This window comes from Actinoplanes sp. NPDC021490, assembly GCF_055562135.1.
Genome location: NZ_JBVHFW010000010.1, coordinates 1 through 56842 on the forward strand (window position 1 = coordinate 1; position 56842 = coordinate 56842).

A 56842-nucleotide genomic window follows, 5' to 3' on the forward strand; every position below is an offset into this window, starting at 1 on the left:
CGCCGCACGATCCAGCGCGACCTCGAAGACACCCTCTCCGAGCAGATCCTGTTCAACGAACTGCGCCCCGGCCAGATCGTCGTCGTGGACTGCGAAGGCGACCCCGGCCACCCGGCCTCGCGGCTGCGGTTCAGCGCGGCCAGCCCGATCCCCGAGACGGAAAGCGAGGTGACCGGCGCGTGACCATCGAAGCTCCGCCCCGCGTCCTGCACTTCACCGGCCCCGCCCCCACGGGCCGGCTCGACCGGCCCGATGACCTGCGCACCGGCCAGGTGCTCCGGCTGCTCACCCGTCAGCTGTTCGCCTATCCGGCCGGTCCCGGCGCCGTCCGGCCGGTCGCCGACGCCGCCGTGGAACTGCCCACGGCCGCCAACGGCGACATCGCCGACCGGGGACGCACGATCCGGATCCGCTTGCGCCCGGGCGTCCGGTGGGACGCCCAGGCCGCCCGCGAGATCACCGCGGCCGACTTCGTCCGGGGGATCAAACGCACCGCGCACCCGGACGCCCGGCCGGTCCGGCCGGTCTTCGCCGCGATGATCGAAGGGATGGCGGAGTACTACGCGGCCTACGACGACGCCTTCGGCCATTGGGAACCGCACGCGCCGGCCCTCGCCCAGTTCCAGCGGCACACACCGGTTCCCGGCCTGCGGGCGGCCGACGACAAGACGCTGATCGTCCGGCTGACGGCGGCCCACGACGGGGTGCTCGACCTGCTCGCCACCGGGTACTCGGCGGCTGCCCCCCGCGAGTACGACTACTACGTGCCGGACAGCCCCGAGCTCTACCGCTGCTGCCCGTCGGCCGGCCCGTACCGGATCGTGCGGCAGCTGTCCCCGGGCGGCGACTTCGCCCTGGAACCGAACCCCCGATGGGATCCGCAGACCGACCCGGTCCGCCGGCGGCCGACCGGCCGCATCGAGCTTTCGCTGCGACCCGGGGCCGAGACGGGCGGGCCGGCCGCCGCCTGGTTCGGCGTGCTCGGCTGGGATCCGATGCCCCCGCCGGCCGGCGCATGGTCCGGCGCGACCCCCGAGGTCGTGTACAGCCTGCAGCCGGTCCGGGGGCAGGTGCTGCCGGCCGGCCGGATCGACCGGTCCGGGCTGCCGGAGGCGCTACTCGCTTGCGGAGCCACTGCCGCGGCCCCGGCCGGCCCCACGGGGACCACCGGGGACGGGGCCGCGCTGCGGCTGGCCGTCTTCGTCCCCGGCGGTCCCCGGCTGGCGCCTCTGCTCGAAGCGCTGATCGCCGGCGGCCGCGCCCAGGGCGTCGAACTGAGCGAGGCCGCCGGCGAAACGTCGGCCGATGTGGTGCTGCGCGAACGGGTGTCGCAGTGGCCGGTCGAGTTGCCGGGAACCGAACGCCCGGGCCCGCACGAGGTGCCGCTGGCCACCGCGGTGTGGCCCGGTGTGGTCGCCGACGCCCGTACGGGAGGCACGGCCCGCTGGTCCTGAGTCCTGTCCGAGATTCCGAAGGCCCCGGCACGGGTGTGCCGGGGCCTTCCGCTCGATCACCGTGCTCAGAGACCGAACAGGGCGCGCCTGAGCACCGGCTTGGCCGTCTCCTGGAAATCCAGTTCGGGGTCCAGTTCGCGTACGGTGCCCTCCACCACGAGCAGGGACAGCAGCGGAAAGACCAGTTCGGGTGAGGCCGCGACACCGTGCCGGCGTTGCAGGTCGAACAGTTCACCGGCGAAAGCGATCAAGCTGAACTGCTTCGCCGACAGGCGGTGGCTGCGGGCCACGAGGTCGGTCACCCCCGCGTTGAAGGCGGGCACGTCCGCGTCGGCGGCCAGCCCGATCGCGCTCTGCAGCACGATGGCCGCGCACTTGTCGCCCCGGCCCGCCGACATGTTGAGGAAGAAGTCGGCGAACAGCCGGCGCATCCGGTCCGACAGCTGCACGCTGAACCCCGCGTCGAGCACGATCACCTGGCCGCCCCGGGTGAAGTACAGGTTGCCCGGGTGCAGGTCACAGTGCACGAAGCCGTTGATGAACAGCATCTCGTAGACCACCGCCATGGTGGTGGCCGCGAACGTGCGCCGCATGTTGGGCGGGCAGGCCGCGCTGGTGCCGACCGACAGCGACGGCACGAAATCCATCACGATGGCCCCGTCGCGGCTCAGATCCTCGTGCACCCGGGGCACCCGCACCCGGGCCACCGCGCCCAGATCGGCCCGCAACCTCTCCAGGTCGGCGCCCTCCCGCAGGAAGTCGAGCTGCCCGATCACCGAATCGCACAGGTGCGCGACGACCTCCTTGACCGGTACGCCGTGGAACAGCGGAAGCCGGGCCACCACCCGGGCGCCGCGTCGCAGCAGCTCGAGGTCGGTGGCCATGCGCGAACCGATCCGCGGCCGGCGCAGTTTGATCGCGACCGGGCTGCCGTCGTGCCGGGTGGCCGCGTAGACGCACGCCACGCTGCCGCTGGCCACCGGCCGGTAGTCCACGGTGGCGAACAAGGTGTCCAGCTCGCCGCCGAAGACCTCGCGCAGGGCCGCCTCGCTCTGCTGGGGGCTCAGCGCCGGCACGTTGTCCTGCAACGCCGACAGCTCGTCGCACAGTCGCGGCGGTATCACGTCACGCCGGGTGCCGAGAACCTGAGCCGACTTGACGAAGGTCGGGCCGAGCCGGGCCACCGTGCGGGTGATCTCCCGCGAGAACCGTTGCCTTCCCCGCTCGCGGCCGTGCCGCAGCGTGACGCCGGCCGCCTGGAGCAGTCCGCTCGCGAGGGACGCGGCGGCCACCGTGGCCACGGTGACGGCCCGGCCGGCCAGGGCCGGTGCGGAGGGGCCGGGCGCCGGCCCGGCGAGGACATCCGGCGAGCGGTGGGGGAGCACAGAAGCCATGGGCAATGCCTTTCTGCGGTCGGCGCGGGTCGGCGGTCAAGTCGAGGACAGTCCCGGGACGTCCAGCGCCCGGAGCCGGACGTTGGCCGCGTCGAAATACCACAGGCGTAGGCCGTCCCAGGTCAGGCTGGTCGGCCGGCCGTCGACGTGGATCTGCAGAACGGTGCGCCCGGACCGGGTGTCGAAGACGGTGATGCTCTCGCCGAGCAGATCGCTCCAGGCGACGTACCGGTCGGTGACCGTCATCCCGGTCACGCCCAGCGGAGCCGGAACGCTGGCGATGACGTGCGGCCCGGAACCGGCGTACAGGCGCAGTTCGTCCGGATAGCCCAGCCAGAGGCCGGCCGGGCTGTTCTCCATCGCGGTGATCGGTTCGCCGGTGCGCGGATTCGCCATCTCGCCGACCACCTCGCCCGAGCCGGTGTCGCACATGCGCAACCGGTGGTCCGGACCGGTGGCACAGAGCAGGTGGCCACCGAGCACGGTGAGGCCGGAACGCAGGTCGGGGCAGGCGATGACCGGTTCAAGGGCGGTCGGCGCGAACGGGTCGACCGGAACCAGGCACGCGCGGGCCGGGTCGGCGTACCAGAGAAGCTGGCCCGACCAGGTCAGGCCGGCGACCGTTCCGGCGTCCACCGAGATGTCGCGCACCGACGCGGCGGTGAAGACGATCATGTCGTGTCGCCACGGCCGAGCCGGCAGTCCAGGCGCCAGCGGGTCACGTCCCGGAAGTGCACGTCGTCCGGCCGCAGCACGCGTGCCTCGACCGTCTCGCCGCCGGTGACCGGCGTGTGCCGCAGCGGCCAGACCCAGACCGCCCAGTTGCAGCCCGGGTACGAGGGCATGTTGGTCAGGGTGATGCCCGGGGTCAGCGTGGCGGTGAAGTAGCCCGCGATCGCGTGCAGTGTGCCCGCGCGCTCCACCGCCAGCCGCACCGTCCGCCCGTTCTTGACGAAGTGCTGCCCGGCCGCGCTGTCGGAAAGGGGTTGCGGGGGGCCGAGAACCACCGGCTCGCGGCTGAAGAAGTGCAACTGGGCCGCCGGCTCGACCATTTCCCGTACGGCGTCCAGCCGCATGTCGAGGAAGCCGGCGCGCCAGATCCCCCAGCCTTCCTCGTCGAGCTGGACCGGCGCCAGCCAGGTGACCAGGCGCTCCGGCACCACCGCGCCGCCGGGCCGCAGATTGCGCCGGGCGAAGGTCTGCAGGATGCGGGTCATGTCTTCCTCGGGACCCAGGTTGCCGATCAGCTCACACACGACCACGTCGGCCTTGACCGGCAGTCTGACCTGCCGGGCGTCGCCCGCGACCACGGTGACCCGGCCGGTCCAGCCGTTGTCCTCGACCAGCCGGGCGGCGACCGGAACCATCTCGGGGTCGGCCTCCACCGCATAGACGTGGCCCGCACCGTGCCGCAGGGCCAGGGCGGTCAGGGCCAGCGTGCCGGCGCCGACGTCGGCCACCACCGCTCCCGGCTGAACGGTCGCGGCCAGCGCTTTGTCGTAGGCCTCGAGCCGTGGCCGATCCCCGAGCATGGCCTGATGCATGAGCAGATGGCGTTGATCCACGATGGTCCCCCTACGCGGGCGGGCGGCAACCTCACACTAATAAAACATATAGCGGATGGAAAGACCCCGGCCTGCGGTCACAGGGACCGGTGGTCGTACAGGAGCTCGCGGGCGAAGGCGTGCACGGTGCCGAGCATCCGGTACTGCGGGCCGTCCTGGCGATGCCAGACCTCCAGCAGTGACTTGTCGACCAGGCGCTCCAGCAACAGCCGGATGTCGGACGAGGACCGGCCGAACAAGCCTCCGACCCGGGCTGCGGTGGCCAGGCAGAACTCCCGCGGCACGGCGCCCAGGGCGGCGAAACAGCGCTGTTCGGCCGGGTCGAGCAGATCCAGATTGCGGCTCACTGCAGCATGCAGCGACCGGTGATGCGACGGTCCTCCGCGCCTCAGCGGATGGATGGCGTGCAGCGGATCGTGCAGATCGTCCAGCAGGCTTTCCAGGTTGCCGGTGCGCAAGCAGGCGGCGGCCAGCTCGATGGCCAGCGGCAGGCCGTCCATCGCCTGGCAGACGGCACTGACCAGCTTCTCGTTGGACGCGGTCATCGTGAACCCGGGACAGACCTGGGCGGCCCGGCGGGCGAACAGTTCCACTGCGGGCGACTGCGGTTCGTCGGCCTCGGAGGAGCCCACCGCCAGTGGCCGTACGGGATAGACCGCCTCGCTCGCCAGCCCCAGCAGCTCGCGCGTGGTGACCAGGATGTGCAGCCGGGGCGCGTTGCGCAGCAGTTCGTCGGCCAGGTCGGCGATCTCGTCGGTCACCAGCTCGGCGTTGTCCAGCACCAGCAACGTCTGGCTGTCCTGCAGCCGGTCCAGCAGGGCGCGGCGAGTGTCCGCCGGAGGGCGCTCGGTGGCCGCGCCGGTGAAGGTGCGCAGCACGGTCCCGGGCAGTTCGGCGTGGCAGCGAACGTTGGTGAGATCGGCCACCGCGACGCCGTCGGCGAAGGACGCCTGCAGCTCCGCGGCCACGTGCAGCGCCAGCGCGGTCTTGCCGACGCCGGCCGGCCCGGTCAAGGTGACCAGGCGGTAGCGGCGCATCAGCCCGGCGGCGAAGTCGAGGTCGTCCTCGCGGCCGAGCAGAGGCTCCACCCGGGGCCGGGGGCCGCGCCAGGGCGCCCGCGACACGGTGGCCACGCCACTCGGCGCCTCGGCCTCGAGCACCTCCCGGTACGCCGCGGACAGCTCCGGCCCGGGGTCGATGCCCAGCTCGGTGCGCAGGCGGGAGCTGACGCCGAAGAACCGGTCCATGGCGTCGGCGCGCATCCCGCCCCGGGCCAGCACCTGCAGGGCCCGTGCCTGGATCCGTTCGTTCAGCGGCTCGGCCCGGGCCAGCCGCTCGGCCAGCGGAACCAGGTGCTGGGGCTGGTTGGTCTCCAGGCCCAGCGCCAGGCAGTCCAGCGCGGTGCTGACGAACTCCTGTCGTAGCGACACCAGGTCTTCCGGATGCGCCAGGCCCTGGAGGTCGGTCAGCTCCGGGTCGCGCCAGAGCCGGATGGCCCGGCCCAGCGCCGAGAACGCCTGGTCGAGCTCGCCGGCCCGGCGCAGGGCGTCGGCGCGCGCGGTGAGCGAGCGGAACTTGGCCAGATCCAATTGATCGTCATTCACGATCAGCCGATATCCGCCTGGCACCGATGCGATCACATTGGTCCGGTTACGACGCGGTACGCCCGGCTCGAGAATATGACGGAGTCGGGCGATATAAGTATGAATAAGTGCATGGGCCTTGGCCGGTGGCTTGGCGGGCCACACCGACTCCACGATCTCGGCCAGGCGAACGTGCCGATCGGCATGCAGTCCCAGCAGCGCCAGGACAGCCCGCTGTTTCGGCGGGCCGAGCTCCACGTCTCCGTCCTCCGCGGAGACCCACACCGGGCCGAGAACCTGAATGTAAAGCACGGTCTCGTCCTTCCCAGCCTTCTACATAGGACTTCCGGCCGCGTCTCGATTGCGCCCTATGCTAGGGGAAGAACTAACATACTTAAAGTAGTCAATGAGTAGCGTTGCGCGACGTTGGTATGCCGGACACGTCAAGATGCCGTCAAGGAGGTCACCCCACCATGGTGACGGATCGATGGTGACGTGGCAGGGGAGAGGCATAGTGATGTCCAGGGTTGCCGGGGCGGCGGAGATCCACACGGTCGGCATCGCCGGGCGGGGAAGAATGGGCACCATGTTGGCACGATGTTTCGCCGCGGCCGGCCTGCGCGTGCTGATCAGTGGCCGGCAGCTCCCGCCCGCCGGCAGCGCCACGGAACACGACCCGGACGGCCGGATCCGGCAGGCCACGATCCGCGACGTCGTGGCCGGCGCCGACGTCCTTCTGCTGGCCCTGCCGTTCTCGGCGGCCGTCGAGATGGCCCGGGCCGGGCGGCTCGGGCCCGGCCGCGACCGGCCGCTGATCGACGCGACGAACCCCTGCTTCGACGACGCCGCCCAGGTGCCCCCGGGCCGATCCGGGGGAGCGGTGCTGGCCGGCCTGCTGAGCGACTGGCGAACGGCCAAGGCCTTCAACACGGTGCCGGCCGCGATGCTGGCCGAACCGACACTCGGGGCGCGGCCGGTGACCATCCCGGTGGCCGGCGACGACCCCGGCGCGAAGCACGTCGCCACCGAGCTGGCCCAGCTGCTCGGTTTCGAGCCGGCCGACGCCGGCGGGATGGCTCAGGCGGGCGCGCTCGAGTCACTGGCGGGGCTGCTCAGTTCGATCAGCACCCGGCACGGACTGGCCGGCCGGGTCGGCTTTCAGCTCGCGCGGGCGGCCGCCGGAAGTGGCATGGACCGCTCGCGCGAAGGATTCTCGCCGAGCCCGATCAGATAGAGGCAACGGGGCAGCGCGGCCGGCGGCCCGGTGACGCTGACCGCCCCACTGACCAGTGCCTCCACCGGCTGGACCTTGCCGCTGCCCAGGTCGAAGAAGGTCGTGGCGTCGGTGGAGATGTGCAGGGTGGCGTCCGGATCGGGCCCCGGCGCGGTGCGCGCCACGCCGCCGGTCACCGTGACGTGGAAGATCTCGCCCTCGATGTCGAACTCGTAGGACTCGTCGGCGGTGGCCCGGGACGAGTCGACCAGCGCCTCGATGGCCAGCGCGGCCCAGGTCGGGCGGGTGATCACGCCGTGCATGGTGCCGGGGCGCTCGGTCAGCATGGTCAGGCCGAAACGGGCCAGCACGAGCACCGTGTCCCGCAGCCGTTCACCGAGCTCGGTCAGGGCGTAGCCGGCGGTGCGCCGCTCGGGGTCGAGCGGCCGGATGATCCCCATCTCGGTGAGGAACACCAGGCGATCGGCGAGCAGGTTGCTGCCGATGCCGGGCAGCGCCTCGAGCAGATCGCGGTAGCGTCGCGGCCGCACCAGCAGCTCACGGATGATCAGCAGAGTCCAGCGCTCGCCGACCACGTCCAGCGCGAACGCGAGCCCGCACTGCTGGTCGTAGGTCCGCCGATCTCGTTGTCCCTTCACGGCCGCTCCTCGATGAGCCCATCTGTTTAGTAACAGATAGTACCTCGGGCAGGCGTGGGCAGCCGACAGGGTGCAACAGGCGGCCGTGAGAGCGCTCGACGGGGCCGTCCGGTGTGCTCGTCGGATGAAAAATCATCTACCAAGCGTCGATGTCTCGATCACTCTAGACCGGCCCGCCGGGCGCCTTCGTCTTCCAGATTGCGGTTGTCGCCCGCTCCACCCGGCCGGCGCGCCCGGTGGCCATAGGCTCGGCCGGTGCGGCTGACTGCTCCCGTCCACGAGGACGCCCTGATCGACGCCCTGCCCAAGGTCGAACTCCACGTGCATCTGGAGGGCTCGGTGCGGCCCGCCACCTTGCTGCGGATCGCCCGGCGGCACGGCCTGGACCTCGGGGCGGCCGACGAGCAGGCGCTCGCCCGCTGGTTCGAATACCGCGACTTCCACCATTTCACCGAGGTCTTCGAGCAGTCCACCGCGGCGCTGCGGGAGCCGGAGGATCTGGCCGCGATCACGGTCGACCTGGGCCGGGCCGCGCACGCGCAGCAGGTGCGCTATCTCGAGGTCACCTTCACCCCCGGGATGCACGAGCGGGCCCGCGGCATCCCGTTCGACGAACAACTGGACGCGGTCGGCGCGGCGGCCACCCTGATCCGGCGGGAGAACGGCGTGCGGATGCGGTTCATCGTGGACCACGTCCGTGGGGAGTCGCCGGCGGAATGCCTGCGCACCGCCGAGTGGGCCGTCGCGGGCCGGGACCGCGGGGTGGTCGCGCTCGGGCTGGGCGGATTCGAGCCGGGCCGTCCCAGCTCGCTGTTCGCCGAGGCGATCGGTCACGCCCGCTCGCATGGTGTGCCGTTCGTGCCCCACGCCGGCGAGGCGGTGGGCCAGGAAGGCATCTGGGACGCGCTGACTTTCGAACCGCCGCGGATCGGGCACGGTGTCCGCGCGTCCGAGGACCCGCTGTTGCTGGACGCGCTGCGCGACCGCGGCGTCCTTCTCGAGTTGTGCCCGACGAGCAACCTGCGTACCGGCGTGGTGGCCCGGGCCGACGAGCACCCGCTGCGCCGGATGTGGGACGCCGGTTTGCTGGTGTGCCTGAACTCCGACGACCCGGCCATGTTCCAGACCGACGTGGCCGCCGAATACCGCTTTGCCGCGCAGTGGCACGGATTCACTGCCGGGGAGCTGGCCGCCATGACGCTCGACGCGATCGACGCCACGCTGCTGCCCGCGCCGGAACGCGCCGGTTTGCGGGCCGAGGTGATCGCCGACCTCGACGCGCTCGGCGTGCGTCCGGCTCAGCGCATGTCGTCCAGCGCGAGAATGTGATTCGGCTCAGCGCTTGTTGTCGTTCAGCGCGCGACGCAGCGCGAGAATGTGATCCGGCGTGGAGCCGCAGCAGCCGCCGGCCACGGACAGATCCCACGTGTCGCGGCAGTCCTGCAGATGCCGGGCGAACCGGTCCGTGCCGACGCCCACGGGCACATGCCGGTCGACCGCCTCGGCCTCGGCCAGGCCACTGCGGTCCTCCAGATTCGGGTAGGCGCCCATCGCTCCCGAATACCGGCGGCGCACGCCGGCCAGCGCCCGGCTGGTGGCCTCCGGAGGGGTGCAGTTGACCAGCACGACTTCCGCCCCGGCGGCCTGGGCGGCCACGGCCGCCTCGCCGGTGTCCTCCCCGGACAGCAGCCGGCCGTCCGGCCGGCAGACGAAGCTTGTCCAGGCCCGCATCCCGCGCCCGGTCACCGCCGCCGTGGCCAGCGACGCCTCGCGGACGGTGTTCATGGTCTCGACGAGCACGAGTTCGACGCGCTCCCGGCGGAACTGCTCGGCCTGCCAGTCGTGCTCCTGCCGCAGGACGGCGTCGCCGGGCACCAGGTCGGGCCGATAGCAGTCCTCAACCGGGGCGAGCGACCCGGCGACCTGGATCGCCCGGTCCCCGGCAGCCTCCCGGGCGACCCGCAGGGCGATCCCGATCAGCTCCGCGGCCGTGGCCGGATCGGCGCCGGCCTCACGAGCGGCCCGGCGGGTGCATCGGAACGTGACGGCGGTCAGCACGTCGGCGCCGGCGTCGGCATAGGCCTCGTGCACCTGCCGCAGCAGCGCCCGGCCCGCGTCGTCGAACAGCACACCGGCCGACCACCACGGCGCCCGCACCGATCGTCCGGCCCGCTGCAGCTCCGTGGCGACGCCGCCGTCGAGCACCGTGGTGTCGCGTCTCAACGCCTCTCCCGTCGTCGCCCGTACCGGCACCGCGATCGTCACACGCCGGCGGGCGGACGCGGTCCGGCCGGCGGGAACTGAGCAAGCTGAGACACAGCGTGGCGCGGACAGCATGCGACGCTGCCAGACGAACGGGGGTCGCTCTCATCCACTGTGGAGGCTTGCCAGTGACTGCTCCCATCCTTCCCCAGCCGGCGACTTCGGTGGACCGGCCGGCCGCGGCGACCGGCACGGCTGTCGCGCACCGCGGCCGCGTCGTCGCCTTCTCCGCGGCCGCGGGCATCCTGCTGGCCGTTCTCTGGTCCTACGAGTTCGTGGACTCCGTGATCGGTCAGAATGTCGCGGCCGGCCTGCTGGGCCACGATCCCGGCGCCGGCGGTCTCGGTGGCGCGGTGCCGGGCCTGTTCTTCGCGCTCGTCTCCGGTCTGGCCGGCACCTTCACGGCCTGCAACATCGCGATGGTGGCCGCGCTCGGCCCGATGGCCGGTGCGGCCGGGAGCCGTTCCGTGAGCGCCTGGACGTTCCTCCGGCCGGTTGCCTTGCTGACGGCCGGCATGGTGGCGGTCTCCGCGGCCTACGGCTTCGTCGGAGTGTTGCTCGGCGACCGCCTTCCGCAGTTGTCCACGGCGACGGCCGGAGGCATGCCGGTCCGGTTGCTCCAGGCCTCGGTGGTCTTCGGTGTCATCGGGCTGGCGCTGCTGATACTCGGGCTGTGCGCGCTCGGTGTCCTCCCGGACCCGTTCGCCGGACGGCCTTCGGCGCGGGTGCTGGTCCTCGGCGTGCTCATCGGATGCTTCCTCATCGGCCGCCCCTACCCGTTGTTCAACAAGCTGTTCCACTGGGCGGCCGACAACGGCAACCCGCTGTACGGCGCGGCCGCGTTCGTCCTGCAGTCGATCGGCAACATCCTGCTCGTGTCCGCGATCTTCGTGCTCGTCAACCTGGCCACCCGCGGCGGCCTCGTCCGGCTGCTGGCCTCGAATCCGCGCCGGGCGGCGCTGGTCACCGGCAGCCTGCTGGTCGTCCTGGCCGTGTTCAGCATCGTGTACTGGGATGTGCGCGTGCCCGCCATGTTCGGATACGGCTGGTTCCCGGTCATGTTCTACAACTGATCAGGAGCGGACGAACCGTTCGAGCACCTGGACCAGCATCCGGATCTCGTCCCGGGTGGTGTAGCGGACGATCCCCGCGCGAACCGCCCGCGGGTCGTGCGGGGCGACGGCTCGCAACGCCATCTCGGCCGAGAAGGCGCCGTGCCGGACGTGCACGCCGGCCTCTCCGAGCGCGTGCGCCACTTCCTCGGCCGGCCGCCCCGGCACCTGAAAAGTCACGACCGGGATGCTGGGGGTGTCGGGCGGCGGGCCGAGAACCCGGACTCCGTCGACCATCCGGAGTTCGTCGGTCAGCAGCCGGCGCAACCGCCGGCCGTGTCCGAACACCGCTTGCCGATCCCAGCCCAGCAGGACTTCGGCGGCCACCCCGGCGCCGAGCACCGCCTCAATGTTGACGGTGCCCAGCTGCAGCCCGGCCGAGGTCGAGGACGGCAGCTCGGGCAGGCTCGTCCGCGGCAGTTGGTCGCCGGTCCACAGCACGCCGCCGTGCGGGCCGTACCACTTGTCGGACGAGGTGACGAAGGCGTCGCACTGCCAGAGATCGACCTCGACGTCGCGGTGGGCGACCGCCTGGACCCCGTCGACGAAGGTGCGCACCCCGGCCGTACGCGCGGCCGTGCAGATCGCGGCGATGTCCGGCGCGCTGCCCAGGGCGTTGGACGCGGCGGTGACCGCGATCCACCGGGTGCGGGGGGTGATCATCGAAGCGACCGAGGCCGCTTCCAGCTCACCGGCGGGGGAGAGGGCGGCCATCCGGACCGTGGCCCGGGTCTGGCCGGCCAGCGCCATCCAGGGCGCGACGTTGGAGTTGTGATCGAGCGGAGTGCAGATGATCTCGTCGCCCGGACGGATCTGGGCGGCCAGCGACCGTACGAACAGCACAGTCAGCGTCGTCATGTTGCTGCCGAAGTTGACCGTCCCCCCGGTCGCGCCGATGAGCCGGCGGATCCGGTCGCCGGCCCATTCGACGATCATGCGGTTGCGCCGGCCGTTCAGCGTGCCCGGACCGGCGTCGCTGAAGTCGGCGTCGGCCAGGTAATGGCGCATCGCTGTCGAGACTCCACGATGCACCAGGGTGCCGCCCGGGCCGTCCAGTTGCGCGACGGAAGGCCGTAAGCCGGGGAACTGTTCGGCGATCGGCAGCGAGAGCATCTGCTCCAGCGACACCGGAACGAGGTCAGGTTTCATGGGATCAGCTGGACGGCAACCCCGGGTGACCTGGCACCCGCGCGGGCAACGGCATCTCGATCTCCGTATCGGTCGGCCGTGGCATGCCGAACGTCGTCAGTGCCCCGTCGACATATCAGACTCAACTGCTGCCGATAACGATAAATTCGGACTTGTTGTGAAGAACGCATCATAGCACCCCGTTGCTCCTACCGAGGTACATAAATTACTCGTCGGTTGGGCCCGTCCGCTGTCCCGGAACGACCGGTTACGAGGGGTGTGCACCGACGCGATCGGCCGCCGCCCACCACGATCGGTTGTCCCGATACCAGGCCACGGTGTCGTGCAGCCCGGCCTCGAAATCACGCTCCGGCACGAAGCCGAGCTCGGAGCGGATCTTCCTGGTCTGCACCGAATATCGGCGGTCGTGTCCCTTGCGGTCGGTCACGAAGCGGATCAGATCCCGGCTCGCGCCGCACTCCCGCCGCAGCAGCTCGGCCAGGGCCAGGTTCGGCAGTTCGCGGACACCGCCGACGTTGTAGATCTGACCCGGCTGCCCCTTGGTGCGGACCAGTTCGAGGGCGCGCACGTGATCGTCCACATGCAGCCACTCCCGCACCTGGCGGCCGTCGCCGTACAGCGGGGCGGGCAGTCCCTGCAAGAAGCTGGTGATGAACCGCGGAATGAACTTCTCGGGATGCTGGTACGGCCCGTAGTTGTTGGCGCTGCGGGTCACGCGGACGTCCAGCCCGTACGTGCGATGCGAGGCCAGCGCGAGCAGGTCGGCGGCCGCCTTCGACGCGGAGTACGGCGAACTCGGGTCCAGCGGGTGCGTCTCCGGCCACGATCCGTGGGTGATGGAGCCGTACACCTCGTCGGTGGAGACGTGCAGGAACAGCAACGAGCCGTGGTCGTGGCGAACGGCGGCCTCGAGCAGGGTGTGGGTGCCGAGCGTGTTCGTGCGCACGAAGTCGGCGCCCCCGGTGATCGAGCGGTCCACATGCGACTCGGCGGCGAAGTGGACGATCTGATCGTGGTCGCGCACCAGGTCGTCGACGAGCGGGCCGTCGCAGACGTCACCGCGTACGAAGGTCAGGCGCGGATGATCCCGTACGGGGAGAAGGTTGGCCGGATTGCCGGCGTAGGTGAGCCGGTCCAGCACGGTGACCCGCACGTCCGCGCCGGACGCCAGCAGCGTACGCACGTAGTGGGAGCCGATGAAGCCCGCTCCACCGGTCACCAGGATGCGCATCGCCACGGCCGTTTCCGCACGAGTTCAGCGTAGGCACCCGGCGCGGTGCGGATACTTCGTTGCTTGCTCTTTCGGCGTGGAAGGGCCGGAGGATCGCGCCTCCGGCCCCGCCGGAATTTCGGGCGTCAGCCGGCCTGCTGCATGATCTGGATCAGATTGCCGCAGGTGTCGTCGAGAACCGCCGTCGTGACCGGGCCCATGTCGGTGGGCTCCTGGACGAAGTGGACACCGAGCTTGGTCAGCCGCTCGTGCTCGGCCTTGACGTCGTCGACGGAGAAGGACGTGTAGGGGATGCCGTCGGCCACCAGTGCCTTCTTGTAGGACTGGGCGGCCGGGTGCGCGTCCGGCTCGAGCACCAGCTCGACGCCGTCCGGGTGGTCGGGGGAGACCACGGTGAGCCACTTGTGCTCGCCGAGAGGGATGTTGTGCTTCTCCTTGAAACCAAGGATCTCCGTGTAGAACTTCAGGGCCCTGTCCTGGTCGTCAACCAACACGCTGGCCAGCTCGATTCTCATGTTCACTCACTCCCGCTCGCACCGGCGCCCGGACGGCTGCCGGCATGCTTTCCAGCCTTCTTGAGCCACCGCTCGATCGATTCGAGCGGTGTGGTGTTGATGTGGTGGAACTTGTATCGGCCCTCGCGTCTGGTTTCGACCAGACCTGTGGCTTCGAGAACGTCGAGGTGCTGCGAGATCGCCTGCCGAGTCGAGGCGAGCTCGTGCTTGGTGGCCAGGCGCGAGCAGATCTCGAAGAGTGTCTGCCCGTCACGGTCGTTCAGCTCGTCGAGGATCGTGCGGCGCGTCGGGTCGGCCAAGGCCTTGAAGACGTCATCCACAACAGTACGTTATGCAAGTTGGCGCTTGCCTGTCAAATCACACCGCCGCCGGTCCCCTCGATGGTGGTCCTAGGTGGATGCGGGCCGGGCGATCTCGTCGATGTACCGGTTCAAGGTCGCCACGTAGTCGGTGATGAGGTTTCCGGCCGCGCTCAGCGCCTCGGGGGAGTGGCCGGCCAGCATCGCGTCGATGCGGGCGGTCAGCGGGGCGAAGAACTGGTTGAGCATGTCGTCGACGCCCTCGGTCACGCGCAGGGTGACGATGCGCCGGTCCGTGCTGTCGCGGGTGCGAGTGACATGCCCGGCCTTCTCGAGGCGGTTCAGCAGCGACGAGGTCGCGCCCGGGGTGAGGCCGACGCGCTGGCTCAGGCCGGCCTGGGTCAGGGGCGTCCCGCGGTCCTCGGCCGACAGGATCTCCACCAGCGCCTGGGCGTCGGTGGTGTGCAGGCCCGTACGGAGGCCGAAGTGCCGGGAGAGCTCGGCGAATGCCGTTCCGTGCCCTCGTAGCGCGGCGAGCAGCCGATCGCGTGCTTCGTCGGTCTCAGTCAACGCCTGTTCTCCCGCATGTTTCGTGACGCCACCGGCCGGAAAACGGTACCACCACCAAATAGTTTGACGGTGGAACCTTCACGCGGTAAAACTATTGGCGGCAAGCCGGCCGACCACGAGGGAGCACGAATGACCACGGATGCACCACGAGCCTTGATCTCCGGTGCGAGCATTGCCGGTCTCACCACGGCGTACTGGCTGGCGAAGGCCGGATGGGGCGTCGAGGTCGTCGAGAGGTTCGACGCCTTCCGGGGCGGAGGGCAGAACGTCGACATCCGGGGCGCCGCCCGCGATGTTCTCGCCGCGATGAACCTCGAGGAGGCCGTACGCCGCCGGAGCACCACCGAGGAAGGCACCTCGGTGGTCGACGCCGGCGGGCGGGCCGTGGCCCGATTTCCGGTCGAGGACCCCGACGGCCCGACCGCCGAGCTCGAGATCCTGCGGGGCGACCTGGCCGAGATCATCCTGGAGGCCCGGCCGGCCGGCGTCGCGGTGCGCTACGGCGACCGGATCGACCGGGTGGACGATCGCGGCACCCACGTGGAGGTGACGTTCCGCTCCGGCGCCACCGGGTCGTACGACCTGCTGGTGGTGGCCGAGGGGGTCCGCTCGGCGACGCGTGACCTGTTGTTCCCGTCCGCCGTGACGCGACGCGAGCTCGGCGTCAACATGGTGTACGGAACCATCCCGCGGGTGGCCGACGACGACCGGTGGTGGCGGTGGTTCTCGGCCCCGGGCGGCCGGCAGATCACGTTGCGGCCCGACGACAAGGGCACCACCCGGGCGACGCTGGCCTTCACCAGCCGGGGCCGCAACCTCGCCGATGTCCCGCTCGACCGGGCCCGGGCCGAGCTGCGTGACGCCTTCCACGACGCGGGCTGGCAGGCCCGGCGGGTCCTGGACGGCTTCGCCGGCTCCGGCGACGTCTACATCGACTACCTCACGCAGATCAAGATGCCCGCCTGGTCGCGCGGCCGGGTCTGCGTCACCGGGGACGCCGCCTGGTGCGTGACTCCGCTGGGTGGCGGCGGGACCTCCCTGGCCATGGTCGGCGGCTACGTGCTGGCCGCCTATCTGAGCCAGGCGGCCGGCGCCGACCTGGGGGCGGCGCTGCGGCGGTACGAGCAATGGATGCGACCGCTGATCGACGACGCCCAGAAGCTGCCGCCCGGCACGCCCGGGCTCTTCTATCCCCGATCCGCCGCCGGTGCCGCGGCCCTGCGCCTGGCCGCCCGCATCGGCAGCACCCGGGCGTTGCGCTCCCTGACCGCCCGGATCGGCCACGTCGCGCGGACCGGGCAGTCCCTGCCCGCCATGGCGTCCTAGGGGCTGTCGACCAGGCGATCGGGCTGCCAGCGACGCTCGATGGTGACCGTGGTGCCGGTGTCCGCCGGGACGACCCGGACGTCGCCGTACGCGCTCATCAGCGTGGCGCCGCGCCCCCGGTCGCGCGACGCCGGCCGGGCCCGCCACCCGCCGAAGTCACGGACGACGACCCGTACGGTGCCGTCGTGGATCCGCATCTGCACCTCGACCTCGGGCCGGGTCGGTTGCTGGGCGTGCTCGACCGCGTTGTTGACCGCCTCGGTCGCGGCGACCTGCAGGTCGTACAGCAGATCCGTGTCGATCTTGTAGTCGCTCAGCGTGGCCCGCAGATCGCTGCGCATCGCGCCCGCGGCCGACGCCGTCAGCGGGTAGACCCAGGTGACGTCCAGGTCGGGCACGTCGGCTTCCGCCGGAGTCCGGGGCGCCCGGCGCCGGCGCAGCACGACCGCCGCGATGTCGTCGGGCTGGGGTTGCGGCACCCCGGCCAGCACCGAGTCGAGGACCGCGGTGGCCGACGTGCCGGCCGCGTACGCCTCGTGAAGGCGCTGCCGCACCCGGTCCAGCCCCAGGTCCGTCGAGCCCGGCGGGCCCTCGACCAGACCGTCGGTGTAGAGCAGCATCTGACCGCCGGGCGGCAGGGAACCCTCGTTCTGCCGGTACGCCGCCCGGCCCCGGCCCAGCGGCGGCCCGACGGTTCCCGGCAGCGGGCCGGTGCCGCTTGACGAGGCGGAACACACCGGGACGGGATGGCCGGCGCTGCACCACGCGAAGTCGCCCGTTCCCGGGTTCAGCCGCAGCACGAACAGGGTGGCCGGCCGCGGCGTCCCGGCCCGGCCGGCCAGCTCGGCCACCCGCGCCATGATCGTCGCGGGGGAGGAGTCCTCGGCCGCGTACGCGCGGACCGCGCTGAGCAACTGACCGGTGGTGACCGCCGCGCCCAGCCCGTGCCCGGCCACGTCACCGAGGCTGATCACCGTGTCGCCGCCGGGCAGCTCGACGACGTCGTACCAGTCACCGCCGGGCTCCGCGGCGGCCGGCCGGTAGGCCGCCTGCAAATCCCAGCCGGCCGGCACGGGCAGATCCGCCGGCCGGGTGCTCTGCTGCAGGGTCAGCACCAACTGCCGGTCGTGGCCGGGTTGCCAGCCGGTCCGGGCCAGCGCGGCGAGCATGGCGGCCATCGGCGCGAGCAGGGCCTGTTCCCGGTCGCCGATCCGGCGCGCCGGGTCGACCAGCACGACGAGGGCGCCGATCGACTCACCCTCGCGGCCCCGGATCGCGGCCCGCACGCTCCCGGCCGGGCCGGCCGACGCGCCGTCCGGGCCCGAAGTGAACCGCAGCTCGGGCGCCGACGTGCCGTCCGGGCCCGCGGTGAACCGCAGCTCGGGCCGGCCGTCGCCGCCGGACACGACAACCTCGGCCGCGATGCCGTCGAGCAGGACCCGCGCCTGTTCGGTGACGCTCCGGAAGGCCTCCTCGAGGGCGCGGCCGGAGGCGATCACCGCGGCCGTGCCGACCGGCGCGGCCGGCGTCCGCGTGTGCGCGGCGCGCACCCGGGCCAGCCGCAGGGTGTTGCCGACTCGCGCGACCAGTTCGGCCGCGGTGAACGGCTTGACCACGTAGTCGTCGGCGCCGGCCTCCAAGCCGTCCACGCCGGACTCGTCGCCGGCCCGGGCGGACAACATGATCACCGGCAGCGCCCGGGTCGCCTCGTCGCCGCGCAGGGCCCGCACCAGGGCGAACCCGTCCACCCGGGGCATCATCACGTCGGTCAGCAGCAGGTCCGGCGGATTGCGGTCGATCGCTTCCAGCGCCGCCTGCCCGTCCGCCGCCAGTTCCACCTGCCAGCCCTCGCCGGTGAGGAGCCGCTGGAGGTAGGCGCGCATGTCGCTGTTGTCGTCGGCGACGAGGATCCGGGCGGTGTCGGCCGGGGGCGGCCCGGCCGGGGTCACGGGTTCGTCGAGCCAGCCGACGGCCTCCCGGGCGGCCGCCTGGGCGGTGACCATCTCGGGCAGCGGTTCGGCCGCCGCCGCCTCGACCAGCGGCACGGTGACGGTGAACGTGGTGCCCGCCCCCGGGGTGCTGTCCACCGTCACGTCGCCGCCCTGCAGCCGGGCCAGCTCGCGGACCAGCGCCAGGCCGATTCCGCTGCCCTCGTGACTGCGGGACTGCACATCGCGTACGCGGTGGAAACGGTCGAACAGTTGGGGGAGGTCGTCGGCGGCGATCCCGATCCCGGTGTCCGAGACCCTCAGCCGTACGGTGCCGGCCTCGGCTTCCAGCCGCACCGCGATCTCGCCGACGAAGGTGAACTTGAGCGCGTTCGACAGCAGGTTGCTGACGATCTTGTCCCAGTTCAGCGGGTCGATGGCCACGGTCCGGGGCAGCGGCGGGCAGTCCACCGTCAGGCGCAGGCCGGCGCGCTCGATCGCCGCCCGGAAGACGCCGGCCAGGTCGGTGGTGTAGCGGGCCAGGTCGACCGGTCGCGGCCGGTGCTCGGCCCGCCCGGCTTCCAGGCTGGAGAAGGCGAGCAGGTTGTTGACCAGCGAGAGGAGCCGGTGGGCGCTGCGCTGGGCGAGTTCCACCCGGTCCCGCTGGTCCGGACCGAGCGGTTCGGCCGCGTCGGCGAGGGCGTCGGCCAGCGGACCCATCATCAGAGTCAGCGGCGTACGGAACTCGTGGCTGACGTTGGTGAAGAAGTCGGTCTTGACCCGGTCCAGCTCGGCCAGCGCCGCCGCGCGGTCGCGTTCCTCCTGGTAGGCCTGCGCGTTGCGGACCGCCACCGCGACCTGCTGGGCGAGCAGCTGGAGGAACGAGCGGTACGTCTCGTCCAGGCCACGGCTGGGGCTGACCCCGGCCAGCAGCACCCCCAGCGGCTGGGACCGCTCGGCCGACGGCAGCGGGAGGGAGACCGCGGTGCGGACCGGGTCGTCCCACGCGCCGCCGGTCACGACCAGCCGGTCGGCGACGTCGGCGATCTCCAGAACCTCGCCCGCGGCGGCCTCGTGCAGGCGCCAGCTGTCGCCGGACGGGCCCACGAGCGGCGGCACCGCATCGGTGCCGTCCACGCCGACTGTTGCGGCGCGCCGCAGAACCGCGCCGTCGCGCAGGTAGATGGCCGCGAACGGCACGTCGGTCCGGTGCTCGCCGATCACCGCGCAGAGCTGCGCGCAGACCTGCTCGAGGTCGGCCGCCCGCCCACCGGCCGGCACCGCGAGGTCGCGCAGCAGGCGGAGGCGTCGTTCGCCGACCACCTGCTCGGTGACCTCGCTGCAGACGGTGAGGATGCCCGTGGTGGCGCCGTCGTCGTCGCGGGCCGGGGCGTGCGAGACGCTGAAGTACGCCTCCTCGCGGTAGCCGGCCCGGTTCAGCGCCAGCTGCAGCGCCGGCACCCAGCTGGCCACGCCGGTGGTGCGGGCCGCGACGATCAGCGGTTCGAGCACGTCCCAGCTCTCGGCCAGGGTGACCCGGACGTCGATGCCGAGCGCGTCCGGGTGCCGGTCGCCGATCAACGCGGAGTAGGCGTCGTTGTAGAGCTGGGTGTAGTCGGGGCCCCACAGCAGCAACATCGGGTAGCGGGAGGACAACACGATCCGTACGGCGGCCCGCATGCTCTGCGACCAGCTCTCCACCGGGCCGAGGTCGGTGGCGGACCAGTCGAGCTCGCGCATCAACCGTCCCGTGGCCCCACCGCCGGCGAAGAGGTCGTCTGTCACGAGGCCACGCTACCCACGGAAGTCCGCGATCATTCCGGCAGGTTCCGCATCCTGGCTGCTCAACGGGCTCAGAGACACGAACCCGGGTCTTCGCCGTCGCCGATGACCGCCACCAGCATGTGGCGGAACGTCCGCACCTGCTCGGCGGCGAAACCGGCCAGGACCTCCGCTTCGACGGCGGCGCAGGCCTCACCGACCTGGGCGCAGAGGGCCGTGCCGGCGGCGGTGATGACGGGGATGCGAATGCGGCGGTCCCGGGGGTGGTGATGACGCTCGACGAGCCCGTTGCGCTCGAGCCGGTCCAGTTGGCTCGTCAGCGTGGTCTTGTCCAGGCCGAGCGCTTTCCCCAGGTCGGCCTGGGTGAGGTTGGCGGTGGTGATGAGGGCCCCGAGAATGATGTATTCGCGCATCTGCAGCCCGAACTTCTCGGCCTGCTCGCTGGTCACGCCGCGCAGGTGCTGCGCGGCCCGGTGCAGCAGCCAGGTGAGGTCGGAGTCGGCCGACGGGCGCAGCTCGGAATCCGCGTTGCCTTCTCGCGCGGCGGACGTCACGGACGTCGGGCTGGTCATGGCTGAACTTTACGTCGCGGTTCGAACGATCAAGGAGTGGCGTCGAGACCCTCCAGGTCGTCGGTCAGGCGGCGGGCCGCCCGCACGATCACCTCGCGCAGATACTGGTGGGCGGGATCGGCGTCGTACATCGGGTGCCACCACATCGCCTCGATCAGCGGCGCCGCGTCGAACGGGGGTGGCAGGGCGCGGATGCCGGCGTTGAGCGGCAGCAGGCCGACCAGCCGGCGCTGCAGCAGTCCGACGCGGTCCGTCCCGGCGACCAGGCTGGGCACGGTCAGGAAGTTCTCGGTCACGACCTGGATCTGCGGTTCGATGCCGAGCATGCGCATCTGCCGTCCGGCCGGGGTGGAGGAGGTCGGGCTGTGATAGGTGACGACCCAGGGCAGCGACTCGAGTTGCGCCATGGTCAGCGTCGCGCCGACCGCGGTGTTGTCCGCCGACACCACGCACACCCAGTCGTCGCTGTAGAGGTCGCGGTGCGACAGGTCGCTGACGAAGCCGTGGGGCATCACCAGCAGGTCGATGCTGGTCAGCACCTCCTCGGCCCGGTCGACCCGCTCGGGGGTGTTGCTGAGGTAGCGCAGCCGGCTGCGCGGCGCCTCCCCGGCGAGGATCTGCGCCACCGTGTCGCCCAGGACCGTCACCATGTAGTCGCTCACCAGCAGCGAGAACTCGCGAGTGGCCGAGGCCGGGTCGAAGTCGGGCTGCACGGAGAAGACCCGCTCGACCCCGGACAGGGCGATGCGCGCACGATCCTTGAGCTGGACGGCCAGGGGAGTGAGCCGGTACTCGTTGCCCACCCGGGTGAGCAGCTGATCGCCGAAGTGCCGGCGCAGCCGGGCCAGCGAGGCCGACAGGGCCGGCTGGCTCAGTCCCATCTGTGCCGCGGCCCGGGTGACACTGCGCTGCTGCAACAAGGCGTCGAGCGCCACGAGCAGGTTGAGGTCGAGGCCGGCGAAGCTCACGACCTCAGGCTAGTGAAGGCCGGAGAACGCGGGGGCGGCGCGTATCCATGGCGTTGATGACCCACATCAGTAATCTCGTCTTCCCCGGACCGTCATCTCTGCCGGACCGTAGGGGCCATGCCAGAACTGGACCGGGCCGACCCGGCCGGCGCGGTCGCCGCCGCCGCCAAGAGGTGCTCGAACTGGGGCCGCTGGGGCGACGACGACGTGCTGGGGACGCTCAACTTCCTCGATGAGGCCAAGCGCCGCGAGGGCGCCGCGCTCGTGCGCCGCGGCGTCAGTTTCTCGCTGGCGCAGTCGTTCGACGCCAACGGACCGCAGAAGGGCTGGCGGCGGCGCACCAACCCGGTGCACACCATGCTCGACACCGGTCTGGACGCCGAGCGCGGGCAGGGCTTCCCGCACGGGCTCGGCGGCGCCGACGACGTCGTGTTTATGCCGCTGCAGGCCTCCACCCAATGGGACGGGCTGGGCCACATCTTCGACCACGGCACCGCCTGGAACGGGCGCCGGGCCGGCGACGTGGTGACCAGCGAGGGCGACCAGGTCACCGGCATCGAGCACGCGGCCGCCCCGATCGCCGGTCGCGGCGTGCTGCTCGACGCGGGCCGCGTGCTCGGCACGGACGGCGAACTGCCCGACGGGTACGCGATCACCACGGCCGATCTGGAGGCGGTGATCGCCGCTCACGGCGCGCCGGTCGGGCGCGGCGACCTGGTCTGCGTGCGCACCGGGCGGCTGTCCCGGGCCCGGCGCGAGGGCTGGGGCGACTACGCCGGCGGTGACTCGCCCGGCCTGTCGTTCACCACCGCGGACTGGCTGCACGACACCGAGATCGCCGGCATCGCCACCGACACCTGGGGCTTCGAGGTCCGGCCGAACGAGTTCGACGTCGCCTTCCAGCCGCTGCACCAGGTCTGCATCCCGCACATCGGCCTGTTCCTCGGCGAGATGTGGGACCTCGACGCCCTGGCCGCCGACTGCGCCGCCGACGGCCGGTACGACTTCTGGCTCACCGCCGCCCCGCTGCCCGTGACCGGGGCGGTCGGCGCCCCGGTCAATCCGATCGCCGTGAAGTGAAAGGGGCCCTCACATGCCTGCCGTGAACACTGTCCTGGTGGTCGGCAGCGGACTCGCCGGGACCGCCACCGCCATCCGGCTCGCCACCGGCGGCGTGGCCGTCGACCTGGTCGAGATCAAGCCCGACATCGCCACCGTCGGCTCCGGGATCACCCTGCAGGGCAACGCTTTGCGGGAGTTGCGGGCCCTCGGCGTCTGGGACCGGGTGCGCGAGCACGGGTACGCCTTCGACGTCACCGGCATCCGCGCGCCCGATCCGCGGGGCACGGTCGTCGCCGAGATCCCCGACGCGCGGACCGGCGGCCCGGACCTGCCCGCCGTGCTCGGCATGCCCCGGCCCGACCTGGCCCGCATCCTCGTCGAGCGGGCCGCCGAGACCGGCGTGAAGGTGCGCTTCGGCACCACCTGCACGACCCTGTCGCCCGATCCGACCGGCGTCGACGTGGCCTTCGCCGACGGTTCGGCCGGCCGCTACGACCTGGTGGTCGGGGCCGACGGCATCCGGTCGTGGACCCGGCGCATGCTCGGCATCCAGCTCGAGACCCGGGCCACCGGCATGGGCATCTGGCGCGCCTTCGGCCCCCGCCCGGCCGCGGTAACCCGCACCGACCTCTACTACGGCGGTCCCAGCTTCATCGCCGGCTACTGCCCGACCGGCGAGGACAGCCTGTACGCGTACGTCGTGGAAGCCGCTCAGGACCGCTCCACCCTCGGCCCGGAGGAGCAGCTGGCCACCATGAAGCAGCTGGCCGCGGCCTATCACGGGCCCTGGGACGAGATCCGGGAGCGCCTCGACGACCCGGGCACCGTCAACTACACCTGGTTCGAGACGCACATGCTGCCCGCGCCGTGGAACCGCGGCCGGGTCGTGCTGATCGGCGACGCCGCCCACTCCTGCCCGCCCACCCTGGCCCAGGGCGGCGCCCAGGCGCTCGAGGACGCCGCGGTGCTCACCGAGCTGCTGGTCGGCCGGGACACCCTCGACCAGGGCCTGTGGGACGACTTCCACGCCCGCCGCGCCGACCGGGCCCGCACCGTGGTCGACGCCTCCAACCAGCTGGGCCAGTGGCTGCTCGACCACGAGCGGGGCGACGTGCCCGGTCTCATGCGCAGCATCGCCACGCTCGTCAGCCGTCCGTCCTGAAGGAAGCTCCCATGCGACTGATCACGCACCTGCGGCACGTCGACCTGGCCGTGCCCGACTACGCCGCCCAGCTCAAGTTCTATCGAGACACCTGGGGACTCAAGCCCGAGCACACCGACTCCGGTCTGACCTTCCTGGCCGCCGAGGGCAGCCCCGAGCAGTACGTGGTCCGGCTGCGCGAGGCCCAGGACAAGCGGATCGACCTGATCGCGTTCGGCGCGGCCACCGCGGCCGACGTCGACGCGCTGGCCGCACGGGTGGCCGCCGACGGCGTGGAACTGGTCACCGAACCGGGCACGCTGCAGACCCCCGGCGGCGGGTACGGCTTCCGGTTCTTCGACAACGAGGGCCGTACGGTGGAAATCTCCTCCGACGTCGAGGTGCGCCGGCATCGCACGATCGAGGAGGGCGAGTCCATCCCCGTACGGCTGTCGCATGTCGTCATCAACTCGGCCGACCCCGAGGGCACCCGCGCCTTCTACGAAAAGCACCTGGCCTTCGCCCTGTCCGACACCCTGATGCACCCGCGGATGGGCGAGATGATGTGGTTCATGCGGGTCAACGCCTGGCACCACAGCATGGCCATCGCCCGCGGACCGCACCCGTCGCTGCACCACGCCAGCTTCGAACTGCGCGGGCTGGACGAATACATGCGCGGCACCGGACGGGTGCTGCGCGCGGGCGTCGAGAAGATCTGGGGCCCGGGCCGGCACCTGGCCGGCAACAACACCTTCAGCTACTTCCTCGACCCCAGCGGGAACACCATGGAATACACCACCGAGCTGGAGCAGATCGACGAGGACAGCTGGCACCCGCACCTCTACGACTTCTCCGATCCCGGGGTCAGCGACCAGTGGGGCACGGCCAACGCGATGAACGAGTTCGTCGCGACGAGGTCGTTCAACGACCCCGACAAGGGTCTGTTCCAGGCCCCGCCGGTCTGATGCGCTTCGCCACCTACGACGCCGGCGCCGGGGCGCGCGCGGCCGTCGTCTCCGAGGCCGGTCTGCATCCGCTGCCGCCGGGCACGTCCGTGCTCGACCTCGTGCGTGCGGGGCTGCCCGCCGCGCTGACCGCCGGGGAGCAGGCACTCCGCGAACCGGCGATCCCCCTGCCGGGCGTACGGCTGCTGGCTCCTTTCGAGCCGCCGACCGTCCGCGACTTCGTCGCCTTCGAGGAACACGTCGAAGGTGTGGTCGCGTCGGTCGGGGACGGCGCGGGTGTCGTGCCGCAGTGGTACGAGGCGCCGACGTTCTACTTCACCAACCCGTACGCCATTGTCGGCCCCTACGACGACGTGCCGGTGCCACCCGGATCGCAGCGCTTCGACTTCGAACTCGAGGTGGCCGCCGTGATCGGCCTCGACGGCGCCTCGCTGTCCCCGGCCGAGGCGGCCGGGCACATCTTCGGCTACACCGTCCTCAACGACTGGTCGGCCCGCGACCTGCAGTCCCGCGAGATGAAGGTGAGCCTCGGCCCGGCCAAGGGCAAGGACTCCGCCACCACGCTGGGCCCGTGGCTGGTCACCGCCGACGAGCTGGCCGGTTACCAGGACGACGACGGTTTCCTGGCCCTGGACATGCGGGTGTCGGTCAACGGCGTCGAAACCGGCCAGGACCTGCTGTCCAACATGGGCTGGCCGTTTCCCGAGCTGTTGTCCTACGCCTCCCGCGGGACCACGGTGCGGGCCGGCGACGTGCTCGGCTCGGGCACCTGCGGCAACGGCGGCTGCCTGGCCGAGTGGTGGGGCCGTCGCGGCCGCCTCGACCCGCCGCCGTTGCAGCCGGGGGACGTCGTCGAGATGAGCGTCGAGGGCATCGGCGCCATCCGCAACCGGGTCGTCGCCGGTATCTCCCTGCCGCCCGTCCGGGCCGCCCGCCCGCGTCCCCGCCTCCGAAAGGTCTGAGCCGTGTTCGAGTACTTCCCGCAGGGCCCGTACACCTACAACCTGGCGGTGGTGGCCACCCTCAACTCGGGCGGGCTCATCGACGAGGTGGACCGCGCGTGCCGGCCGATCCGCGAGGCCGCCGCCCACGGCGAGGACGCGGGCACCCCCGCCTTCCTGCGCGCCTGGACGGCTTTGACCGACCAGCTGGCCGGGCAGGCCGAAGAGGCGGAAAAGGCCGGGCACTCCCGTACGGCCGGGCAGTTGTACTTCCGGGCCAGCAACTACCTTGCCCAGGCCGAACGGATGCTCGCCCACTCCGACCCGCACCGCATTCCGGCCTACAAGCGGCTGCTGGACCTGACCGGCAAGGCCTTCGAGCTGCACAGCCCGGCGGTGCAGCGGGTGGCTATCCCGTACGAGGGAACGACTTTGCCGGCCTATTTCAGCCCGGCCCCGGTGGACGGTCCGGCGCCGGTGGTCGTCCTGGTCAACGGGCTCGACTCGACCAAGGAACACCAGTACACCTCCCGGCACTGGGAGGAGCTGGCCGCCCGGGGCATCTCCTGCCTGATGCTCGACCAGCCCGGCACCGGCGAGGCCCTGCGGCTGCAGGGCCTGACGGCGCGCATCGACGCCGAGGCCTGGGCCGGCGCCGCCGTCGACTGGCTGGAGACCCGCCCCGAGGTCGACGCGGCCCGGATCGGCATCACCGGCTGGTCGCTCGGCGGCTACTACGCGCCGCGCGCCGCCGCGTTCGAGAAGCGGTTCGCGCTCTGCGTCGCCTGGGGCGCCAACCACAACTGGGGCGCGGTGCAGCGGCGCCGGCTCGAGCGCGAGGGGGAGCGGCCGGTTCCGCACTACTGGGAGCACGTGCTGTGGGTCTGGGGCCACACCGACCTGACGGAGTTCATCGAGTTCGCCGACGACGTCCACCTCGACGGCGTCGTCGAGAACATCACCGTGCCGTTCCTCATCGCGCACGGCGCCAACGACCGGCAGATCCCGCTGGCGTACGCGCACCGCTCCTACGACCAGGCCGTCAACTCGCCCAAGCGGCAGCTGCGCGTCTTCACCCCCGAGGAGGGCGCCACCGAGCACATCGGCCTCGACCATCTGCCGTACGTCAGCACCTTCATCGCCGACTGGGTGGCCGACACCTTCGCCGCCGGCCCCCGGCGCTAATCGGAGCCGCGAAGCTCGGCGTAGGCGACGATGTTGTCGATGTAGTGGCCGGTCCGGTTGTCGAAGTCGCCACCACAGGTGATCAGGCGCAGCCCGGCGTGGTCGATCGGTCCGTAGACGGCGTCGGCCGGGAACCGGTCCTTGGCGTAGCGGTCGACGCGGGTGACGGCGAAGACGGCGGTGACGCCGTCCTGCCGGGTCACTTCCACCTGGTCGCCGGGGCGCAGCGTGGAAAGCCGGGCGAACGTGCCGTCGGCCCCGTGGTAGTTGACGTGCCCGGCGAGGACGGCCGGTCCGAGCGAGCCGGGGGTCGGCGCTCCGGTGTACCAGCCGACGGTGTGCGCGTCGGCCGGCACCTGCATGGAGCCGTCCGGGTTCTGGCCCAGGCCGGTCACGGCCTCGTCGACGCGGAGCGCGGGAATCCGTACCCGAGTGGGCGCGGAGGTGGGCAGAAGCTCGCCCCGGGTCAGCACGTCGTGGACCGAGGGCGGCGCCGCGGCCGGACCGGAGGGCGACGCGGCCGGCGGTGCGGTCCGGGGTGGCTCGGCGGCCGGCTGGTCGTGGCGGCCCACGGCGATCGCCGCCGCACCGGCGATCGCCAGAACCGCGGCGGCCACCAGGGCGGATCTGCGGTGCCGGGTCATCGCTGGGCGCGGCTCAGCACATACGAGCGGCGACGGGTGACCACGACCATGGCCAGGGCCGCGAGCAGGGCCAGCCCGCCGGTGCCGTACCAGACAGCGGCCCGGTCGCGGGTGCTGCCGTCACCGGTCGCCACCCCGCCGACCGGCACCGAACCCACGGCCGCGCCCGACACCATGCCGCAGGTGGACGGGTCGGTGGCCTCCTCGGGGATGCCGCTCAGCCCGGCCGACTTGGCCAGGGTCGATTCGCCGAGCCCGCCGAGGTCGTACTTTTCGTTGCCGTTGGCGTCGACGCCGTGCTGGACGATGTGCAGGTCCTTGAGGTGCTCGATGGTGCCCTCGGGCAGGTCGGCCGACGCGATGGTCCGGTCGTACCTCAGGTTGCCCTTCGCGTCGGCGGTGGGCATCCGGTCGACCGCGAGGCCGCTGGCCTTGGACGTGTCGCCCTTGGTGGTCAGCGAGACGAAGATGTCGCCGTAGACCGGCATGCCCTCCTCGGTGCTGACGTAGCCGTTGCCGTTGGCGTCGGCCGACATGTCGGGGCAGTGGAAGTCCATGCCGGTGGCCGAGCCGTGCAGGTGCTGGGCGTGCGGCGAATTCGGCACCAGACCGGTCGAGCGGATGCTGATCTTGAGGTCGCCCTTGTCGGTGGCGGTGAGCGTGGCGTTGCCGCTCGCCCCGGAGTTGTTCAGCTCGAGCAGCTTGACCTGCACACTTTCGTCGGCGAGGGCGGCGGCCGGGGTGGCCAGCAGCAGCCCGGCCACGGCCGGGACAGCGAACAGCATGCGGCGGAATCTCATGGGTCTCCTTCGCGGAGCATGGTCAGCGGGCAGAGGCGAACAAATTCACAAGCTGCTTCTGTACGGGTTGAGCGGGCGCCCAGTCCGCGGCGGCGGTCGTCCAGCGCAGCAGGTAGGACCGGTCGTTCGAGGTGGCGACCAGCACCCGGCGTTCGCGCAGGGTGGTGCCGGAGTCCGGCCGCCAGGTGTACTCCCAGTCGGCGCCGCCGCGTTTGAGCAGCAGGACGCCCATGCTGATCCGCTGGTATCCGGGCAGGCCGCCGTCCTTCTCGCGGGCCCGCCAGTAGGCCAGTGGCTGCTGGGTCCGCACCGGCGACTGGGTCACCTTGAAGGCCCGCCGCCCGGCCGGGTCCCCGAAGCAGACGTCGTTGCCGCTGGTCGACCGCTGCCACCCGGCGGGCAGGGCGAGCGCGAACCCGGCCGGGTCACGCGACCAGATCCAGCCCGCCGGCAGCCCGGCCGGCACGTAGGTGGTCGCGGCGGTGACCGGCCGCCGGTCGGCGTCGAGGCCGCACAGGTCGCCGGACTCCTCGGCCGGCGCCACGCCGGGCCCGGCCGATTCGACGGCGGCCGGTCGGACCGGTCCGGACTGATGCGAGCGGGCGGCGTAGGCCCCGCCCCCGGTGACCAGCAGCGCCAGCGAGAGACCCCCGACCGCGACAGCCCGGCGGCTGCGTTGCCGCGGGGTGACCGTGGCCACGCCCCGGGCGACCGGGGCGAAGGCGGCGCCGTCGGCGGCCGGGCGGATACGGGCGAGTTTTTCCAGCCACGCCGTGGTCTGCTCCGCGTCCGGCCGGCTCTCCGGGTTCTTGTCCAGCAGGGCCAGCAGCAGCGGGGTCAGGGCCCCGGCCCGGCGGGGCGGGTCGGGCGCGTCGTTCAGCAGCGCCTGCAGGGACGCCTCGACGGTGTCCCGGGCGAACGGCGGCCGGCCCTCGACCGCGGTGTAGAGGGTTGCGCCCAGCGACCACAGGTCGGCCGGTGTGCCGGTCTCCTTCGAGCGCAGCCGCTCGGGGGCCACGTAGTTCGGCGAGCCCAGCAGCGGGTCGGGCCCACCGGAGTCCCGGTCGCCGATGATGGCCAGGCCGAAGTCGGTGAGCACGATCCGGCCGTCGGCGGCGAGCAGGACGTTGCCCGGCTTCACGTCGCGGTGCAGGACACCGGCGGCGTGCGCGCTGCGCAGGGCGGAGAGCACCCGGAGGCCCAGCCGGGCGACCTGAAGCGGGGACAGCGGTCCGTCGTCCCGGACCACCTCCTGCAGCGAGCGGGACCGGACGTACTCCATGACCAGCCAGGAGCGGTTCTGCTGCCAGACGACGTCGAAGACGGTGATCACGCCGGGGTGGTCGAGGCGGGCGGCCGCCCGCGCCTCCCGCATGGTCTGGGTGGCCAGCAGGGCGGTCGACGGAACGGTGATCTCCTTGACCGCCACCACGCGCTGAAGCAACTCGTCCTGCGCTCGCCAGACCCGGCCCATCCCACCCGAGCCGACCAGTTCGAGCAGCCGGTACCGGCCGCCTACCAGCTCGTTCATCGCCTGCTCCGATCCCGTCGTCTGCGGGGGATTCGGAGCGGATGATGTTGCGGATGGGTCGCCTGAAATTCAGCCGGCGGGGACCCGCGTTCGCGCCCCGGTGGTCGTGCCCGGCCGCCACCAGTTCCAGCGTCCGAGCAGCGACATCGTCGCCGGCAGAAGCAGGCCCCGGACCACCGTGACGTCCAGCAGGACCGCCACGGCCATCCCGACGCCGATCTCCTTCACCGCGATCAGGTCGCCGAGCACGAAGCCGAGGAAGACGATGCCGATCGCCAGGGCGGCCGTGGTGACCACCGGACCGGCGGCGGTGATCCCGGTCAGGACGGCGCGGTCGTTGGCGGCGGCGTCGGTGGCCGTCCGCCTGTCCCACGCCTCCTTGATCCGGGCCAGCAGGAACACCTCGTAGTCCATGGACAAGCCGAAGGCGAAGACGAACAGCAGTAGCGGGGTGGTCAGGTCGAGCGCACCCCAGGGTTCGAACCCCAGCACGCCCGCGCCCCACCCCCATTGGAAGACCGCGACCAGCACGCCCATGGTCGCCAGCAGCGTCAGCAGGTTCATCGCGATGGCCTTGAGCGGCACGACCACGGAACGGGTGAGGGCGAACAGCAGCGCCCCGGTGGCCACCACGATGATCGCCAAGGCGACCGGCAGGCGCCCGGCCACCGACTGCTTGGCGTCGGTCAGCTCGGCCGCGGGCCCGGCCACCAGCACCGGGGCGGGCCCGGCGAGCGCCCGCAGATCGGCCACCAGCGCCTGAGCCTGCCGGCTGTCCTCGGCGCCGCTGGGCACCACGTCGGCCACGCTCACCCCGGCGGGCAGCTCCGACCGCACGAAGACGTCGGACACCCCCGGCAGCCGTTCCATGGCGTCGAACAGCTCCTGGACGTCGGGCCGGTCCGGAGCGGCCTCGACTACGACAGTCAGCGGCCGTTTGGGCGGATCGGCGAACTTCTTCCGCGCCGCCTCGTACATCTGGCGGGCCTCGCTGCTCTTCGGCAGCACGCGGACGTCGGAGTTGGCGAACTCGACGAAGAACAGCGGAGCGCTCAGCGCCAGCAGGCCGGCCGTCGCGGTCAGCGCCACCGCCGCCGGCCGGCGCTGGGCGAACCCGGCCAGACGGGACAGCAGGCCGGTGCCGCGCTGCCGCCGGTCCGGGATGCGCCGGTGGGCGGTCGCGATCAGCGCGGGCACAAGCGTCAGCCCGGCCGCCGTGGCCAGAACGACGACCAGCGCCCCGCCCATCGCCATCGCGGCCAGCAGCGGATCGCCGAAGGCGAACAGCCCGACCAGGGCCGCGGTGACCGCCGAACCCGACACCAGCACCGCCCGGCCGGCGGTGACCACCGTACGTTCGACCAGCTCGGCCAGGGGCGCGCGCGGATCGGCGGCCCTCTCCTCCTGGAAGCGGGCGATCATCAGAAGGCTGTAGTCGACCGCCAGCCCGATGCCGAGCAGGGTGACCACGTTCACCGCGTACTCGCTGACCGGCAGCAACCGGGCCAGTCCGGTCAGCGTCAGCAGGGTGGCGGTGACCGCCCCCAGGGCGGCCGCCAGCGGCAGCAGGCCGACCACCAGGCCACCGAGCAGCAGAACCAGCAGAAGGCCCACGCAGACCAGGGCGACCGATTCGCCGACGGCGGCATCCCGTACGGCCTGATCGCCGAATTCCTGTTCGGCCAGCAACTCGCCGCCGATGAGGATCTCCGGGGCGTCGATGCGGCGCAGGGCGGCGCTCACCTGGTCGGCCACCCGCAACGCCTCGTCGTCGCTGAGGCCCGGCTTCAACTCCACCGTGATAAGGGAACTGCGGTTGTCGGTGGAGATCCGTCGCGTCCCCGTGGTGTACGAGTCGTCGACCTCGGCCACCCCGGAAATCTCCCGGATCTCGTACGCGATCTTGGTGACGCTGTTGATCAGCGCGATGGCGCCGACATCGCGCCCGGAGATGACCGCGACCACCCGTTCACCCTCGGGCGACAGGGCGTCCAGGCGCTCCTGCGCGACAGTGGACGGAGCACCGGCGGGCCGGGTGGCGACCGGCTGCGTGTGATCGTAGACGGCGCCCCCGAACACCGCCCCGGCCACCGCGACCGCCACCCACACGGCGATGACAACGAACCGCCGGGCATACATCGCCCGGCCGAGCCCAGCCGGCATGACGGCCTCCTGACCGGCGCCGGAGGGGCAGCCGAGGCACATGCAATCATCGCCGCCCGGCGCGGCGCAACCGCAGCCGCCACAAAGGTCCACTCGAGGCCCGCGAGCCCGCGGTCACTGCTCGTGGTCGTAGACGACAGTGCGGACGTCGCGGGCGCACAGCGCTTGAACGATCAGCGGCTCGATACGGTCCCACGTCCCGCCGGCCAGACCGCAGCCGATCCGCGGCATGTGCACTGAGGCATCCAGTCGCAGGGCATGCTCGGCCACGGCGTCCAAGCCGAGGCGCACCGCCTCATACCGAATCGGGGGGCCGGTGCTCGCCGGCTCCCAGCCGCCTTCGACACGGATACCCTGCCGACCCACGATGCCGTGCTGGCCGACGATGTTTGCTACCCAGGTATCGGGCTCTACTTGAACCAGTTGAACGGCACCCAGCCCGAAGTCGTTGTTCGCCCGGGTGCTGTACCACGAGCGAAAGGCATTCTCGGGCTGACGCCAACGACGCGAGATGGCCACGACAAAGCCCTTTCCCCACGCGCCGATGTCATTGGACACATGCGCAATGATCTTATTGTCGGCGCCCTCGGGGCTGGTGGCATCGCCCGAAACGAACGTCAGTGGCATCACGGCGCGATCGTATAGCGCGCCGAAGACCGCCGAGAAAGAATTTCCGGCTGACTGGAAGCACTGATCTGCCGGCTGTGCCATGCGGTTGTCATGGTCGACGCGGGCGTCGGCCTCCGGGAAGAAACTGGCACGGGAGCGGTGGTCACGGCGGGCCGGCCGACGATAATTGTCCAATGGAGACTGTGGTGCACCCCGAGTCCGGATTGACCAAGGCCAGATGGACGGATCAGGACCTCGACGCGATGTCGTGGCACGCCTGTCAGATCCATGCCCTCGCCGTCACCGACGACGAGGGTCCGCCCGACGACCTGACCCCGGACGAATTCCTGGAGCAGGACGACCTCGACGACACCGCGCCGCCGGGACTGGCACTGCACTTCGACCTCGACTACATCGTGCGCCGGGTCGAGCCGTCGGCGCCCGGGCGCGGCTACGAGTTCTGGGTCGCGCCGGCCACGCTGATCTTCGGCAGCGTGATGGGGCTCAGCGGCGATCTGCGTTCCATCGGCCTGCCACTGGAGACGAGAAGCCTGCGCCGGTCAGGGCCGGCGATCCCGCGCCACGAGGCCAGATGGCACCTGGAGGGCCGGGACTTCGACCTGACGTTTCATGCCTGGGACTTCGGGCTCCACATCCGTCAGGCCCCTCGCTGCGGCCGGCGGGTGTTGCGCAGAGCCGACCGCGGAGGGATCAGCTTCGACACACAAACCTTCGCCTGACGGCAAGGCGAAGCATCCGTCCGAGCGTGCGCGAGCGACTCGCCGGCATCAACCTACTGCTGTTCGCCGCGATCGAAGGCGTCGCGTCTACCTGGACCGGTTCCAAGAAGCAGCCAGTTCCGGACGACCGCCGCTGCGCTGGCCTGCCGGCGCCGACGCGGTGGACGCCTTGGAGCAGAAGGCGAAGTCCCTGCTCGAACAGGCCGGAGCCCATCGGGAACGCAGGCAGCGCTGGACGCGTCTCTCGAGGCCTGGGTGCACAACCTCAAGAAGGCGGCCGAACAGCCGGCCGGCCGTGACCCTTCCGGGGACCTGGGCGATTCAGTGTTCGATGTGGCCGAAGAAGAGGCTGGCGGGCGAGTCGAGTTCGGGTGAGGTGAAGAAATCCCGGATGGCGCCGATGAATTCGCCGCGGCTGATTCGGCCGTCGTCGTCGGTGTCCAGTTCCAGGAAGACGTTCAGCGCTTCGAGGTCCGACACACCCCACGCCTCCAGGAACACTTTGTACTCCGGCTTGCTGATGGCGTCGTCCGCGTCGGTGTCCATCACGTCGAAGATCGCCTGGGGGACCACCTCGGCCATGGTGAACCCGCTCCTGTCGGCGCCCGCGGCCTTGTTCGCCGCCACGAATTGCGCTTTCGACAGACGGTCGACGCCGTTCACGTGCCGCAGCAGCTCTGACCAGTACTTCTGATAGGCGGCTCGCAGCGCGTGGGCCCGGCTGTCCTCCGCCACGATGCCGTATCCGTTCAGGTAGCGACTGATCAGGCGCTCATAGTCGCTCCAGTCGACGAGGCCGTCCCGGTCGGTGTCGCTCGCCTCGAACAGATGCCCCAGCTTCACGGCGATCGGATCATCAGTGCCATCGGTCATCTGTTCAGGCCCTCCGGATGCATGGTTTGTTAGCAAAATACCGCAGCTTCGCCCACCCTGTCCGACAGCGCCGAATGCCGCTGCCTCAGCCGGAATCGCGGGTGGACGAAGCTAGTGCCCGGTGTCGACGCCGGCGATGGGCGACGACGGCGAGACTGATCCAGATCAGCGCCGCCGCGGCGCCCTTGCTCGCCCGTTCGATCGCCGGCCGCGCTTCACCGAGTGCGGCGTCGCCGGTCCAGATGATCAGCAGCGGCAGGAAGGGCCAGTACGTCCGTAAGCCCGGCAGGCGGCTCGCCTTGGTGCGGATCGCTGCGTTCAGTGCGCCGACGCCGGCCACCAGGAGCAGAACCGGCAACACGTAGTGCCCGATCCAGGCGAAAGCGCTCATGCTTCCAGACTAGAGATCCGGGCATCTGGGCCTGCCCGGTGTCGATGGGGAAGCCGGCGAAGTCCTACCTCAGCGTGTTGAGGATCAGGCCGGCCAGGATATCGGGGTTGATGGGCTTCTCCAGATAGGGCGCGTCCGGCCGGACGAGTCCGGAGCCCACGGCGATGTAATGCGGGACGCCGCTGACGAAGATGATGCTGATGTGCGGGAACTCGCCGGCGACCCGGTGCGCGAGGCTGCCGGTGAGGTCGCCGGGCAGGGAGAGGTCGGCCAGCAGCACCTGGATGGCGCCGGCCCGCTCCCGGCAGACCCGCAGGGCCTCGTCGGCGTCCGAGGCTGTCAAGGCTTCGAAGCCGCGTGACCCGAGGGTGTGGGACAGCAGTTCCAGCATGTCGGGATCGTCGTCGACAGCCAGGACAACCGGCTTCGCCGATGCCGACATGAGCCCTCCGTTCTCCGCTCTCCCCACCATAGCCGGACATATCGCTCGTCGAGGCGTTTCGGGCGCGTTTGTCAGTCGAGGGCGGGGTCCTGCGGCCTTCCCCAGAGGTAGCCCTGCCCGAAGTTCACGCCGAGCTGCCGGAGCGCGTCCCGTTCGGCGGCCGTCTCGACGCCCTCGGCGAGCAGGGTGGCGCCGATCTCGTCGGCGAAGCCGGCCATCGACCGGGCCAGGGCCCGGCGTACCGGGTCCTCGTGGACGCCGCGGACCAGGGAGATGTCGAGCTTGATGGTGTCGGGCCGCAGTTGCAGGATGTGGTTGAGGCTGGCGAACCCGGCGCCCGCGTCGTCGATCACGAGCTCGATGCCGGCCGCGCGTAACGGCTGCAGGTGGGCGTTGAGCTCCGCGTAGTTGCCGACGGGGGTGTGTTCGGTGAGCTCCACCCCGATCCGGCGGCCGGCGTACGGCAGGAGAAGGTCGCGGGCGGCCGAAGTGCTGACCGCCTCGGGGGAGAGGTTGACTCCCAGCCACATGTCGGCGGGCAGCTGGTCCCGCAGCGACAGGGCGCGTTGCAGGGCGAGCAGTTCCAGGTCGATGCCGAGGCCGCAGACCGCGGCGGCGGCGAACGCCCGGTCGGGGGTGGCGAAGGTCGTCGGCTCGAAGCGGGACAGCGCCTCGAACGCGACCGTGGCGCCGTCGGCCAGCCGGACGATCGGTTGCACCACAGCCCGTACGGCATGAGAGCGGAGGATGTCACGGACGACGGTCTCGGTCTGCTGGGTCTCCCGGCGGGTCTGGGCGGCGGCGCTGCCCAGGTGGTCGCCGACGATGTCGGCCAGCAGGCTCATGTAGCGGGCGGCGTTGACGTCGAGGTCGGGGCCGGCGCTGCGGCTCAGGCAGCACAGCATGCCCGCGACGTTGCCGTCGGCGTCGCGCCACGGCGCCCCGACGTAGGAGCCGATGCCGAGTTCCCGGGTCACCGCGAGCTCCCGGGTGACCTGATGCCGGCGGGCGTCGGTGATCACCGCGGGAAGCGCGCCCGCGACGACCCGGACGCAGAACGACGCGGCCAGTTCGGTTCCCTGGCCGACGGTCACGTTCATGGCCGCGGTCATGCCGGTGGCCGACGTGATCACCTGCTGCTCACCGGTGAACGTCGAGAGCCAGGCGACCTCCATGCCCAGATGGGTGCGGGCGAGATCGAGCCACCGATCGATCTGCGGATCACCCGGGCCGACGCCGCTCTTCACGAGCGGATCGACGGCGTGCGGTGCCGTGGACATCGTCACGATCGCTGCCTTCCGCCGTGACCGGGCCTCCCGCCGGCCATACGAGAGTCAGATCGGCCACCGGCGCCGACTCTTGAGTTGTCTCGCGCGGGCAAGGCGCGGCCCTCCCCGCGCTGTGGCGCGGGGACGGCCTTGTCTGATCAGCGTTGCCGGGTGAGCAGGCCCGGGCGGTACGGCAGCAGGCCGTAGTCGCCGCCGGAGTTGGGGGAGCGGCCCTGGTAGAGCAGTTGCAGGTTGCAGGGGTCGATGGTCATGGTCTGGTCGGCGCTGACTCGGATGAGTTCGCCGTGGCTGATGTCGTTGGTCCAGGTGGCGCCGCTGTTGGCTTTGCCGGCGAAGGGGTTGCTTTCGGTGGCGGCCTGGGGTGTCCAGGTGCCGCCGAGGCTGGTGGCGGTGAAGGAGCGGAAGTAGCGGCCGTTGTTGCCGATGGCTTCGACGATCATGAGGTATTGGTTTTGGCCTTGGACCTTGTAGACCTGCGGTGCTTCGAACAGGTTGTTGGTCGAGTCGCTCATGATGGTGGTGTAGGAGGAGCCGAAGTTGCCGGGGAAGTTGCCGATGGGCATGCTGGCTCGGTAGATCTTGCCGTTGTCGCCGGCGAAGAACAGGTACATGTTGGTGCCGTCACCGATGAGGGTCTGGTCGATGGGTCCGGTGCCGGAGCCGGTGATGCTGCCGGTGAACAGTGTTTGGGCGGCGGACCAGCCGTTGGCGTTGGTCGGGTCGCTGGAGGTGCGGTAGGAGAACGCGGTCGGTCCCCATTGGTAGGCCAGCACCCAGATGCTCTTGGGCGCGAAGTAGAACAGTGAGGGCGCCACGGTTGCCGAGTTCATGGTGTTCTGGCTGGCCGAGGCGAGATCCGACCAGTTGGTGATGAGGCTGAAGTTCATCGAGCCCCACGCCGTGCCGGTGTTGTGGGTGGTGGCGTAGACGAGTTGCCGGCCGTTGTAGGGCGCGGTGGTGAAGTCCTTGAGCGACACCCAGCCCGACTTGGGGTTGGCCAGCGATCCGGTCGAGCTCCACCGGTACGACGACGGAAGCGTGCACCCGCCGGGCGTGGAGGTCCCCACCCGGGCAAGCTGCCATTGCTGGTTGGTGCCGCCCCAGTCGTCGTACTGCACCACGTTGGCGCCGTCCGTGGTGGCGGCGCCCTGCACCTCGACGGCCTTGCTGCTGTGACGCGCGATCAGGCGGACGTAGCCGTCGGCCGAGTCGGCCAGGCGGAACTGCTGGTTGGTGCCGTTGGCGTCGCTCCACTGGGTGACGGCCGCGCCGTTGGCGGTGGAGGCGCCGGAGACGTCGAGGACCTTGCCGGAGTGGCGCGATTTGACGCGGTAGTAGCCGCCGCCGGAGTCGACGAACTGCCACTGCTGCTGGGCCTGGTCGTTGCGGGTCCACTGGGTGATGCGGGCGCCGTCGGTGGTGGCCAGGTTGTAGACGTCCAGGGCCTTGCCGCTGGCCCGGTTGACCAGGACGTACGACGCGCTGGTGTCGACCGTTGCCGCCGAAGCGGCCGGGGCGGTGACGACGGAGATGGCACCGGTAGCGGTCACGGTGGCCGCGACGACCAGCGCCGAGATCAATCGGCGTCGGGGCATGAGGTTCTCCTTGCTGAAGGGGACGGGGCGATGTGATCGTTCACAACTAGGGGCGCGGCCTTCCTCGGGGAAGAAAGGGTGTCGCCGATGTTGCCAGAACGTTTCGCCGTCCTCAAGGCATAGGCCGGCGCGGATCCCGGGACCATCTAGGCCCGTTCCACGTAACAGTTTTCCGGTCAGCATCGAGTGCGGCCGGTCTGTGAACGTTCACCGACGCGCCTCAGGGCTGGAGTTTGCGCAGCACGGCCGGGATGCGGCGGACGATCTCCCGGTCGGCCTCGTCGAGGTCGTGGATCGCGTGGGCTATCCCCGCGGCCCGGGCCTGGCGGGCGCTCGCCAGCGCGTCACGGCCGGACGGGGTCAGGGTCAGCGCAACCTGACGGCGGTCCGCTTCGCTCCGGCCCGGAGTGACCAGTCCCCGGTCGGTCAGCAGGCCGACGGTGCGAGCCATCGACTGGTGCTTGACCTGCTCGAGGCGGGCCAGGCCGGCGATCGACAGCGGCCCCGAGCGGTCGAGGTGGCCGAGCACCGCGGCCTGCCCGGGCGGCATCTCGTCGTGGGCGCGGGCGCGGCGCACGAAGGCGCCGATCGCCACGCGGAGCTCTTCGGCCAGATCCAGATCACTCACGCCGGCAAACATACAGCATTGCTGTACTCTTCCGGGAAGCACAGCAATGCTGCACATCTGCCCCGAGGAGCATCGAATGAGTTACGACCCGTACGCGCTGGCCTTTCCGGCACCTGCTTTCACCGTCACCAGCACGGACTTCACCGACGGCGGGGCACTGCCCGACTCCGCCTACCAGCCGCTGAACGAGTCGCCCGAACTCTCCTGGGGTCCGCTGCCGGAGGGAACGCGCAGCCTGGTGGTGACCGCCTTCGACGCCGACGCCCCGATCCCCGGCGGTCTGTGGCACTGGGCGGTCAAGGACATCCCGGCCACGCTGAGCGGGATTCCGCACGGCGGCGGCGCCGGCACCGCGCTGGTCAACGACCTCGGCCAGACCGGCTACACCGGGGCCAACCCGCCGGCCGGCACCGGCCTCCACCGGATGTTCCTCTGCGTCACCGCGCTCGCCGTCGCATCACTGGAGGTGCCCGAGGGCGCCGGCCGGGCGCTGCTGAACATCTCGCTGATCCCGCACACTCTGGGCCGGGCGATCATCGTGGGGACCAGCGAGCCCCGCTGATCCTTACCCGGCGTCCTTCGCCGTGCCGCCTGCCAGCTGGTCTCGTGCAGCCCCTTGGCCTCGGCGATCGTGGCCAGCCGGTCGTACGCCAGGGCCCCGGGCGTGCCGGCGTCGCTGCCGACGTCGCCGATCACTCCGGTCTGCACAGCGAGGAAGTAGGCCACGAACAGCGCCCCGGCCAGATTGCCCACGAGCACCAGCGAGAAGTTCCGGGCCACGTCACCCCAGCCGAGCCGCCCGCGCATGGCGCTGATCGGAACCAGCAGCATGTTGCCGGTCAGCAGGTGCGACCCGGCGATCAGCACCAGCACCAGTCCCAGCGTGAAGGCGGCCCGGTGAACAACGTCGGCGAGCTGGCCCACCGCGCCGGATCGAGCCCGGCGGAGACGGTGATCGCCACCAGCCCGCCGAAGGCGATGTAGGCGCCGGCCAGAAAGGACCCGACCAGCACCTTGTCCCATCGCAGGTGGGCCTTCTTCTCCCCGGCCGCCACGGCCGTACGGGCTATCTCGGGTGGTTCCTTGGTGGACATCGCGATCCCCGGACGGGAGGGAACTCCGGACGTCCGGCATACCCCCCGATGCCGCGTCTAGTCATCGAGCGGCCGAGGCGATCGTGACCGCGGGGAGAGTCTCGGCCGGGCGGCCGAAGTGGTAGCCCTGCGCGAGCCGGTAGCCCAGCCGGTACAGCTCCGCGGCCTGCTCGGCGGTCTCCACGCCCTCGGCCACCGCGGACATTCCGAGACCGTCGGCGATGTCGATCAGGGCGGTGGGGATGACCGCCCGCCGTCCGGACGTGATGTCGTCGATGAAGGACTTGTCCACCTTGAGCACGGTGGCCGGCACCGTACGCAGAAGCGTCAGCGAGGAGTGCCCGGTGCCGAAGTCGTCCAGGGCGATGCCGACGCCCATGCGGCGCAGGGCCTCGAGCGTCGCCGCGGCGGGAGCGGCGTCGAAGACCGCGGTCTCGGTCACCTCGATCGTCAGGCGTGCGGCGGGCAGGCCGGTCTCGGCGAGGGCGTCGGCCACCTCGCCGACCAGCTCCGGACGCACCAGCTGCCGGGCCGAGACGTTGACGCTGACCCGCTGCGGAGCGTCCGGCCCGAGGTCGGCGTGCCATTGCGCCGCCTGCCGGCAGGCCTCCCGCAGCACCCAGGCCCCGATCTCGACGATCATGCCGTTGCGTTCCGCGACCGGGATGAAGGCGACCGGCGGGATCACTCCCCGGTCGGGGTGGTGCCAGCGGATCAGCGCCTCGACGGCGACCAGCCGGCCGTGCGGCAGGGCGACGATGGGCTGGTAGACCAGGCGCAGTTGCCCGGTGTCCAGGGCGGTGCGCAGCTCGGCTCCGATCCGCGCTTCCTCGGAGGCCAGGCGGTCCAGGTCGTCGTCGTGCCAGCGATAGGGTTCGCCGCTCGTCTTGGCCGCGTACATCGCCACGTCGGCGCGGCGCAGGGCCTCGAACGGCTCGCCGGTGTCGCGCCCACGGGCCAGGCCGAGACCGGCGCTGACGAGCAGTTCGTGCTCGCCCAGCCGGATGGGCTGCTGCAGTGCCCGCAGAATGCGGCCGACGACGGCCAGCGCCGCTTCGTCGCTGTGGCCGGGCAGCACGACGGCGAATTCGTCGCCGCCCATCCGGAACGCGGTGGCGGTGTCGCCGACCGCGCCGGCCAGGCGGTGAGCGGTCTCGACGAGCAGCCGGTCTCCCGCCTGGTGGCCCAGGTTGTCGTTGACGTGCTTGAAGTCGTTGAGGTCGAGCAGCGCGATCGAGGGGTGGGGCTGCGACGCCCAGGCCGTCCGCAGGTGCGCCTCCAGCTGCCGGCGGTTGCCCAGCCCGGTCAGCTCGTCCTGCATGGCCAGCCGCTCGAGCTGGCCGGCCTGCCGCTGGACCTGGGTGACGAAGCCGGACATGCGCAGGGCGACGAGCAGGAAGAGCACGACCGCGCCGCCGGCCAGGGCGATCCAGTCGCTGTGTTGTTCCGTCATGCCCGGCAGGAAGAGCATGCCGGGCGCGAGCAGCGAGCTGGCGGTGAGCACGGCGAGACGGCCGCGGCCCACCTGAGGCCGCCGGGAGGCGTGCCGGGCGCCCGGGGAGGCCATCGACGGATGTAATGCCGCGACGCCCCACAGCACGTACGACATCAGCCAGAGCGCGTCGATCGGGCTGCCCGCCTCGTAGGTTCCGTTCTGCGCCATGAACGTGTAGGTCACGTCGGCCACCAGCAGCAGCAGACCGGCCAGGCCGAGCAGCCGGCCGGTGAAGCCGCGCGAACCGGCCGCGGTGAACAGCCGGGCCAGGATGGCCAGCAGCAGCACGTCCGCCACCGGGTACGACGTGGCGATGACCTGCTCGAACGCCGAAGCTGCCTCGCCGGCCGCGATGGGGTGCAGGATGAACACCCAGAACACCAGCCCCAGACCGGTCGCGATGATCGCGGCGTCGATCAGCCCGGCCAGGTCGCGGCCGCCCCGGTCGCGGACCAGCAGCATCAGGCCGACGGCCAGCAGGGGATAGGTGCCCAGATAGAAGACGTCGGCCGGGGACGGGAAGGGCTCCTGGTGCAGCCCGTACTCGTAGATTTCCCAGACGACGTCGCCGATGACCGAGGCGAACTGGCCGGCCGCGAACCAGTACCACAGCGCCGGTCGGGCCGGTCGGTGCAGCCGGACACCGGCGAGCATGCACACGGCGAAGACGATGCCGATCAGGTTGTAGACCAGACTCTGCGTGAGGCTGCCCGACGGCATCAGGTAATAGCCGGTGATGATCAGGACGCCCACGCCGAGCATGAGCATCCAGAGGGAGGAGGCCACCGGGGCCTTGCCGTGCCCTCGGCTCATCGACGCGCGTCCCCCTGATGTCACTTGCCTCAGATCGACATGACGCTAGTGGAGTTGAGGATTGTCCGCCTCCGCCACACGGACATGCCCCGAGGGAGATCGCAGCCGGCCGCCCGCCCGGGGCGGTCAGGACAGGCGCCCCGTGACCGCGAAGTTGTCGAAGGCCGCCGCGGCGTTGTAGACGCGTACCCCCGAGGCGCCCGCGGTGTGCGTGCCGTCGGTGACCGTGATCCGGGGGTTGGCCATGTCGTCGACGAACACCTTCAGCGTCGTGCCCACCGCCTCGACCCGCAGGTGGTAGCGGGTGCCCGGGGTGACGGTCAGCGGCGCGGCGCCGAGCCGGGTCCAGTTGTTGTTCGCCTTGCCCAGGATGACCTGGCCGGCCGGGGTGATGCCGGCGTAGTAGCCGCGGTAGCTGTCGGTGCCGGTGGCGGGGGAGGTGGCCCGGAAGACCAGTCCGGCGTCGCCCGCGCCGGAGGTGATCGTGACGTCCGCGTCCAGGACCGCGTTCGCGTGGTTGTCGGTCAGCAGGGCCTTGCCCCCGTACGAGTGCTGGGCCCGGTATTGCCCCCCGGTGGCGCTCCACCCGCCGCCGAAGGTGCGCCAGCCGATCGCGTTGTTGTCGTCGAAGTTGTCCTTGACGAGCATCTCGACCCGCTGGATGGTGCCGTCGGGCCGGAAGTTCATCCGGTCGTAGGCCAGGTAGCGCGCGTTGCCGTCGGTCTCGTTGAGCGGCCGGCGGTGATAGAAGATGTACGACGTGCCGGTGCCCGGGATGGTCAGGACCGAGTTGTGGCCGGCGCCGCGGGCGACCGTGGCGTCCTGCGCGAGGATCTTGTCGAGGCGCTGGAACGGGCCCGTGGGCGAGTCGGCGATGGCGTACGCGACGGAGTAGTCGGGCCCGGTCCAGCCGCCCTCGGACCACATCAGGTAGTACTTGCCGTTGCGCTTGAGCATCTGCGGGCCCTCGACGTACCCGGCCGGGGTGATCTCCTTGTAGACGCTCCCGTCGGGGAAGGCGCCCAGGCTGGTCATGTCGCTGTTCAGCCGGGCGACGTTGGCGTGGCCGTGCCCGCCGTAGTAGATGTAGGCCTGACCGTCGTCGTCGATGAAGACGTCCTGGTCGATCGGCTGCGCGCCGTTCACGAACTGCCCGATCAGCGGCCGGCCGAGAGCGTCGGCATAGGGTCCCTCGGGCCGGTCCGCGACCGCGACGCCGATGCCGCCGGTCTCGTTGTTGCCCTGAATGTCGTTGGCCGCGAAGTAGAGGTAGTACTTGCCGTTCCGCTGGATCGGCGCCGGCGCCCAGACCGCGTATCGGGCCCAGGAGACGTTCGCGGTGGTCAGCACGTTCGGATGCTTGGTCCAGGTGACCAGGTCGGCGGACGAGAAGGCATCCAGGTAGGTCTGCTCGGCGTAGCTGCGCGAGGCGGTGGGGAACACCCAGTACCGGTTGTTGTAGATGGCCACGTCGGGGTCGGCGTACCGGCCCTCGACGAAGGGGTTACCCGCTTCCGCGGTCGAGTAGGCGGGCGGCGGCGCCACGACGGCGGGCGCGACAAGCAGGGCTACCAAGACTGCGGCGACTGTGTGCACGGGTCCCCCATCGATGCATGCCGATGAATGGGAAGGATTGTTCACATGGTCCGAGGCGCCGGTCAAGCACTTTGGTGAGAAGGGGTCGAACTTTTGTCTCAGAGGTCAAAAGTTGGCCCCTTGGCCGGGCCCGGCTGCAGAAACTCCACGCGGGTGGCGACCAGCAGCGGGTCCTTCAGCTCGTGAAACCGCCGGACGTGCTCGGCTTCCTCGTGCGCTTCAAAGGCAGCCCGATTCCGGTACACCTCGTAGAAGACGCGAGCCAGGGGTTCACCGTCGACGACCGAGGTCGCGTAGAGCAGCGTGCCCGGTTCCCGCTCGGTGATCTGCTGAACGGCCGCGGCCGTCAGCTCGTCGAAGCGCGCGGCCGCGGCCTCGTCCCGGCAATCGAATCGAACCACCAAGGCGAACATCGCCAACGGGCACTCCCTCGTACGTCAGATCAGGATTTCGGCGAGGGCCCGGAACGCCTCGGCCGGGAAGGCGGTGGCGTCCCCGCCGTTCAGGACCTGGATCGCCACCTCGTCGGCGCCGGCCCGGTAGTGCTTCTCGATGCCGGCGGCGACCTGTTCGGCCGTGCCCCAGGGGATGACGGCGTCGACCAGCCGGTCGCTGCCGCCACCGGCCAGATCCTCGTCGGTGAAGCCGAATCGCCGCAGGTTGTTGGTGTAGTTCGGCAGCGTCAGATAACCGGCGGTGTACTGCCGGGCGGTGGCCCGGGCCAGGGTGGCGTCGGGCTCGAGCACGACCGCGACCTCGGTGGCGAGCAGCCGGTCGGGTCCGATGGCGGCCCGGGCCTCGGCGGTGTGCTCGGCGGTGGTGAAATACGGGTGGGCGCCGGCCGAACGGTCCCGGGCGAGCTCGAGCATCCGGGGGCCGAGGGCGGCCAGGATCCGCCGGTCGGCCGCGAGCCCGGCGGCGTCGAGGGCGTCGAGGTATTCGACCATCTTCGAGTAGGGCTTGCGGTAGCCGGCGCCGTCGCCGTCGACCAGGACGGCGTGGCTGGCGCCGAGACCGAGCAGGAACCGGCCGGGGTGGGCCTGTTCCGCGTCCAGGGCGACCTTGGCCACCTCGTCCGGCGACGTGTGCCAGATGCTCGCGATGCCCGAGGCGACGCCGATGCGCTCGGTGCCGTCCAGAAGCTCCCGGTAGCGAGGTGGGAACTGTTCGTCGAAGCCGGCCGAGAACCAGATCCGGGAGTAGCCGAGGGTCTCGAGCTCGATGGCGGCGTCGATCGCGGCCCGGGGGCTCTCGGCGCCGAGGAAGAACGGTTGCCACACGCTGACGAGTCGTTGAGCCATAGCCAAACCATACGACTCGCCGCCGCGGCGGCTCACCGGTCCCACCGGCGAGCCGATGAGAGATTCGTGGACGAAATGCTGGCTTCCCGGTCCGCTGCTCCGCCGGGGCGGCTGACGCGCATGCTGGCCGCGGCGATTGCTGTGGATGCGGTGGCCTGGGCCTGGTTCGCGACCGGTCTGGTTCGTCCGACCCCGCCGATGGCGGGCTGGGCCCTGCTGCTGTGCGCCGTGCCGATCTCCGCCGTCACGTCGTGGCGGGCTGGGGCGGCGGGCCGGACGTTCTGGCGGTACGTGTCGGCGGGGATGGTCGGGCTGGGCCTGGCCTCGGTGGCCGCGGCCCGCGACTATTACAGCGGCGACCAGGTCGGTCAGCAGATCAGTGGCTCCACCGCGATGCTGTACGTCGGCGGCCTGCTGGTGATGCTGCTGGGTCTGCTGCGCATTCCCGGGGCGCAGCGGACCCGGATCGAGTGGACCCGTTTCGGGCTCGACGTGGCCACGATGGTCGTCACCGTTCTGGTCTTCGGCTGGCATCTGGTCCTGCCGCGCTGGGCCAGCTGGACCGAGGGCAGCGCCGCCGGAACGGCGTCGGTCGTGGTGGTGGGAACCGCCGCGATCATCGGGATGCTGGCCTTCGTCAAGGTCTCCTTCACCGGCACCGGCCTGATCGACCGGCGGGCCCTGCACATCCTCGCTCTGACCGGTGCGGTCGGGGCCGTCGGCGGAGCCATGGCGCCGCTGCTGGCCGAGCGGCCCTACCTCAACACCGGGCATGTGCTGCTGCCGACGACCAGCCTGCTGGTGTGCCTGGCCGCCGACCGGCAGCTGCGGGCCACCCGCGCCGGCCGGCCCCGGCCCCGGCCGGTATCGCGGCGACCGAGCGTGCTCCCGTACACGGCGGTCCTGGCCACCGGTGGACTGCTGCTGGTCAGCGCCCGGAGTGGCGCCTCCGACCTGGTGGCGGTCGCGGCCGGCTCGGTCACCGTCACCGTGCTGGTCGCGGCGAGACAGATGGTCGCCCTGCGCGACAATGCCCGGCTGCTCGGCGCCCTCGACGGCCGTCAGCGGGAGCTGGCCTACCAGGCCGGTCACGACAGTCTGACCGGCCTGGCCAACCGGGCGGTCCTGATCCGGGAGATCGACGACGCGCTCGCGGCCGGGACGCCGGGCCTGAGCGTTGCCCTGATCGACCTGGACGACTTCAAGGCCATCAACGACGATCTCGGCCACGCGGTCGGCGATGCGCTGCTGGTCTCGGTCGGCCGGCGGATAGTCGAGCAGGTGCCCGGGGCCGTGCCGGCCCGGCTGGGCGGGGACGAGTACGCGCTGCTGCTGGTCGGCGACCATCGGACGGCTCTCGCCGCGGTGGCCGCCGGTCTGCGCCGCCCGCTGCCGGCCGCCGGGCACGAGCTGGTCGTCGAGGCCAGCATCGGGCTGGCCGAGGCCCGCCCGGGCGACACTGCGAGCGAACTGATCCGGCGGGCCGACGTCGCCATGTACGAGGCGAAGGGGCAGGGCAAGGGACGGCAGGTGGTCTACGACGATGGCATGGACCAGCGCAGCGCCGAGCAGTCCCGGCTCGCGGCCGATCTGCGCAGCGCGGTCGGCACCGACCAGCTGTACCTGCTCTACCAGCCGATCGTCACCATGCCCGGCGGCGAACTGGCCGGCGTCGAGGCGCTGGCCCGCTGGAACCATCCGCAGCGCGGCCCGGTCAGCCCGGCCGTCTTCGTTCCCGCCGCGGAGCGGACCGGCTCGATCGTGCCGATCGGCGCCTGGATCCTCGAGCAGGCCTGCCGGCAGGCCGTCCGATGGCTGCACATGATGGGCGACGCCGCGCCGCGTACGGTCAGCGTGAACGTCTCGGCCCGGCAACTGCGCGAAGCCGGCTTCGCCGACGAGGTCGCCGCGATCCTGAGCCGTACGGGTCTGCCGCCGGGCATGCTGACGGTGGAGGTCACCGAGACGGCCGTGTTCGACGGGGGAGCGGCCCTGGAGGAACTCCGGAGCATCGCCGGCCTGGGCGTGAAGATCGCACTGGACGACTTCGGCACCGGCCATTCGTCGCTGGGCCTGCTGCGCAACTGCCCCGCCGACGTCTTGAAGGTCGACAAGTCCTTCGTCGACGACGTGACCGCCGGCGGCCCGCAGACGGTGGTGGCGGCCGCGCTCATCAGCATCTGCGACGGCATGCGGCTCCGCGCGGTCGCCGAAGGCGTGGAAACCGCCGAGCAGGCCGCCAAGCTGCAGGAACTCGGATACCGCTTCGCGCAGGGCTACCACTATGCCCGGCCCATGCCGGCCGCCGACATCGTCGCCTATCGGCCGAGGCGGGACGACACCGCGCCGGATCGGCGCTCGCGCCGGGCGATGTCGCCCCGCCGATAGGGCCTTACGAGAGGGTTATCGCATCCAGTTCGGCGTAGCCGGTGCCACCGGCGAAGAACGGCGAGCCCTTGGCCAGGCGGATTGTGTTCCAGCCCGCGTTGAGCGTGACCGGGGCGTTGACCGAGGCGCCGAACGAGCCCCAGGCCCCGGTCGGCGGATAGGTCACGGTCGACCAGGCGCTGCCGTTGGCGGCCAGCCCCTGAGTGGCGTTGGCGCCGGTGCCGTTGGCGTAGCGGATGTTCATCGTGTACGAGCGGGTCTGCGGCACGTTGACGAGGAAGTCGACGAACGAGGCGCTGCGCATGTCGGCCGCGCCGTCGATCTGGCCGGCGTACCCGCCGTTGGAGGCCGAGGCCGAGGAGAACCGGTTGGCGTTGACGACCGTGGCGTTCTCCGCCTCGTAGCGCTGCTGCCACGCCGGGGCCCCGGCGGCCGGGGTGACGAGCAGCTGATAGGAGTCGAGCGCGTTCATGCCGGTCACCGGCACGCTGATGCTGCCGCCGGCCACGTTGTAGGTGCCGGTGGTGACGGCGATCGGCGCGCTCTGGTTGGTCGAGCGCCCGGTCGTGCCACTGCGGGTCAGCGTCACCCGCACCTGGGCGCCCAGGGCGCCGAGCCCGTTGACCCGTACGGTGTTGTTGCCGCTGTCGCCGCCCAGCACGACGTTGACGATCTTGCGGGTGCTGTCGTACGCGGCGACGCCCTCGAGCCAGGAACCGGGAACCGTCTGCACGATGTTGCCGGCCATGTCGCCGTACCACTTGTAGGTCCAGTACGACGAGGTCGGCGCGTTGTTGTGGAGCAGGCCGTTGAGGGTGCCGGCCTCGTACCAGTAGGCGCGCTCGGCCGACCGGATGCCGTGGCGCTCGAAGACGGCCATGTAGTGCACGGCGACACTGGGGACGTCCACTTGCGACGGAGAGGCGTACTCGTTGATCGAGATGGGCCGCGGCGAGATGCCGAGCGAGCTTTCGACCGCCCGGTAGTCGGCCACGTGCGCCTGCACGTCGAGGTAGCTGTCGTTGCCCAGCTCGTGCCACACGATGACGTCGGGGACCGTGCCGGTGTTCCGGGCGTTGGTCAGGAAGTCGACCATCCAGTTGTGGTTGTAGTACGAGTGGCTCGGCCCGACGATCGGGGTGACCGTGTCGAGCGAGCGGATCAGCCGGTGCGTACGGGTCCAGCCCGCGTTGAACGAGCCCGCCGCGGCGGTGTTCCACGTCCAGTCGGGCTCGTTCCACAGTTCCCAGCCGTCCACATTGGTGGCGCCGGTGGCGTTCAGGCGGGCCTGCACCATGGTGCGCACCTTCGACTCCCAGTCCGCCCAGCTGATCCAGCGGTACGGGAAGTTCGGATAGATGTCGGGCATGCGGTAGAACTGCTGGGCCCCGGCGCTGGTCACCTTGCCGGCGATCTGCAGCCCGTCGCAGCAGGGCTGGGTCGCGCCGTTGCCGAGCTGCTGACCGCCGGGCGGCGGCTGGGTCAGGTGGTTGAGCCGCAGCGGGTACATCATGCTCAGCGGCGGCTTGGTGCCGGTGTCCACGGCGTACAGGCCGCCCGCGGCCACGTGGGTGACCGGCCGGACGACGGTGCCGACGTTGACGGTCAGGGTGTTTCCCGCCGCCTGGGCCGGTGCCGGGAGCGCGCCGGTGGCGATCAGGGTGAGGACGGTGAGGGCCGCCGCGGACGCGACGGTTCTTCGGGAACGCACAACATCACCTCGGGGGTAGGGACGGAGGGCGGGCGGCGGTGGAACCGCCCGCCCGGTTACGCCTCCCGTGGAGCCAGGGGGATCCAGACCCGCATGGCGCCGGGCCGGCGGTTGGCCCACAGGAAGTAGGGGATGGCGGTCACGGTCGCGGTCGCCGTCCGGGGCGCCGGTTCGCCGGTGCGCGGGCGATAGAGCGTCGCCTCGTCGTGCCGCGCCCGAAGCGGCACCCGGAGCGCGACCGGGGTGAGCCCGCCGCTGTGGTGGGTGACCGCCACCGGGGTGACCGGGTCGATCTCCCAGTCCTCCAGCGGGGCGGGCACGTCTTCCTGCTCCAGGCAATAGACGACCGGCCCGCGGGCGAGGGCGGCGGCGCCCCGTACGGCGTCGACGCGGGGATGGGCCTCGACCAGCCGCGGCGGCATGGGCAGGATCAGCCCGACCCGGTCGCCGGCCCGCCAGGCTCGGGTGATCCGCAGGTAGCCGTGGCGGGGCTCGAGGCGCTGGGCTTCGCCGTTGACCGTCAGGCGGGCGCCGGCGCACCAGCCGGGCACCCGCAACCCGAGTGTCCACGGCCGTCCTGTGGCCCGGCCGACGGTGAGGGTGATGTCGGCGTCCCAGGGGTAACGGGTGTCGACGCGCACGGTGTGACCGGCCGAGGTGAATTCGCCCGCCGCGTACAGGTGCAGGTCGAGCCCGGCGTCGTGGCCGGTGGCGAGATAGGCGTGCAGCGAGGCCATCAGCCGGGCCAGGTTGGGCGGGCAGCAGGCGCAGGAGTACCAGGCGAGCCGCTGCGACGGGGCGTCCTCGTGCGAGCCGTCGTGGCCGGTGCGCAGCTGCAGCGGGTTGGAGTAGAAGAAGGCGGTGCCGTCAAGGCTGGTGCTGCCCGCGATCCCGTTGTGCAGCAACCGTTCCATCTCGTCGGCGTACTTGGCGTGGCCGGTGGCGAGCAGCAGGCGCCAGGCGAGCTGGAAACTGCCGATCGCGGCGCAGGTCTCGGCGTAGGCGCGGTCGGGGGGCAGCTCGTACGGATCGCCGAAGGCCTCGTCGCGGTGCCGTGAGCCCTGCCCGCCGGTGAGGTAGGTGCGGCTGTCCAGCGCCGAGTCCCAGAGCCGGACGGCCGCGGCCAGCAGCTCGTGATCGCGGGTCTCGACGGCCACGTCGACCGCGCCGGCCAGCAGATACAGCTGCCGTACGACGTGACCGGTCACCTCGGTGGCCTCGCGCAGCGGCAGGTGGTCCTGAAAGTAGCGGGGCCCGAAGCGGCCCTCGCCGAGCACCCCGTAGCCGCGGTTGCCGAGCAGGCGGGCGGCCAGGTCGAGGTACGGCCGGTGCCCGGTGACCCGGTACAGCTCGGCCAGCGCCGTCTCGATCTGCGGGTGCCCGTCGGTCTCGGCCGAGCCGGCGTACCGCTGGACGAGCAGGTCGGCGAACCGGCGCGCGACGGTGGCGACCTGCTGCGCGGCGGCGTCACCGGGCGCGCTGCGCAGGGCGGCGACGGCGGCCTGGATCAGATGCCCGGCGGTGTACATCTCGTGGCTGTAGTGCAGTTCGGCCCACTGCCGGCCGCGGTTCGCCGGATCCTGGTAGTACGAGTCCAGATAGCCGTCCGGGTCCTGCGCCTTCTCCAGCAGCCCGGCCGTGTCGGCGACGAAGGCGGTCGCGGTGCCCGAGCGGCCCATCTCCCAGAACGCGGCCTCGAGGGTCTTGTGGACGTCGGTGTCGGCGAACCACATCCCGGCGAAGTCGCTCTCGGCGTCGCCGGTGACCCGCCGGAGGTTGGCCAGATTGCCGTACGCCTCCAGTTGCCCGGCGCAGTGCGGCAGCGTGGCCGTGGCGTTGCGTTGCTGCCAGCCACCGAGCAGGCCGTCCGGGTGCAGCCGTACGGCCGACGCGGGCAGCGGGCGCAGCACGGACAACGCCTGCCCGGTGGGTCGTACCGGGCCGTGGATCTCTGGGTCGCTCATGGTTCCTCAGTCCTTGACTGCGCCGGCGGTGACACCGGCCGCGACGTAACGCTGGGCGATGATGAGCAGCAGCGTTGCGGGGATGGAGGCGACCACGGCGGTGGCCATGATCGCGTTCCACTGCTGGTTGTTGTTGCCGATGTACTGGTAGATGCCGAGCGTGATGGGCCGGTGGTCGCCGCCGCCGTCGAGCGTGGTGGCGAAGACGAAGTCCGACCACGCCCAGAGGAACGCGAAGAGGCTGACCGTGACGACGGCGTTGCGGCTGACCGGCAGGATGACCGAGACGAACGTGCGCCACTTCGACGCGCCGTCGATCATCGCGGCGTTGATCAGCTCGTCGGGGATGCCGGACATGAACGCGGTGAAGATCAGCACGCCGAACGGCACGGCGATGGTCGAGTCGGCCAGGATCAGCCCGGGCAACGTGTTGAGCACGCCCATCCGCAGATAGATGGCGTAGAAGCCCATCGCCATGATGATTCCCGGGATCATCTGGGCGATCAGCAGCACGAAGCCGAGGACGCCGCCGCCGGCCGGTCGCAGCTTGGCCAGCGCGTAACCGGCGGGCGCGGACAGCAACAGCGTGAGCAGGACCGTGCCGATCCCGACGACCAGGCTGGTGCCGAGGTAGGGCAGCTGCTGGTCGAGGACGGCCCGGTAGCCCTCGAGGGTGCCGTTCACGGGGATCAGATGCGGCGGGTCGGCGCGCATGTCGGTGTCCCGGGTGAGCGACACGTTGATCATCCAGTAGATCGGGAACAGCATGATCGCCGTGAGCAGGACGCCGAGCCCGCTCTTGGCCCGCCGCCGAACCTCGCTCATCCTTGCGCCCGCTTCTGGAAGCGGATGTAGAGCAGGCCGAAGAACAACGCCATGACGATCAGCAGGTTGCCGACCGCGGCGCCGGGGCCGAACTCGGGCAGCAGGTTGCCGAAGGACAGCCGGTAGGACCAGGTCGCGAACGTCGTCGAGGCGTCGGCCGGACCACCCTTGGTCATGATCCAGATGATGTCGAAGACCTTGAGCGTGTAGACCAGCCCGAGCAGCAGGGTGATCGCCGCGACCGGGCGCAGCAGCGGGAACGTGACCCGCCAGAACCGCTGCCAGGCCGTCGCGCCGTCGATCGCGGCGGCCTCGTGCACGTCGGCCGGGATGGCCTGCAGACCGCTGTAGAGCACGACCAGGTTGAACGGAATGCCGATCCAGATGTTCGCGATGATCACGCTGGTGAGCGCCCAGTCGGGCGAGGTCAGCCAGTTCACCGGGTCGAGCCCGAGGCCGCGGGCGGCGAAGTTGACGATGCCCGAGTCGCTGTTGAGCATCCACGACCACGTCGAGGCGCTGACGATCAACGGCAGCAGCCACGGTACGAGGAACAGCGCTCGCAGCGTCGCCGACAGCCGGAAGTTCTGGGCGAAGAACACCGCGAGCGCCAGCCCGATCGCGAACTGGAAGGCGATCGAGACGAAGGTGAACACGGCCGTGTGCAGCAGCGCCGGGCCGAAGACGGGATCGGCGAACACGGTGCGGTAGTTGTCGAGCCCGCTGAACGGCGCGTCGCCGCGGACGAACGACCGCACGGTGTAATGCCGCAGGCTCAGGTCGAGGTTGCGATAGAGCGGGTACGCGTAGAACGCCACCAGATAGATGACGACCGGGGCCAGGAACGCCCACGCCGTCCAGTGGGCGCGGCCCCGCCGGACCCGGGTGGCGCGCCGGGTCCGGACGAGCGTGGAGACGTGCGTGGTCACTTGGCGGCCGCGGCGGCGGTGCCCTGGGCGTCGGTCAGCGCCTGCTTCGGCGCCTTGGAGCCGCTCAGCGCCGCCTGGAACGCCGTCCACATCGGCTGCGAGATCTTCGGATACTTGGTGCCGAGGTCGTCGCTCGTACGTCCCTTGGCCGCCTTGACCGCGTCCACCCAGACCTTCAGCTCGGCGTCGCCGGCCACCTGCTTCTGCTGTACGGCGTCGGTGGCCGCGATGTAGGACAGCGTCGTGTCGGTCGTGAGCGCGTTGTCGGCGCTGGTCAGGCAGGAGATCAGTTTCCCGGTGACCGCGTACCGGCCGGTCTCGTCCTGCACGGGCGCGGTGACGAACTCGCCGCCGGTGGGGGCCGGGGCGGTGCCTCCGGCCTTCGAGGGGATCGGGAGGATGCCGTACGGGAAACCGGTCTTCTTGGCGTTGGCCAGCTGCCAGGTGCCGTTCTCGCTGAACGCGAAGTCACCGCTCGCGAACTCCTGCCAGCTGGTGGTCTGCGTGTTGTTCAGCACCGAGTTGGGCGCGAGCCCGTTGCCGAGCCAGCCGGTCCACAGGGTCAGCGCCTCGACGGCCTGCGGCGAGTCGAGCTGGGTGAGCTGGGCGCCGCTGCCCCAGAACCAGGGCAGGAACTGGAAGCTGCCCTCCTCGGTGCCGATGGCCGAGAAGGTGATGCCCTTCTTGCCCGAGGCCTTGACCTTCTGCAGCGCGGCGGTCAGCGACGCCCAGTCCTTGACGCCGGCCGGGTCGACGCCGGCCTTGTCGAGGATCTTCTTGTTGTAGTAGAGCGCCAGCGTGTTCGCGCCGATCGGGATCCCGTACGTCTTCCCGCCGATCTGCCCCGCGGCCAGCAGGTTGGGCGAGACGGCAGAAGTGTCGATCTTGACCTCGCCGGTGGTGGTCAGCACGCCCGCGTCGGCCAGGGTGGACACCACCGGGTTGTCGACGATCAGCACGTCGGGGGAGTTGCCCTGCTGGGCGGCGAGCAGAGCCTTGCTGGTCAGGTCGGTGGTGTCGTAACCGGTGCGTTCGACGGTGACTCCGGCGTCGGTGCCGCAGCGGGTCAGCAGCTTCACCCAGTCCGAGGTGGCGTCGAACTGCGGGTACGGATCCCAGACCGTGTAGGCGCCGCCGGCGGCCGATCCGGAGTCACCGGAATCGCCGGAATCGCCGGAGGAACAGCCGGTGACCAGGCAGGCGGTCAGGGTCAGGGCGGCCGCGGCGCCCAGGTGCCGCCGGACTCGCTGCGGAGCAGTCATATCGTGATCCCTTGGGAACTAGGAAACATGAGGAAATCGATTGCCTAGAAGTTAGGGATCGGCTTGCTTGCATGTCAAGGGCAAGTTACGGTCGCATTAATCGACCCTCAGAACGCACCAGGAAACGCAGGAGGAAACGCTGAGCACCGTGGATCGGGCCGTCACGATCAGCCAGGTGGCCGCGCTGGCGGGTGTCTCCACCGGCACGGCGTCGAAGGCCCTCAACGGCCGCGGCGCGTTACGTCCGGAAACCCGGCTGCGCGTCCAGCAGGCCGCCGAGCAGCTCGGTTTCGTGGCCAACGCCGCCGCCCGCAGCCTGCAGACCGGCCGCACCTACACCGTCGGCATGATCACCACCGACAGCATCGGCCGGTTCAGCATCCCGCTGCTCATCGGCGCCGAGGACGCCCTGGGCGCCGGCCAGATGTCGGTCTTCCTGTGCGACGCCCGCGACGACCCGATCCGCGAGCAGTACTACCTGCGCACCCTGCTCAGCCGCAAGGTCGACGGCATCATCGTCACCGGCCGCCGCACCCAGGCCCGCGCGCCGATCGGGGCCGGGCTTCCGGTGCCGGTGGTCTACGCGTTCATCAGCTCGGCCGACCCGCGCGACTGCTCGGTCGTGCCCGACGAGGCCGAGGGCGCGCGGCGGGCCGTCCAGCACCTGCTGGCCATCGGGCGGCGGCGGATCGCGCACATCACCGGGCCCGAGCACCACCACTCGGCCACCGTCCGGGCCACCGCGGCGGCCGGTGCGCTGGCCGCCGGGGATCTCGCCCTGGCCGCGCCCGTCCTCTACGGGGAGTGGAGTGAGGCGTGGGGCCGGCAGGCGGCCGACATCCTGCTGTCCACCGAAGCCGACGTCGACGCGGTGTTCTGCGGCAGCGACCAGATCGCCCGCGGCGTCGCCGAGGCGATGCGCGACGCCGGCCGCGACGTCCCGCGTGACGTGGCCCTGGTCGGCTTCGACAACTGGGACGTCATGGTCGACGGCTGCCGGCCCTCGCTGACCAGCATCGACATGGACCTGGAAGGAATCGGCCGGTCCGCGGCCGAACTGCTGCTGGCCGCCATCAACGGCGAGCCGACCAGCGGCAAGCAGATGCGCCCCTGCCGGCTGGTGCCGCGCGCCTCCACCGCCGTCCAGTGACCGCTTTGTGAAACTGGGCCCGGCGCAAGCAGGCAGCCTCAGCTGCGGCTGGGCACGGTGGCGAGGCGGGTGCGAGTGGCGGCCCAGAGGGACAGCCCGACGAGCGTGAAGCCGACCGCGGTGATCGTGACAGCGGTCCAGCCACCGGCCGCCCACAAAGGCCCGGCCAGCGCGGAGCCGATCGCGCCGCCGAGGAAGTTGCTGACCACGATGGCGGTGTTCAGCCGGCTGCGGGCCGCCCCGCTGAGCGCGAACAGCCGGGTCTGCCCCAGCACGAGCGAGGTCTGCACGGCCGCGTCGAGCAGGATCACCGCCACGATCAGCACGATGATCGAGGTTCGTCCGGTCCAGGCCAGCAGCAGGGAGAACGCCAGCAGCGTGATCGCGGCCCCGTTGGCGGGCACCGACCAGCCCCGATCGTGCAGGACACCGGCCTGTCGGGCGGCGAGGGCGCCGGCCAGCCCGGCGAGTCCGACCAGACCGATCCGGGTCACCGAATAATTGAACGGCGGCGCGGTCAGCAGATAGGTCAGCGACGTCCAGAACAGCGAGAACACGGCAAACGCGGTCGCCGAGATCAGCAACGTCGGCGGTACGGCCCGATGCTCGGCGACGGTCGTGAAGACCGAGCGCAGAAGACGCGGATAGGGAATCGGCTCGCGCGGCTCCAGCCCGGGAATGATGCGGTGCAGCACGGCGGCCACGACGACGGTCGCGGCGGCGGCGAGCAGAAAGATCGAGCGCCAGCCGAGCAGGTCCGCGACCACCCCACTGACCGTGCGGGACAGCAGGATCCCGATCAGCGCGCCCGAGGCGACCGCGCCGACGACGCTGCCGCGGCGTTCCGGCTCGGCGAGTTCGCTGGCGAGCGGGGTGAGCAGCTGAGCGCCGACAGTGGTCAGCCCGAGACCGCCGAGCGCCGCGAGCAGCACTCCGTAGCCCGGCGCCGCGGCCGCGCCGAGCAGCATCACCGCCGACAGCAGCAGCATGGCCGGGATCAGTCGCCGCCGGTTGAGCACGTCGCCCAGCGGAACCAGCAGGAAGATGCCGAGGGCATAGCCGATCTGGGTGACGGTCACGAGGGAGGCCGCGGTCGTCGAGGCCACCCCGAGGGAATCGGCGATGATCTCGATCAGTGGCTGCGCCCAATAGAGGTTGCCGACGGCGAGTCCCGCGGCGATGGCGAACACCATCGTCCGGGCCGGGGTCAGACGGCGAGCAGGCGTCAGGGACATGGCTTCTTCTCTGCCGGAACGTGGGTCATGGCCTACCGAGGGTCGGGCGCCGCGCGTTCCGGCGCGTACCCGGGCGGCTGCCGCGGCGTTGCGAGCAACGGCTCGATGGCGACGACGGCGCGTTCCGCCGGTTCGCCCGCCACCACCTCGACCGACTCGTCGTAGAGCCGCAGGGGCAGGCGGGCCCCGGCGCCGTCGCGCAGCGTCACCCGGACCGTCTGATGGTCGGCCTCGACGAGCAGCCGCAGGCCGCCGCGTCGCAGCCGGAACCGCAGGCCGGTGATGTTCTCGGGCAGCCGGGGCGCCAGGGCCAGGGTGTCGCCGTGCTCGCGCAGGCCGCCGAAGCCCTCCACGATCGCCGACCAGGCCCCGGCCAGCGAGGCGAGGTGCAGCCCGTGGCCCGCGTTGGCGTGCAGGTCACGCAGGTCGACCAGCGCCGCCTCGGAGGCGTAGTCGTGAGCCAGTTCCAGATGGCCGACCTCGGCGCACATCACCGCT

Annotated in this window: 52 protein-coding genes and 1 pseudogene (1 of these 53 cut by a window edge); 15 read left to right on the plus strand and 38 right to left on the minus strand. The window is 71.2% G+C overall.

Annotation, left to right across the window (positions count from 1 at the left end; translation table 11 throughout):
* A partial coding sequence (locus ACZ3I4_RS24965) for a hypothetical protein (protein WP_465384424.1) occupies positions 1–183 on the plus strand: 183 nt, incomplete at its 5' end.
* Positions 180–1454 carry an ABC transporter substrate-binding protein gene (locus ACZ3I4_RS24970; protein WP_465384425.1) on the plus strand — a complete coding sequence of 425 codons (1275 nt, stop codon included), beginning with the start codon at positions 180–182 and terminating at the stop codon, positions 1452–1454. The genes ACZ3I4_RS24965 and ACZ3I4_RS24970, both read left to right, overlap by 4 nt.
* 65 nt (positions 1455–1519) lie before the next feature.
* On the opposite strand, the gene ACZ3I4_RS24975 is transcribed toward ACZ3I4_RS24970, so the two are convergent.
* The 4 genes from ACZ3I4_RS24975 to ACZ3I4_RS24990 all read right to left on the minus strand — a co-directional run bounded on the left by ACZ3I4_RS24975 (position 1520) and on the right by ACZ3I4_RS24990 (position 6308).
* Positions 1520–2839: an ABC1 kinase family protein gene (locus ACZ3I4_RS24975; RefSeq protein ID WP_465384736.1), complete on the minus strand. Its 1320-nt coding sequence runs from the start codon at positions 2837–2839 to the stop codon at positions 1520–1522.
* Between the two features lie 45 nt (positions 2840–2884).
* On the minus strand, positions 2885–3523 hold the full coding sequence (locus ACZ3I4_RS24980) for a YncE family protein (protein ID WP_465384426.1): 639 nt from the start codon (positions 3521–3523) through the stop codon (positions 2885–2887).
* Entirely contained in the window at positions 3520–4413 is an 894-nt protein-coding gene (locus ACZ3I4_RS24985; RefSeq protein ID WP_465384427.1) for a methyltransferase domain-containing protein, read from the minus strand. Before ACZ3I4_RS24985 ends, ACZ3I4_RS24980 begins: the two co-directional genes overlap by 4 nt.
* A gap of 77 nt (positions 4414–4490) precedes the next feature.
* Positions 4491–6308: an AfsR/SARP family transcriptional regulator gene (locus ACZ3I4_RS24990; protein WP_465384428.1), complete on the minus strand. Its 1818-nt coding sequence runs from the start codon at positions 6306–6308 to the stop codon at positions 4491–4493.
* A gap of 205 nt (positions 6309–6513) precedes the next feature.
* On the opposite strand from ACZ3I4_RS24990, the gene ACZ3I4_RS24995 reads away from it, so the two are divergent.
* Entirely contained in the window at positions 6514–7230 is a 717-nt protein-coding gene (locus ACZ3I4_RS24995; RefSeq protein WP_465384429.1) for an NADPH-dependent F420 reductase, read from the plus strand.
* Here ACZ3I4_RS24995 and ACZ3I4_RS25000 read toward each other — a convergent pair.
* Positions 7155–7868, minus strand: a complete 714-nt coding sequence (locus tag ACZ3I4_RS25000) for a winged helix-turn-helix transcriptional regulator (RefSeq protein ID WP_465384430.1) — start codon at positions 7866–7868, stop codon at positions 7155–7157. The genes ACZ3I4_RS24995 and ACZ3I4_RS25000 overlap by 76 nt on opposite strands.
* A gap of 255 nt (positions 7869–8123) precedes the next feature.
* On the opposite strand from ACZ3I4_RS25000, the gene add reads away from it, so the two are divergent.
* A complete protein-coding gene (gene add, locus ACZ3I4_RS25005; RefSeq protein WP_465384431.1) occupies positions 8124–9197 on the plus strand; it encodes an adenosine deaminase in 1074 nt (357 codons plus the stop codon).
* A gap of 6 nt (positions 9198–9203) precedes the next feature.
* On the opposite strand, the gene ACZ3I4_RS25010 is transcribed toward add, so the two are convergent.
* On the minus strand, positions 9204–10091 hold the full coding sequence (locus ACZ3I4_RS25010) for a homocysteine S-methyltransferase family protein (RefSeq protein ID WP_465384432.1): 888 nt from the start codon (positions 10089–10091) through the stop codon (positions 9204–9206).
* 167 nt (positions 10092–10258) lie between these two features.
* Between ACZ3I4_RS25010 and ACZ3I4_RS25015 the strand changes: the two genes are divergently transcribed.
* On the plus strand, positions 10259–11203 hold the full coding sequence (locus ACZ3I4_RS25015; protein WP_465384433.1) for a hypothetical protein: 945 nt from the start codon (positions 10259–10261) through the stop codon (positions 11201–11203).
* On the opposite strand, the gene ACZ3I4_RS25020 is transcribed toward ACZ3I4_RS25015, so the two are convergent.
* From ACZ3I4_RS25020 to ACZ3I4_RS25040, 5 genes are all read right to left on the minus strand, one after another.
* Positions 11204–12391, minus strand: coding sequence for an aminotransferase class V-fold PLP-dependent enzyme (locus ACZ3I4_RS25020; RefSeq protein ID WP_465384434.1), 1188 nt, complete (start codon positions 12389–12391; stop codon positions 11204–11206).
* Between the two features lie 247 nt (positions 12392–12638).
* On the minus strand, positions 12639–13622 hold the full coding sequence (gene rfbB / locus ACZ3I4_RS25025; RefSeq protein ID WP_465384737.1) for a dTDP-glucose 4,6-dehydratase: 984 nt from the start codon (positions 13620–13622) through the stop codon (positions 12639–12641).
* Between the two features lie 125 nt (positions 13623–13747).
* The gene (locus tag ACZ3I4_RS25030) at positions 13748–14137 is read right to left on the minus strand and encodes a VOC family protein (protein WP_465384435.1); all 390 of its coding nucleotides are present in this window, start codon (positions 14135–14137) and stop codon (positions 13748–13750) included.
* Positions 14138–14139: 2 nt separating this feature from the next.
* The gene (locus tag ACZ3I4_RS25035; protein WP_465384436.1) at positions 14140–14457 is read right to left on the minus strand and encodes an ArsR/SmtB family transcription factor; all 318 of its coding nucleotides are present in this window, start codon (positions 14455–14457) and stop codon (positions 14140–14142) included.
* 69 nt (positions 14458–14526) lie between these two features.
* On the minus strand, positions 14527–15006 hold the full coding sequence (locus tag ACZ3I4_RS25040; protein ID WP_465384437.1) for a MarR family winged helix-turn-helix transcriptional regulator: 480 nt from the start codon (positions 15004–15006) through the stop codon (positions 14527–14529).
* A gap of 129 nt (positions 15007–15135) precedes the next feature.
* Here ACZ3I4_RS25040 and ACZ3I4_RS25045 point away from each other — a divergent pair, with 129 nt between their 5' ends.
* Positions 15136–16332: an FAD-dependent monooxygenase gene (locus ACZ3I4_RS25045; RefSeq protein WP_465384438.1), complete on the plus strand. Its 1197-nt coding sequence runs from the start codon at positions 15136–15138 to the stop codon at positions 16330–16332.
* On the opposite strand, the gene ACZ3I4_RS25050 is transcribed toward ACZ3I4_RS25045, so the two are convergent.
* From ACZ3I4_RS25050 to ACZ3I4_RS25060, 3 genes are all read right to left on the minus strand, one after another.
* Entirely contained in the window at positions 16329–20045 is a 3717-nt protein-coding gene (locus ACZ3I4_RS25050; protein ID WP_465384439.1) for a SpoIIE family protein phosphatase, read from the minus strand. The two genes, ACZ3I4_RS25045 and ACZ3I4_RS25050, sit on opposite strands and share 4 nt — an antisense overlap.
* A gap of 68 nt (positions 20046–20113) precedes the next feature.
* The gene (locus ACZ3I4_RS25055) at positions 20114–20614 is read right to left on the minus strand and encodes a MarR family winged helix-turn-helix transcriptional regulator (RefSeq protein ID WP_465384440.1); all 501 of its coding nucleotides are present in this window, start codon (positions 20612–20614) and stop codon (positions 20114–20116) included.
* 29 nt (positions 20615–20643) lie between these two features.
* Positions 20644–21582: a LysR family transcriptional regulator gene (locus ACZ3I4_RS25060; RefSeq protein WP_465384441.1), complete on the minus strand. Its 939-nt coding sequence runs from the start codon at positions 21580–21582 to the stop codon at positions 20644–20646.
* A gap of 117 nt (positions 21583–21699) precedes the next feature.
* Between ACZ3I4_RS25060 and ACZ3I4_RS25065 the strand changes: the two genes are divergently transcribed.
* The 5 genes from ACZ3I4_RS25065 to ACZ3I4_RS25085 are packed head-to-tail and all read left to right on the plus strand — an operon-like array spanning position 21700 to position 26876.
* Positions 21700–22662, plus strand: coding sequence for a cyclase family protein (locus tag ACZ3I4_RS25065; protein ID WP_465384442.1), 963 nt, complete (start codon positions 21700–21702; stop codon positions 22660–22662).
* A gap of 13 nt (positions 22663–22675) precedes the next feature.
* Positions 22676–23806, plus strand: a complete 1131-nt coding sequence (locus ACZ3I4_RS25070) for an FAD-dependent oxidoreductase (protein WP_465384443.1) — start codon at positions 22676–22678, stop codon at positions 23804–23806.
* A gap of 11 nt (positions 23807–23817) precedes the next feature.
* Complete coding sequence (locus ACZ3I4_RS25075) at positions 23818–24750, plus strand: VOC family protein (protein ID WP_465384444.1); 933 nt, start codon at positions 23818–23820, stop codon at positions 24748–24750.
* The gene (locus tag ACZ3I4_RS25080; RefSeq protein ID WP_465384445.1) at positions 24750–25712 is read left to right on the plus strand and encodes a fumarylacetoacetate hydrolase family protein; all 963 of its coding nucleotides are present in this window, start codon (positions 24750–24752) and stop codon (positions 25710–25712) included. The genes ACZ3I4_RS25075 and ACZ3I4_RS25080 overlap by 1 nt, the downstream gene beginning before the upstream one ends.
* A 3-nt stretch (positions 25713–25715) precedes the next feature.
* A complete protein-coding gene (locus tag ACZ3I4_RS25085; RefSeq protein WP_465384446.1) occupies positions 25716–26876 on the plus strand; it encodes an alpha/beta hydrolase family protein in 1161 nt (386 codons plus the stop codon).
* Here the strand turns inward: ACZ3I4_RS25085 and ACZ3I4_RS25090 are convergent.
* From ACZ3I4_RS25090 to ACZ3I4_RS25110, 5 genes are all read right to left on the minus strand, one after another.
* Positions 26873–27493, minus strand: coding sequence for a class F sortase (locus ACZ3I4_RS25090; RefSeq protein WP_465384447.1), 621 nt, complete (start codon positions 27491–27493; stop codon positions 26873–26875). The two genes, ACZ3I4_RS25085 and ACZ3I4_RS25090, sit on opposite strands and share 4 nt — an antisense overlap.
* A gap of 23 nt (positions 27494–27516) precedes the next feature.
* Positions 27517–28320, minus strand: coding sequence for a hypothetical protein (locus tag ACZ3I4_RS25095; protein ID WP_465384448.1), 804 nt, complete (start codon positions 28318–28320; stop codon positions 27517–27519).
* A 22-nt stretch (positions 28321–28342) separates the two neighbouring features.
* Positions 28343–29851 carry a serine/threonine-protein kinase gene (locus ACZ3I4_RS25100; RefSeq protein ID WP_465384449.1) on the minus strand — a complete coding sequence of 503 codons (1509 nt, stop codon included), beginning with the start codon at positions 29849–29851 and terminating at the stop codon, positions 28343–28345.
* A 69-nt stretch (positions 29852–29920) separates the two neighbouring features.
* Positions 29921–32014, minus strand: a complete 2094-nt coding sequence (locus ACZ3I4_RS25105) for an MMPL family transporter (RefSeq protein WP_465384450.1) — start codon at positions 32012–32014, stop codon at positions 29921–29923.
* 114 nt (positions 32015–32128) lie between these two features.
* On the minus strand, positions 32129–32818 hold the full coding sequence (locus ACZ3I4_RS25110) for a macro domain-containing protein (protein ID WP_465384451.1): 690 nt from the start codon (positions 32816–32818) through the stop codon (positions 32129–32131).
* On the opposite strand from ACZ3I4_RS25110, the gene ACZ3I4_RS25115 reads away from it, so the two are divergent.
* Positions 32818–33363: a hypothetical protein gene (locus ACZ3I4_RS25115; RefSeq protein ID WP_465384452.1), complete on the plus strand. Its 546-nt coding sequence runs from the start codon at positions 32818–32820 to the stop codon at positions 33361–33363. The genes ACZ3I4_RS25110 and ACZ3I4_RS25115 overlap by 1 nt on opposite strands.
* A gap of 321 nt (positions 33364–33684) precedes the next feature.
* On the opposite strand, the gene ACZ3I4_RS25120 is transcribed toward ACZ3I4_RS25115, so the two are convergent.
* The 6 genes from ACZ3I4_RS25120 to ACZ3I4_RS25145 all read right to left on the minus strand — a co-directional run bounded on the left by ACZ3I4_RS25120 (position 33685) and on the right by ACZ3I4_RS25145 (position 38581).
* Positions 33685–34272 carry an EF-hand domain-containing protein gene (locus ACZ3I4_RS25120; protein ID WP_465384453.1) on the minus strand — a complete coding sequence of 196 codons (588 nt, stop codon included), beginning with the start codon at positions 34270–34272 and terminating at the stop codon, positions 33685–33687.
* Positions 34273–34321: 49 nt separating this feature from the next.
* A complete protein-coding gene (locus ACZ3I4_RS25125) occupies positions 34322–34627 on the minus strand; it encodes a hypothetical protein (protein WP_465384454.1) in 306 nt (101 codons plus the stop codon).
* A gap of 64 nt (positions 34628–34691) precedes the next feature.
* On the minus strand, positions 34692–35069 hold the full coding sequence (locus ACZ3I4_RS25130; RefSeq protein WP_465384455.1) for a response regulator: 378 nt from the start codon (positions 35067–35069) through the stop codon (positions 34692–34694).
* Between the two features lie 71 nt (positions 35070–35140).
* Complete coding sequence (locus tag ACZ3I4_RS25135) at positions 35141–36349, minus strand: sensor domain-containing phosphodiesterase (RefSeq protein WP_465384738.1); 1209 nt, start codon at positions 36347–36349, stop codon at positions 35141–35143.
* Between the two features lie 146 nt (positions 36350–36495).
* Complete coding sequence (locus ACZ3I4_RS25140) at positions 36496–37953, minus strand: non-reducing end alpha-L-arabinofuranosidase family hydrolase (RefSeq protein ID WP_465384456.1); 1458 nt, start codon at positions 37951–37953, stop codon at positions 36496–36498.
* 220 nt (positions 37954–38173) lie between these two features.
* Positions 38174–38581 (minus strand): MarR family winged helix-turn-helix transcriptional regulator, encoded by a 408-nt coding sequence (locus ACZ3I4_RS25145; protein WP_465384457.1) that lies wholly within the window; start codon positions 38579–38581, stop codon positions 38174–38176.
* Between the two features lie 76 nt (positions 38582–38657).
* Here ACZ3I4_RS25145 and ACZ3I4_RS25150 point away from each other — a divergent pair, with 76 nt between their 5' ends.
* Positions 38658–39143, plus strand: coding sequence for a YbhB/YbcL family Raf kinase inhibitor-like protein (locus ACZ3I4_RS25150; protein WP_465384458.1), 486 nt, complete (start codon positions 38658–38660; stop codon positions 39141–39143).
* An 89-nt stretch (positions 39144–39232) separates the two neighbouring features.
* Here the strand turns inward: ACZ3I4_RS25150 and ACZ3I4_RS25155 are convergent.
* The 6 genes and pseudogenes from ACZ3I4_RS25155 to ACZ3I4_RS25180 all read right to left on the minus strand — a co-directional run.
* Positions 39233–39505, minus strand: a pseudogene (locus tag ACZ3I4_RS25155) (formate/nitrite transporter family protein); the annotation flags it as partial.
* Positions 39442–39675, minus strand: coding sequence for a formate/nitrite transporter family protein (locus ACZ3I4_RS25160; protein WP_465384459.1), 234 nt, complete (start codon positions 39673–39675; stop codon positions 39442–39444). The pseudogene ACZ3I4_RS25155 and the gene ACZ3I4_RS25160, both read right to left, overlap by 64 nt.
* A 61-nt stretch (positions 39676–39736) precedes the next feature.
* Positions 39737–41983, minus strand: coding sequence for a putative bifunctional diguanylate cyclase/phosphodiesterase (locus ACZ3I4_RS25165; protein ID WP_465384460.1), 2247 nt, complete (start codon positions 41981–41983; stop codon positions 39737–39739).
* A 126-nt stretch (positions 41984–42109) separates the two neighbouring features.
* Entirely contained in the window at positions 42110–43579 is a 1470-nt protein-coding gene (locus ACZ3I4_RS25170) for a family 43 glycosylhydrolase (protein WP_465384461.1), read from the minus strand.
* A 98-nt stretch (positions 43580–43677) separates the two neighbouring features.
* On the minus strand, positions 43678–43992 hold the full coding sequence (locus tag ACZ3I4_RS25175) for a putative quinol monooxygenase (RefSeq protein WP_465384739.1): 315 nt from the start codon (positions 43990–43992) through the stop codon (positions 43678–43680).
* A gap of 24 nt (positions 43993–44016) precedes the next feature.
* Positions 44017–44880: a TIGR03620 family F420-dependent LLM class oxidoreductase gene (locus ACZ3I4_RS25180; RefSeq protein WP_465384462.1), complete on the minus strand. Its 864-nt coding sequence runs from the start codon at positions 44878–44880 to the stop codon at positions 44017–44019.
* A gap of 75 nt (positions 44881–44955) precedes the next feature.
* On the opposite strand from ACZ3I4_RS25180, the gene ACZ3I4_RS25185 reads away from it, so the two are divergent.
* Complete coding sequence (locus tag ACZ3I4_RS25185) at positions 44956–47268, plus strand: putative bifunctional diguanylate cyclase/phosphodiesterase (protein ID WP_465384740.1); 2313 nt, start codon at positions 44956–44958, stop codon at positions 47266–47268.
* A gap of 4 nt (positions 47269–47272) precedes the next feature.
* Here ACZ3I4_RS25185 and ACZ3I4_RS25190 read toward each other — a convergent pair whose 3' ends face one another.
* From ACZ3I4_RS25190 to ACZ3I4_RS25210, 5 genes are read right to left on the minus strand one after another with little or no spacing between them, the layout of a single operon-like run.
* Entirely contained in the window at positions 47273–48979 is a 1707-nt protein-coding gene (locus ACZ3I4_RS25190; protein ID WP_465384463.1) for a CBM35 domain-containing protein, read from the minus strand.
* Positions 48980–49035: 56 nt separating this feature from the next.
* Positions 49036–50943 (minus strand): glycoside hydrolase family 127 protein, encoded by a 1908-nt coding sequence (locus ACZ3I4_RS25195; RefSeq protein ID WP_465384464.1) that lies wholly within the window; start codon positions 50941–50943, stop codon positions 49036–49038.
* Positions 50944–50949: 6 nt separating this feature from the next.
* Positions 50950–51768: a carbohydrate ABC transporter permease gene (locus ACZ3I4_RS25200; RefSeq protein WP_465384465.1), complete on the minus strand. Its 819-nt coding sequence runs from the start codon at positions 51766–51768 to the stop codon at positions 50950–50952.
* The gene (locus tag ACZ3I4_RS25205) at positions 51765–52697 is read right to left on the minus strand and encodes a carbohydrate ABC transporter permease (RefSeq protein ID WP_465384466.1); all 933 of its coding nucleotides are present in this window, start codon (positions 52695–52697) and stop codon (positions 51765–51767) included. Before ACZ3I4_RS25205 ends, ACZ3I4_RS25200 begins: the two co-directional genes overlap by 4 nt.
* Complete coding sequence (locus ACZ3I4_RS25210) at positions 52694–53959, minus strand: sugar ABC transporter substrate-binding protein (protein WP_465384467.1); 1266 nt, start codon at positions 53957–53959, stop codon at positions 52694–52696. Before ACZ3I4_RS25210 ends, ACZ3I4_RS25205 begins: the two co-directional genes overlap by 4 nt.
* A gap of 148 nt (positions 53960–54107) precedes the next feature.
* Here ACZ3I4_RS25210 and ACZ3I4_RS25215 point away from each other — a divergent pair, with 148 nt between their 5' ends.
* The gene (locus ACZ3I4_RS25215; RefSeq protein WP_465384468.1) at positions 54108–55109 is read left to right on the plus strand and encodes a LacI family DNA-binding transcriptional regulator; all 1002 of its coding nucleotides are present in this window, start codon (positions 54108–54110) and stop codon (positions 55107–55109) included.
* A gap of 38 nt (positions 55110–55147) precedes the next feature.
* Here ACZ3I4_RS25215 and ACZ3I4_RS25220 read toward each other — a convergent pair whose 3' ends face one another.
* Both ACZ3I4_RS25220 and ACZ3I4_RS25225 read right to left on the minus strand, forming a co-directional pair.
* Positions 55148–56344, minus strand: coding sequence for an MFS transporter (locus tag ACZ3I4_RS25220; protein WP_465384469.1), 1197 nt, complete (start codon positions 56342–56344; stop codon positions 55148–55150).
* A 32-nt stretch (positions 56345–56376) separates the two neighbouring features.
* Positions 56377–56842, minus strand: partial view of a glycoside hydrolase family 65 protein gene (locus ACZ3I4_RS25225; protein WP_465384470.1) — the 3' end only. The gene runs 1898 nt beyond the window's last position; 466 of the gene's 2364 nt are visible here — the last part of the coding sequence; its start codon lies beyond the right edge, outside the window; the stop codon is at positions 56377–56379.

Coding starts and splice junctions, on each gene's coding strand:
- ACZ3I4_RS24980 (WP_465384426.1), bottom strand. CDS start 3,523: ATGATCGTCTTCACCGCCGCGTCGGTGCGCGACATCTCGGTGGACGCC.
- ACZ3I4_RS24995 (WP_465384429.1), top strand. CDS start 6,514: ATGTCCAGGGTTGCCGGGGCGGCGGAGATCCACACGGTCGGCATCGCC.
- ACZ3I4_RS25020 (WP_465384434.1), bottom strand. CDS start 12,391: ATGAAACCTGACCTCGTTCCGGTGTCGCTGGAGCAGATGCTCTCGCTG.
- rfbB (WP_465384737.1), bottom strand. CDS start 13,622: ATGCGCATCCTGGTGACCGGTGGAGCGGGCTTCATCGGCTCCCACTAC.
- ACZ3I4_RS25030 (WP_465384435.1), bottom strand. CDS start 14,137: ATGAGAATCGAGCTGGCCAGCGTGTTGGTTGACGACCAGGACAGGGCC.
- ACZ3I4_RS25045 (WP_465384438.1), top strand. CDS start 15,136: ATGACCACGGATGCACCACGAGCCTTGATCTCCGGTGCGAGCATTGCC.
- ACZ3I4_RS25055 (WP_465384440.1), bottom strand. CDS start 20,614: ATGACCAGCCCGACGTCCGTGACGTCCGCCGCGCGAGAAGGCAACGCG.
- ACZ3I4_RS25065 (WP_465384442.1), top strand. CDS start 21,700: ATGCCAGAACTGGACCGGGCCGACCCGGCCGGCGCGGTCGCCGCCGCC.
- ACZ3I4_RS25070 (WP_465384443.1), top strand. CDS start 22,676: ATGCCTGCCGTGAACACTGTCCTGGTGGTCGGCAGCGGACTCGCCGGG.
- ACZ3I4_RS25075 (WP_465384444.1), top strand. CDS start 23,818: ATGCGACTGATCACGCACCTGCGGCACGTCGACCTGGCCGTGCCCGAC.
- ACZ3I4_RS25080 (WP_465384445.1), top strand. CDS start 24,750: ATGCGCTTCGCCACCTACGACGCCGGCGCCGGGGCGCGCGCGGCCGTC.
- ACZ3I4_RS25095 (WP_465384448.1), bottom strand. CDS start 28,320: ATGAGATTCCGCCGCATGCTGTTCGCTGTCCCGGCCGTGGCCGGGCTG.
- ACZ3I4_RS25100 (WP_465384449.1), bottom strand. CDS start 29,851: ATGAACGAGCTGGTAGGCGGCCGGTACCGGCTGCTCGAACTGGTCGGC.
- ACZ3I4_RS25105 (WP_465384450.1), bottom strand. CDS start 32,014: ATGCCGGCTGGGCTCGGCCGGGCGATGTATGCCCGGCGGTTCGTTGTC.
- ACZ3I4_RS25115 (WP_465384452.1), top strand. CDS start 32,818: ATGGAGACTGTGGTGCACCCCGAGTCCGGATTGACCAAGGCCAGATGG.
- ACZ3I4_RS25125 (WP_465384454.1), bottom strand. CDS start 34,627: ATGAGCGCTTTCGCCTGGATCGGGCACTACGTGTTGCCGGTTCTGCTC.
- ACZ3I4_RS25130 (WP_465384455.1), bottom strand. CDS start 35,069: ATGTCGGCATCGGCGAAGCCGGTTGTCCTGGCTGTCGACGACGATCCC.
- ACZ3I4_RS25135 (WP_465384738.1), bottom strand. CDS start 36,349: ATGTCCACGGCACCGCACGCCGTCGATCCGCTCGTGAAGAGCGGCGTC.
- ACZ3I4_RS25140 (WP_465384456.1), bottom strand. CDS start 37,953: ATGCCCCGACGCCGATTGATCTCGGCGCTGGTCGTCGCGGCCACCGTG.
- ACZ3I4_RS25150 (WP_465384458.1), top strand. CDS start 38,658: ATGAGTTACGACCCGTACGCGCTGGCCTTTCCGGCACCTGCTTTCACC.
- ACZ3I4_RS25160 (WP_465384459.1), bottom strand. CDS start 39,675: ATGTCCACCAAGGAACCACCCGAGATAGCCCGTACGGCCGTGGCGGCC.
- ACZ3I4_RS25165 (WP_465384460.1), bottom strand. CDS start 41,983: ATGAGCCGAGGGCACGGCAAGGCCCCGGTGGCCTCCTCCCTCTGGATG.
- ACZ3I4_RS25175 (WP_465384739.1), bottom strand. CDS start 43,992: ATGTTCGCCTTGGTGGTTCGATTCGATTGCCGGGACGAGGCCGCGGCC.
- ACZ3I4_RS25180 (WP_465384462.1), bottom strand. CDS start 44,880: ATGGCTCAACGACTCGTCAGCGTGTGGCAACCGTTCTTCCTCGGCGCC.
- ACZ3I4_RS25185 (WP_465384740.1), top strand. CDS start 44,956: ATGCTGGCTTCCCGGTCCGCTGCTCCGCCGGGGCGGCTGACGCGCATG.
- ACZ3I4_RS25195 (WP_465384464.1), bottom strand. CDS start 50,943: ATGAGCGACCCAGAGATCCACGGCCCGGTACGACCCACCGGGCAGGCG.
- ACZ3I4_RS25200 (WP_465384465.1), bottom strand. CDS start 51,768: ATGAGCGAGGTTCGGCGGCGGGCCAAGAGCGGGCTCGGCGTCCTGCTC.
- ACZ3I4_RS25210 (WP_465384467.1), bottom strand. CDS start 53,959: ATGACTGCTCCGCAGCGAGTCCGGCGGCACCTGGGCGCCGCGGCCGCC.
- ACZ3I4_RS25220 (WP_465384469.1), bottom strand. CDS start 56,344: ATGTCCCTGACGCCTGCTCGCCGTCTGACCCCGGCCCGGACGATGGTG.